Below are 56,258 nucleotides of genomic sequence, written 5' to 3'. Positions count from 1 at the left end.
TTCAGTATTACTCCGGAGCCGCTTGCATCGACCTGCGAGGCTCCCGCCACCGCACGTAGGCTCGGCTTCGTCGTGCAAAAGCACTGGGCGAGCCGTCTGCATTACGACTTCCGTCTCGAGCTCAACGGCGTTTTACTCTCGTGGGCCGTTCCAAAAGGTCCCTGCTACGACCCGAGCAAAAAACAGATGGCGGTGCATGTCGAGGATCATCCTGTGCCTTACGCAGGATTCGAAGGAACGATTCCGCCAAAGCAGTACGGCGCCGGCACGGTCATTGTGTGGGACCACGGGATCTGGGAGCCGGTCAACGATGCGGTCAAGGGCATGGAGACCGGGAAGCTAGTCTTTCGCCTGCACGGTCAAAAGCTTGCCGGTTTATGGGAGTTAGTGCGCATCTCCAAGCCGGGCGACAAGCAAGACCAGTGGATTTTGTTCAAGAAACGAGACGAATGGGCCCGCCCGCTTGAAGAATACGACGTCATCAAGGCGCTTCCCGATAGTGTCGTCGCAAATCCGCTTGGACTCGTCGAAGAGCGGGAGCCGAGAGCCGCGCGGCAGCCGCGAACTGAAGAGCAGAACATCGACCTGTCCGCCGCAGTGCGTGCACCGTTACCGGCGAAGCTCGAGCCGCAGCTCGCAACACTGGCAAGCTCGCTTCCAAGGGGCGGCGACTGGATCACTGAGACAAAGCTGGACGGTTATCGCCTGCTGGCTCGTGTTGACAAGGGACGAGTCAAGCTGTTCACGCGAAACGGACATGACTGGACTGCGAAGTTTCCGGCTCTCACCGTCGCCATCAAAGAACTCCCAGTCGTGGCCGCCTGGCTCGACGGCGAAATTGTCGTGTTGAAAGACGGCATTCCAAATTTCTCTGCACTTCAAAATGCGATTGATGGGCGAGACAACCGGGACATCGTCTTCTTCCTGTTCGACCTCCTGTACCTGGACGGCGAAGACCTCAGGAAAGTACCGTTGTGGGCGCGGCGGGCGCAACTGGCGGCTCTTCTCGAAAACGCGGGAGAGCAACTGCTGTTCAGTCAGAACTTCGACGCACCTCCCGCGCAAGTGTTCGAAGCTGCCGCGGGACTAGGACTGGAAGGCCTCGTGCTCAAGCGACGCGACGCGCCGTATGAGTCAGGACGGACGGCATCGTGGTTGAAGGCAAAGGCCCGACTGAGGCAGGAACTGGTCATCTGCGGCATGACCGGCCGCGGCGGTAAATCGGGTGAGGTCGGGAGTCTTCTGCTTGGCTATTACGTGGGCAATAAGCTTCATGACGCGGGGAGCGTCGGCACCGGGTGGGACTCAAAGACCGCACGAGACCTCTGGCATCGACTCATCCCACTGGAGGTCGACGCGGCGCCTTTCGACGCACAGGTCACAAGGGCGCGACGATGGTCCAGACGTGCAGCCGGCAGCGAACGGTGGCTTAAACCGATCATGGTCGCGGAAGTCGAGTTCGCCGAATGGACAGGAGACGGTGTGATACGACAATCGTCGTTCAAAGGTCTGCGCCTCGATAAGCCCGCACGCAGCGTCGTCAGGGAAGGAGGAAAGACACAACTGCCAGAGCCTTCTCCGCAGCTGAAAATCACGCACCCGGAAAGAGTCATTGATGCGTCGGCGACGATTACGAAGGCTGATCTCGTTCGCTACTACGCGAGCGTTGCCGAGTGGATGTTGCCACACCTGAAGGACCGGCCTGTGGCTCTGGTTCGCGCGCCTGAAGGTGTGGCCGGCGACCTTTTCTTTCAAAAGCATGCCGAGCGCACGACTATGCCAGGCCTGACTTCGCACGAACGCGAGCTCTGGCCAAACCATCCGCCGTTGCTGACGGTTGATACGGCGGATGCCTTGCTTTCGGCCGCACAGATGAACACGATCGAATTCCATACGTGGAACTCGATTGTCAGCCAGCTCGACAAGCCCGACCGGGTGGTGTTTGACCTCGATCCGGGCGAAGGTGTGAAATGGAACCACGTCCAGGAGGCTGCCCTCCTCATTCGCACGTTGCTGTCCGAGTTGAACCTGAAGTCATGGCTCAAGACGAGCGGCGGAAAGGGCCTGCATGTCGTCGTGCCGCTCGCTCCGGATTTGAATTACGTGACGGTCAAATCATTCTCGCAGACATTCGTCCGGCACCTTGCGAAGACCATTCCTCAGCGCTTCTCGGCGATATCCGGACCTGCGAACCGCTTGGGCAAGGTCTATGTAGACTACCTGCGAAACGGGAAGGGACAGACGACCGCGGGGGCCTTTTCGGCCCGCACGCGGCCGGGAATGGGCGTCTCAATGCCACTCGCGTGGGAACAGCTTACCGAGCTGAAGAGCGGCGCTCAGTGGACCGTTCAGACGGCGCGCGAATATCTGAGTTTCCAGACGCGGGACCCTTGGGTGGATTTCTGGTCGACTCGACAATCGTTGTCGTCGGCGATTGAGCGTCTCCCTTGAGACCCGAGCTCGACGAGCCCTCTCACGCGTTCAGACACTGGAGAATGCACGCCGTACCCCTACCCCTCCCGCCTCGAGAGGGTTGCACCGATTCGGAATACGTCATCAACGGAGCATCAGGAATGTCTCAGCACTTGGAAACCGCCTTGTCACAGAAAAAAGCCACCGCTACTGTCGAATCGAAGCCGGAGTCGATGACATGCGGGCAACCGAAGGAATGCTCATTAGCGTCGACTCGGAGCTGGGCGTGGGGAAGAACGCACGCACCTACGACTGGATGGATGCGAATATACCCCTTGACGGCCTGAACTCGTGGCATTGAGTCGCACTCATGCGCCCATCCATCCGCACCCGGGAGACCCATGCGATGACAAATATACGGATCGCCGCCGGCGACGCTCCAGACCCGGGTGGGCGCATGCTCAAGTTCGTCGACGGACGGAGCGTCGTGCTGTTCAACGTTGAAGGCGTCATTCACGCAATCGACAACTCGTGCCCGCACAACGGCGCGTCTCTCGCCAACGGGCGCGTCGATGGCCATGTTCTGCGATGCCCGGCGCACGGCTTGCGCTTCGACCTCGCGTCGGGTGCGTCGTCGGCGCGCCCGGGATGTGCTTGACCAAGCTCACCGTGGAGACCGACCTAGCCAGTCATTCCGAGGGATAAGGTTCGGAACGAAGAAATGAAAAGCTGGCGACGGCGCGAGAACCGTGCGATGTTGGATAATCGGGCACCGGAACCCATGTGCTGAATCGACTGGGACAGCGGATGTAGCGTCCTTGGCAGTTCCGTTACTTGGGTAAGACTAGGAAGCTTAATCTCAGAATCCCACACCTACCCCCACACCGACTCCGGATCCGAAGCTGCCGCCTCCCACGCCAACACCGATGCTCGGACCTGGCGTGTAATAACCGGGGCCATATGCGGGATCGCTATAACCGTACGGCGGGGCGGTAACGCATCCGGAGAATGCCACTGCAAGCGTCAAAATGCCAACGAGTCTGAGCATGATCATCTCCCGTGTTGAGCAGCCGAGCAAGCTCTGATCCCGTATCGGGCGATGTCCCGAAGACAGTTGAAGGTTGGGACGGCGGGTGCGGCATAGGTTAGGCAACCTTCCGATCATGGTCAATTGATTTCGAGCGTGACCGTTTCAAGGCCGCAGCGAGAATCCAGAGTTCATTCACGCCGAGGATTTTTCGGAAGTGCTTCTCAGCTTCCAGGAAGCCCGCGGCTGTCCAGCGCAACGCCATGTCGGCGTCGCGATAGCGCTTCACGCGCCCCGCGACACGGCGCACCGCGCCGTTGGGATTCTCGATGATGTTGGTCGTCGACAGCCCGCGCATGAGCGCCGGCGTCAGGCCCAGCTTGTTCACCGTGAAAGTTTCCTCCAGCCCCTCGAGCAGTGCGGCCGAGGCGTCCGGATAGTCGGCCTTGAGCCACGCCGCGTGCGTCTTGAGCTTGGCGATGCCATCGTCGGTCGACAACTTGTAGGCGGCCTTCATGATCGCGGCGGTTTGCGAAACGCTCTCCTTGGGCAGGCGCTCGAGGACGTTGCGCTGCTTGTGCACACGGCAGCGCTGCACGTGGGCGCGTTCGCCGAAGAACTCCTCGATGGCCGAGCGCAGCGCTTTGGAACCATCGATCACGAACAGGTATTCGCGATCCGCAGGCACGCCGCGCTCGATCAGTCCGCGCAACAGATCCTTGACGACCTGGGCGTTCTCACTCGACCCGCTCGCGAGACCCAGGAGGTGTTTCTCGCCGGGGCTGTCCACGCCGATAGCGGCGATGATGTGACGTGAGTCGACGATGATGCCGTCAAGGTAGATCGCCAGAAAGTCCTTGTCATCGAAGCGCCGCCCCATCAGCTCGGTGAGCGCCGTCTGGCTGGCCTTGATGAACTCGCGCGAGACGCTGCTCTTGGAGATGCCAACGGTGCCGGCCATCTCGGGCAGGACCTTGGCATATTTGCGCGTCGACACGCCCGTGACCATGATCTCGTGCACGCGCTCGGCGAGCCGCGGATTCTCGTTCAATTGCTCGTAGGCGGGGACCGGCACTTCGCCGCCGCCACGACGCCGAAGGCGCGGCCGCTTCACGTTCAACTTGCGTTCGTCCATCACAATCTGGCCTTGCTGCGAGCCGTGCCAGCGGATCTCGCCGCCTCTGCGGCCCGGATGCTTCTCGCCGGCGACTTCCGTCGCCGAGATCACCAGCAGTTGCTCGACAAGGCTACGGCCGGCTTCGTGCATCAACTCGTCGATGCTCGCGCGGGTGTTCTGAATCAGATCGAGCATGGGCAACAGGAGCTGACTGTTCTCGGCAAAACAGGCACGCAGTCCTTCCGGGTCCTGCTTGGGCACCACGTGCAACGGCGCGCTGGCGCTTTGGGGCTTCTTCTTGGTACGCTTCATTTGGCGGTTCTCCTTGGTTCCCTGTCCGGGAAGTTGGTCGTCGAAACCCGATTCTCTCGGATTTCCAACGGGGAACCGCCGCCTTCAACCTTCAACTACGCCCGGGACATTGCCCCGTATCGGCAGGCGCCGTCTAGCACGATCGGGGGCGCTCAACTTGCACTCAATGGGCAACCTAGCCGCCGCAAACTGTTGACGCGCGACTCAGCGCAATTCAGGAAGCAATGTCTCTTGGCCTTGCCGGTTCGAAAAGCCGACTCTGCCGATGAGGAATCGCTCGCGATCCTTCCCAACGATCCATTGCGGCGCGCAGCCCGCGCCCGCTCCATGTCGCGCCAGTGTCCGGGTCCCGATACTTCGGCTGGACATCCGATGGCTGCTCGCCTGGCTTGCGGCCTATCAGTTCGTATAGGCTAATATCGTATTCGCGCATTTTCTGGACGATCTCGATCAGAGCGAGCCTCGTCTCTTTTTCTCGTGCTTCACCGAGTGCTTTGTTTAATGCGGCTTGCTTCGTTAGAAGTTGCGAGATCTCTGCGGTGTTGTAGGCCATTGTTTTTACAAAAACGGTTGATGACGCGGTCTTTAACCCACCTGAGCCTTACTCTCTGCCTCGGTATGGCGCATGCTTTGTGCCAGCGACGGCTTGGCGAGGGGGAAAAGACGAATCCGATTTTCGAAGCAAAAACGCGCGACGGAGAGAAGCGCGCGCCCTGAACATGGCGTTCCATGCCCTCTGCGTCCAATCCGGCGCGCAGATAATCATGGAAGGCGAATCGGTAACGTTCATTTAACTCGCGAGGCGGCCGCGGTTATCCGAGGACTTGAACTCTTGGGGGTTCAACCCGGCGAGCCGCTCCCGGCACCGGAAATCGATCAAATCGATCTGCGCAAAAAAATATCCCAGGGATTCAGATCTGGGATGGTCGAAAGATGTTGGTTGGCGGTTAAGCCGCTTCTGCAAACCTTTCACCCGATCCCAACTGGCGATCGAGTGACATGGGGCACGAAAATATCAGTGGACGGTGTGGACACTGCTGATGGCCCCCTCGTCGTCCTCGTCGGAAGAAGCTTGATCAAGGATCGCGCACCGGAAGTCCAACTTGACGCGGAGAATGGCTGATTCGACACGTGCATCACCGCGGTGGCCGCTCAGGCGAGTATTGATCGCCTCTTCGAATGCGAGAATCGCCTGCTCGATGCTCTCCGGATCATCGCTATCAAACCCGACCTCAACCTCAATGCTCTCCAGCAGATTCAACGCTGTTGCAATGTCCTCGGAAGTGACAAATAGCGTCTCGGCGTATTCTCTCATCTATCCTCCAAGTGGGTCGTCCAGAATGTTCAGACCGGTGCGCGTTGCACGACTATCGTTGCACATCCAGAGCAAACCTGCCGGGAGGTCAAGGCAGGTGTTGGGTTGGAAACAACAGAAGGTTGCTGTAAGTAGTGAAGCGATTAGAATTGACAGTTCCACACTAACATCTGGACGCTGCGACCGGCGTGTTACTGTCGTTGAACGTTCAGCAAGACATGCTTTCCATCGGACGCTTCTGCCGGGGAAAACCAGTCCGAGCCGGCAAGGTGTCCCTGCGCCGGATTTCGGTCTCGACTTGCGCAAAAAACCCCCGGAGTTTTTTGGCCCCGGGATTGTCGAAAGGTGATAGTCGCGGTCAAGCCGCTTCCTCAAACAGGCTCAGTTGTACCTTGTCATGACCCAACAGCGCGTCATGCTCCGTGTCGCTGATCGCGTTCGAAACAAGATGCGCGTCCAGTTCAGCCGGCGTCAGGTTCAATCGCTGGGCGAGCCTCGCGAAATACTGACCGCGCTTGGCCATGTCCTGATAACGCTGTGCCATGCCGGTCGGCAACTTCACGATACCTTCGTTCAACGAAAACCGCGCTGATTCGATGGCCTCACGATGCTGCGTCTGCAACATGAAGGCGGTGCCGTACTCGCAGGTGACAAAAAGGCAAGCGGCTTCGGCGCCCACCTCGAACTGCGAGGCTTCCTCGAAATACACCGTCTGTTCCCCGCCAGTTGTCCTGGCGTACCGCCCAGGCCGATCAGGATGCCGGTATGGATTCCATTGCTCGGCATCAAACGAACGGAGCCCAACCGAAGGCGCCTCTCGGTCGTACTCCCCAACCGGATACCAGCCGTGCATCACGATCTCCGGCTTCGGCAACGGCTCCAGCTTCGGGATCGGATAGCGACGCCCCAGCACATTCACATCATGCCAAACTGCAAGCGCGGGAAAGGCATGCGGCGCATAGTGATGCATCGACAGGAAGAAGTCGATGGCCACCAACTGCTGCGGCGTCACGAACTCGAACTGCGGCTCGCACAGCAGCCGATTCTCTTCCGTGTCCGGAATCGATCCAGTCGCCAGTGCACCTGAGTGCGCTTCGGCGCGATCGCGTTCGGTCGCGTCGATACTGCAGAGCTTCTTAAGCAAATCGACGCGCGTCAGGTAGCTATAGGTGTCTGCCTGGACGCGCGTGTAGCCCGCGTCACTCAGCGAACGCCCGATCAACTCCCGGCGCGACATATCCCACTGGATCGCGAGCAGATAGTTGCGAAAGTCGTTGAGCGGCCGTAGATGCCCGTATTGCTCCTCCTCGATCATGGCCTCAAGCGACTTGTCACGGTCACCCGCGACGCAACAGAAGGCACACCCGAACCTGCTTCCGCACGCGGCCCGAGCACCCGATTCGCCCATCACAACACCGCACGTTCCTCCGTTTCCTGCCCGATAGATATCGGACAGGCGGTGGATCGTGGCCGGTGCCAATGACGACGGAAACGTCAGGCCGCGAGTATCGGCAAGCAGCGCGAGCATTGTCCACACGTCGTCCGAAGTCCATTCGCTCAGCGGAGAGAGTGTGAGTGCCCCGGTTCTGCTTCTGACAGCAACTTCCGCGCTGTCTCGCCGTTCAGCCATTGCGACCGCGCGGGATTTACTCTCGTCCTTGCGCAACCCGAGCACCGTTATGACTTCGCGAGCACCGTCATCTGCCGCTCGTCGTTCAAGCAGTGTTCGAAGGCGACCTCCCGGCCGTACCTTCCACTCGTCGGCGCACGCGCGAGTACGTCTGCCGTCACGCACTCCGTTCTCAGGCGTGCGTACCAACGTGCCACGTCCAATCGTCGACACCACGAACTGGCTCGCCATCGAAGGTGTCGTCACATGAACCTGTACGGGCAACGCCGACCCTTCGATATACAACTGCAGCTCGTCCAGCACTGCGTGCAGGAAGTTTGCGATCGACGGATTCTCGATGGTCGTGTCTACCGACTGAACATAGTGGCTGATCGTCGTGCCGCCGGAACGGCGAATCGCCTCAAGCATCAACACCAAAGCACACGTGCTGTCCTTGCCGCCCGAATACGCGCAGCTCAGGCTATGCCCAAGTTCGATGTATCGCTGCATGACGCTGATCGCAGCTTCCATCTTCGAAAGAATTTCGTTTTCCATCCTTTTCGCTCCAATAAAATAGGAGCGACCCTTTCGGGATGCGCTCCCGAAGGGTTCAAAGGGTTATGGTCTAAATCAAATGAAATGGTCAGCCGTCGCGCGTTGCGCCTCTTCGAGGCCGTCGTGCGCTGCTGCGAACAAGTCGCTTTGCCGCGTTGCACGATCCAGGCGCGGCAGCGTCTTCGCATACCGGCTCACGCTGGTACCGTCGAAACTGTCGGCACCTGCGGCCGCGCAGATGCGTATGCGCCGCGCCGAGTTCACCCGACCGACGTGCAAGTAGCAGTGACGCCGTCTTGCGAGCGATCCCTAAACGTGCGCCGTCTGCTCTTTCCACTCCGTCGAACCGCCAATGAAGATGCCGACAGCAGGCGACAGAAGCGAGGCGAGGTCTTCGACCTGCATACCGTTCTGGACTGCGATCAGCATCCGGCACGGCATGCCGCGAAGTCGTTCCAGCCACTTTAGCGAGTAGTCGAGGGAGGCCATGCCGCCCATGACGATGTCCGGAAGGACAAGCCAATCGGCCCGCTCGCCGAGCCGTTCGACAGCAACGGAAAACGCGTGCTCGTCGAAGGGCTGGTTTTGTTGGTAAGCGGTCCAAGCGCCGTTATCCAACGCATAGCGATGGAAGCCCTCCGTGCGCAACTCGCCCTTGGCCGAGACCAACAAGCGCCAGTCGGCGCCCTTCAGTGCGGCCAGGTTGCGGCGGGTGCCCGTGCGACTCGCGTAACCGACGAGCGGCTGCCGGTGCATGGCGATCCGTTCTTCGATTTCCGGGTCATCGTCAGCAGAGCCATCGACTCCGTAATAGTCGGCGTAAGCCATGAAGGCTTGCGCGTAGCCGGTCTTCTGGCCACTGGCGTATTCCTCCAGCCACGGCGGCGTCATTGGCGCACCCCGTTTGGGGGTTGCACTCTGCCGCCGATGATCAGGAAGACCTTCGTATCGACGTTCCGGACCCACGGGCGAACTTCACCCGCGTGCGTCGCGGTGCCGGCGATGTAGCCAATCGCCGCTTCGAGGTTGGGAAACTGCTCGGGCGATGCGCCCAACTTGGCTGCTTCAAACATGAAAACCCTCCACACAAAAGAATGCGGAGCGACCCCAGCGGGCCGCTTGCCCGCGATGGTTTAGAAAAGACGTTGGCGGCAAACAGTCTGCTGCTCACTCGATCAGCTTGACGCTCTGCCACCAGCGACCGCCCGAAGGCAGGTCTCTGACGAAAGAGAACGCGTCCGCTTCTTCGCGCGTGAGCTCGATCACACCGCCCTTCAAGATCGCCGTCTGGAGATAGACGACATTCGCGAGGGCGAGCGCGCCGTGCTGCTCAGCGATGCCGGTCAACGTTTCGACGGCATCGAGCAGTTCCGCATGAAACTGCTTGGCGTCAGCGGCGAGGCGCAACGACACAGCAGCATCGCTGATCGCGCCCAGCACCGCATTGCATTGAGTTTGCGGGTCGTCGGGTCCGTACTGCTCGGGTTTGATCCAGCTTCGGATCACCATGTCGTCCAGTACGTCGTCAACGAAATCAGGGCAGGAATAGGCCATGGAAGGCTCCAGTCAAGAAGTGAAAGAAAATAAGCCGGTGTCAGATGCGACGCAGAGGGCCGTTATCGAACGCGGACGCGCGACGCAGGTACGGCGCGCGCGGCGGCTGCGACTGAGCAGTAGCCGGTGCGGGTTGCTGCGCTGGAGGCTGGTGAGGCACTACGTTTGCGTGAGACGGACTGCCGGCTGCCGCGAGCAGCAGCATCAAAAGGTTTGCCATAGTGGATAGCGCCGAAAGGCGCGAGCAAGAGGGGGAAACGGGAGCGCCCTTGTGGGGCAACTCCCCACAAGGCTTGATAGAAAATCAGGCGGCGAGCGCCTGAACGTCGATGACTGCGTCGGCCTCAGCGACCAGGTCGGGCGTCTGCGAGATGAAGAACTCCCGCTGATAACCGCCTTGGCGCAGCACCTCACGCTTCATACGCATGAACTGCACTTTGCGCTCGGGATCGAGCGGCCCGTCCGACTCGTCGCTGAACAAGGTCTGATACGGCTGACCGGTGTTCTGCGCGAGATAGAGCGCGATGCCCCGCGTGAGACACTCGTTTATCCAGACCTTCTGACCGCCGGACATAACGGAGACCGACTTGCTGCTGTCGGACTCGGCGTCGTGAACGAGGATCTCGAAGCCTTCGCGCAATTCACCGCTTGCGAGCGTGCGCTGCGTGCGGATCTCAACGGTGAAGCGCATGCCGTAGCACGCGAGCAATAGCTCGTTGACGGTGTGCGTCAGCGCCGGCCCCGCGTCATCGATGGTCAACGCGATCACGCCGTCGTTGCCCAAGCCCTTAGCCAGCAGCTTCCATTGCGCGATCTCGTCGGAGAGGCGTTCGGCACGCGACTGCGTGGCCGAGAACTTCTCCAACTCCAACGACAAGGCTTCCGCTTCGGCCTGCAGCACACTCTGCGCGCGGATCGATTGCTCGATCCGACCATCCAATGCAGCAACGGTCTCGCGGTTCCCTGCGATGTCGCGATCCAGCTTCGCAATCGCGGCCGTAACGTCAACCGAAGCGAGTCGCCCGACCTCCTCGGTAATACGAGCAAGCTCCGCTTCCATTCGCGTCTTTTCAGACTGGTACTTCGCGGTCCGTGCCGTACTCTCTTCAGCGATCGATCGCGACTCCGCTTGCGCGGCTTCAAGTCCAAGTACGGCGGCATCGAGCAGTGGCTTCGTCGCAGCAAGCTCAGCCGCCGCCTGCAGTACGCGGCGAAGCTGCGCAGCGGCATCGGCGATGGCCAGCATTTCGACGCGCTTTGCCGCCAACTCGGCCGGCACGCGAGCCAAGGCTTCGGCCTGCGCTTTCTTCTCGCGATACTCCGCGCGAAGACTCGCCACCGAAATACGCTGCGCTTCCGCTTGCTCTTTCGCCGGAAAGGCTTGTGCGAGCAGCGGACACTGCGCATGCATCGAATGACCGACACACGGCACCTGCTCAGCCACGGCCGCCTGCTTACTCAGCGTCTCGAAGTGCGCGGCTTTCGTCGTGCCCTGGCTCATCAAGCTGGTAAGCGTTGCATCGAGCGTCGTCAACGTCGCGCGTTTGACCTCCAAATCAGCAATGTCGCGCTGCAGAGGAGCAAACCTCGCTTCCTCACGCGCAATCGCCAACTCGGCCTCCTCGCGCTTAGCCGCCGCGCCGATGATCGCCTCACGGCGAGCCAGCGTTGCTTGGTGCGTTGACACCGTTCGACTCAGCACGGAAACGCGCTGCTGGCAGCGAACCGCTGCTGCTTGCTCGTGGTCGGCCGCGCTTTTCAGGGCACGCCCCAGCTCGTCTCGGCGTACGCCCAGCTCTCGCAGGCGGGCCTCGGTCGTCGCAGATTCAGTCTGCTTCGCCGAAAGCGTCGCCCGCTCCTGAGCCAGCTTGCTCGCTCGCTCAAGCGCGGCATCGCGTTGCTCCCGAGCGGCACGCAGGGTGTTGCCCTGCGCGACGATCGACTGCTCAGCGTCGGCTTTACGTTGCCGCTTTCCGGCTAGCGCACCAATCTCAGACTGGACGCTTTCGAGCGACTTGCCGAGCACCTTCGCGACACCAGCGGCTTTCGCCGACAATGCCTTCAGGTGGTCGATGCCAAGGAGTTCAGCCAGCAGCGTCTTGATCTCGCCCGCACCGTAGGACGCGAGCGGCCGTCGGTTTTGAGCCGAGAACACGCTCGTGAAGAACGTTTCCAACGAACCGTTGATCGCCTCGACACAGCGGCTATACGACTCCGCCTTGCCGTCCGACACCGTTCCGTCAGGCAGCGACACCGGGCGCCACGTACCGTCGACGCCGCGATAGGCAAGGTAGTACTCCGCCTTGCCTGTCTTGCCGGGCTTGCGAAACGTAAAGGACGAGCGATAGCGGATGCCGTCGTGCTCCCATTCGAGTTCTTTCAGCGCACTGGTGCCACAGATGTGATCCCAATACGAGAAGGCGTCGATCGACAGCTTCGACGCACGCGACGGCATGATCGGATACGGGTGTAAGTTGTCCATGATCGTGGTCTTGCCCGCACCGTTTGGGCCGGTCAAGGCGATCAGGCCATCCGGCAGCGCTTCCAGATCAAGCGTCACGCTCCCGCGCTTTATGCCATCGCGCACGCCAACGAAGCCTTCAAGTGTCAATTTCAGAGGCCGCATGGCAGGTCCTCCGACACGCTCATCGAAGCAGACATCGCAGCCATCTGTGCGTAAAAAGCGTCGTCATCGTCGTTGGGAAACGGGGCATTGATGTCGGAAGACGCAATGGCACGAGGCGGCGCTTGGAGCGTCCCATCGAGCGCGGCTGCGACCTGGTCACAGACTCTGCTGAACTCGCGACGCGCGTTCGTCAGAAGCTCTTGCCATCCGCTATGCCCGGTGAGGCTGCGGATCTCGGCGGGAGACCACTGGCTTGCATACCCTTCCTGATACGACCACAGAAGGTGCTGCATCTCAACCGTCGGCGTGACAGCAACCTCGCACGCGCCGGGCGTCGTAGCGAGCAGAAACAGCGTCTGACCGAACTGCGCTAGTACCGCGCCGCGGTATTGGCCGAACGGCTGATGCTGGATCGCAGCGGTGAAGCCCGCCAGATCGACCAACGACTTCTGAAGATCACGCGATGAGCAGTCGCCTAAAGAGAAAGTGCGGACCCAGTTCGGGCCAGCGGGATAAAGACCAAACATAATGCACTCCGTTAGGGTGGGCGGAATGCGGCCCCGGAAGGGATCGCTCCCCGCCAGGGTGAAAGAAAAGATGAACTGCTAGAGAAAGGTCGTCCCACTACGAGTCGATGCGTCAAAGACGCGGTGAAACCCCTGTTTCGATAGCGACGATCAAAGTCGGCTATCGGAACACGGCTTGCGTGTCCAGGCGAAGAAGCCATACTGGCCTCCTCTGCATGAGCGGCTACGTCATTTGCTAATTAAGCCGCGAACAAGTCATCGTTGAGCCACGAAAGCTGACTTGCCGAAGCCGACTCGACGATTTCCACCGTCGCATCGGGCATGGGCAGTGCATCGTCGCAAACGTTGCCATCCAGAGATACGTGGGCCGTCACCGGCGCAGGCTCGGATATGTTCGACAATGCGTCAGCGTCGCTCAGTCGCGCCAGCACGCCAGCCGTGATTGCGTCCGCGTCCCCCGTTTCCAACAACTGCAGCCGGTCAAGCAAGGGCGCCGCATTAACATCAGCATGCTCGCACCAACGCTCGAGCTTTCGGTCAATTGACGTTTCGAGGCTGATGCCTTGGGCGCGTGACCGAACGACGGGAAGAATGCGAGCCTCGACCTTCAGCTCGGCCGCGTTGCCGAACAGCGCCGCGATCGCGTCGCGGTCCACTGACTGTTTGTGCTCTTCGTCGACCTGCCAACGAATTCGCACGAACTTGTCGGTCGCATCGAGCGCGATTGCCGTTAGGCGTTGCATGTCGGGCGGTCCGTCAAAGTCGACGCAGATCGTCTGCCGAGACGGCGTCACGACCAGATCAGCTTGCGCGCTTCCCACCTCGACATTCCACATGAGAAAGCCCTTGTCGCCTTCCTCACCGTAGTGGAATCGCCCGATCGAACCGGGATACGCGACAACGCGCCCCGCTCGCTCCCACTGCTGTGCTTTATGGATGTGCCCAAGCATGAAAGCATCGCATTCGGCCTCGAACAGACTGCCAAGCGAAAACTCATGATCGAACCCCGCCATCGTCACGCCGTGCTCGGTCGTACAACCGTTGACCGTGCCGTGTGAAACCCCGACAGTCCGGATGCATGCGGCACGAAGCTGCTGGTTGACGCGCCCTGCTGCGGCGAGATAGTCGCCCAGCACGGCTTCAAGACCCGTCCCGGCTTCCTTGGCACCAACAGCTACCGCCAGCGCCCCCTTATTGACCGTGGGCAGACACGTGAACACGACATCAGCGCCGATTGCCAGAACCTCGCGCAGCTCGTCGTCCGAGAACACCGGGCCGTCCGAGGCGTAGAACCGCCCCTCGTGAAGGCTTACCTGCTGCACGCGTTCCGCAACATAGATCTGATGCGTAGTTGCCATCAGTTCGAAGTTGCGTAGCGTGCCCGGAGGCTCATGTGAGAACGTGCCTTGCAGCATCAGGACGGGCATGCTGCCGCTCAGACCGTTGATGCGGCGTGCGAGGCGGTTCAACGACGGCGCGTGTGCGTCGAGACGATGGTCCGTCGCATCACCCGAGATGACTGCCACGTCGGCATGGGCCAGCACCGCATGGTCGATGCCGAAACCGAAGCATCGGTCCGACTCTTCGATGTTGCCCGGCGCGTAGTGCAGGTCAGAACAATGTGCGACTTTCAAATCGCCTCCTATAAGTGAAAAAGGCCACCTGAAGGTAGCCAGTATTTGCCGATGCGCCGCTAGGGCGCGCTAAGAGAGGGATTACGTTGACAGCGTGTCGCGGACTTTCATCAGTGCCTTGCCCAGGAGGTTCTGGCCGCGCCACTTCGATTTGTCCGTGATGTCGGGATGATGCTCGCCGAGACCCACGCCCCATATCGTGTCGTAGGGACTTGCTTCGACCAGCTCGGTTGGAGCAGTCGCGAGCAACAGCGTCCGCAGGCCCGGGTGCTGCGCGAACTTCTCGCGGCATCCGACATAGACGATCGACTCGCGCTTCGCCTTCCACGTTTCGAGGTCGAAGCCTTTGACCTTGCGGCCGAGGGCTTTTTGTTCCTTGGGCAGATGCGTGGCGAGCACAGCCTGAGCGATGTCCTCGCCACCGAACAGCTTGGCTTTCGAAAACATCATGAATTGCTCTACCGAACGGAAATCGACGCCGTGATACGAAAAGCGGCACGGATGCCAGTTACTGAAAGCGTCGTCCGCGCCGAAGAACAGTGTGAAGTTGCCGACTCTACGCATCGGAATCTCCTTCGCGTGAACAAGTGGATGGGCCGCCTAGGCGGACGGATTCGATGCGCAGGTACAGCGCGGTCGAAAACATTTGAGCAAGCCGTTCTTGCTGAAATGCTCTCATGCGCGAGCGAGAAAGGCTGTGTGACACGGAGAAAGGATGCCAGCCCCCGAAGGGGGACTGGCCAAGGTTAGACGTAAGCAGCTTGTGCAATCGCGTCCTGAATTTCGACGTCAAGCGAGGCCGGATCATCGAGCGCGTTCTTGAGACGCGCATTCATCGCATCGACATCAGCGATGCGTTCGATCCAGCCGCGACCGTAGGTCTGGTGCGCGTATTTGCGAAAGCCGTTCTGTCGCTCCGGCTGACTAAGGCCCAGACGATGCAGCAGGTCGGACATACGGTGACGCTTGTCTTCCAGCGTCTCATCGGGGTCGGGCGAGTCGTCGTCATGACCAGATGCGCCGTCGATGCCCGATGGTTCTCCATCGCCTGCCCGTTCGGCCACAGATTGCTCCAGCTCGGGCTGAAGGACTGGATCGCCAATCGACTGTACCGTCCCGTCTGACTCCAACAGCGCCACCGCACGACTGGCAGCATCGAGCGCCGGTTGAGCCTCGTCCGCGCCGTCCAACAGCGCGCCTAGGTCGATATCGGCATCGAGCACCGTCAACATCTGCTTCTGACGCACGGCCTGGCCGTTGTCGTCAATCCGCGTGATGTCAAACTCTTTCTTCGAGAGCCAGAAGCGCGTGCCGGTGAGCCTGCCACGCGCCAACGCCACGGTCTGCATCGCAGAATACGCTTTCTGCAGCACGTAGATGGAGTTGGTCGGCAGCTCGATCAACCCAAGTCCCTTCACGTCCGGGACTGCAAACAAGAAGTTTGCGGTCAGGTTGCACTTGCGGTCCTGATACTGCGGACAGACGTGAGGATCACAGACGCCATCGGGAATGTCGTCGTCTTGCCGGTGAACGACCAGTCGCCCACCGAAGGATCGTCGCGCCCGCTGTGCGCGTGCATTACGCTCGACCGGCGCGTAAGTCTTGCAATAGCGTTTGCCGTCGCGGTCGTACTCCGAGAAGTACTGTCGCCCGGTTGTCGTGTACGCGGCCATCTGATTCGGCACATTGCGCAGCCAGTCGTCGAACGCGAACATGATCGGGAAGCGGTATAGCCGCAACCCGTGACCGCGATCTTCGCCATACAGCCGCAGGATCTCGTCAGCCGTGTCTGGATTCGAGAAATCCGAGCGTCTGCAGACGAAATAGTCGACGTTTCGCGGAACGAGCGCGTTGCGCAGCTTCAGCGACGTTTCGAGTAACTTCCCGATCGCTTCGAACGACTCACCCGCGGCCACCATGTCGTTATAGAGCTTGACCGCTTTTTCGTTGGCTTGGTGTGCCCGCGTGAGCACCTTGATACCAGGTCGGATCTTGCCGATCGTGGGCGGGCGAACAGCTCGTTCTTCAACGAGACTACGCGGCGCGTGATCGAACATCTGAACTACTGCATTCATGATGGTTTCCTTGCGAGAAAGAAGATGGCGTTGGTCCGCAGCGTTTCAGCCTGAGATTGCATTTCTCGGGCTGCAGCACTGCCGCGACGTTCGCTGACATGGGAAATGAAGACAGAGCGCTCGGCGTCGCTGAACATTGCGACTCGGGCGACTTCGCACCGCTCACGCCAAACGGGGGACGCGGTGTCCGCCTGCTCGCGCTCGGTATTGATTTGATGCGTGATGGCCTCGGCGATACGCTGATTGAGGCGGTCGGGCAACAGCATGAACAGCACCTCCGTTGAGAAAGGTTCGGCTCGCGCAAAGGCGACGGACGAAAAAAAAGCCCGCTCCGGTGAGGGAGCGAGCTTCGTGAAATCGAGATAGAGACCTACGCGCCACGTCCCTTCCGGGGACGTGGCGTGCAGGGAGCGGCCGGCACAGCCGGTGTCGCTCGGTCAGAGAACGTAAAGTCGTTCTCGCGCAGCATGATCACGCCGCGCAACAGCCCTTTTCGGAATAACTTCCGCCGCAGGAATCACGGATCAGCCAACTTCGATCGTTCTACCCAGATCAGGCTCTGGAGAGAGAACACCCGAAAACCCAGGTTCGAACGATGTACCGGCGCAAATGAATGCAGCACAGGGTACGAGTATCACGGCTGAAATTGGGGAGTATGTAGCGGGCACACTCAGCACAAGGAAGATTTCCACACCGGTAGCTATCCGGTCGGCGCATGCCAACGCACGAGGCGGGCACGACTTGCAGAGAAAAGATGGACTCCGGGCTTGGAGTCGAGGTCGATGCGTCGGTGACGCGGGGAATAGAGTTGAGTATCCGGGTTAATGACGTACGCGTGCGCTCGAAAGCTCACGAATTTGACCTAGCTTTCGCCGTCTTGACTCTTGCCTAAACAATGAAAATCTTATGTGAGAGAGAACACAGACTTACCGAAAACGATCATGGCTGGTACCGACATGGAAGCACCTGAAGACGGATTAAGACCAAGCTCACTTCCGGTCGCGCCGACTGGCGAGAGCGGTCTTCGGCGGCTCGACCGCCTGACCAACGACAGTCGGCTCGCGCGAATCCATGCGGATACGCTGGCCAAGACAGAACTGCCGTACCACTCAGGATTCGCACGTGAGTTCTTGCGGGGCGACTTCAACTTTGCAGCAGCGAAGATGACCGTCGCTCGCGGCGGCAAACTCATCGCTATCGAATCTGAATTTCGAGTGGCTGAAGGCTGGTTTCGCAAAGCGATGGCGTGGGCCAATGAATTGCCGAAGAGGCAGACTGCGACGTATCCCGAGATAGTGACGCTCGAAATCAAGCACGCCATGTCGGGACGATTGGTACGCCTGCTGACCATCTACGACCAGCTCTTCTTACTGACGATGGGCGCACTGATCGCTCGATCGTTGGGCCCGGAAGCTCGCCAGAGCACGCTCGATGCGGCTCAGACGCGGATTCGCAAGATCGCCTATCTCTGCATTTTCGACAACGATCGCTTTGCCCCCGAAGGTGTGTTGCTTCCCGACCCTGGTCAAGCCCACTGAACCGTCTTGAGCGCGCGCATGCACTCCTGTCTTGACTAGCGGCAGCGCTGGTTACGCTCGACCTAATGCAACGACGAGAGGACCTCACATGGACCTACGCGATATTCAGCGACTGCACGCACAGTTCGCACCTGACTCAATGACCATCGATCTGCCGCGGCAGATTGCTGCGCTTCCGGCGCCGGCGGACCTGGCGGCTCAGGACAAGGCGCCTTCTATGAAGGTGCGCCTGCCGAAGGCAGCGCCCACCGCCTGCCAAACGCTCGTTGCGGTGGCAATCGCCGCTGTGGTCGGTATGGCAGGGATTGGAGCCGCTTCCCTCTACAAGTCGTTCGGCGCACCGTCGGTCCACAGCGCCGCTCGCTCGGATTCGGGTGCAGGCAAGCTCGCGGGAACCGAGCAGCCAAGCGCACCATCGACGCGTCCGATCGACGCGGAACCGCCTCATCCGGTTGCCGTGGCACCGATGCTCACCGCGAAGGACCTCGCTCCTTCGGGGGTCGGCTTGACGGCTGACCAGTTCAGAAATTCGCTCGGAAGCAACGCTCCCGCCGTTGGCGCAACCCCAGCCAAGTCGGCACCGGTTTCGACGGAGGAGCAGCGAGCGGCGGCGTCGCCGATTCATCAATCCCGCCGTGACGCGGACGCGGAAGCGGACGCGGCACAGCAGCGTGCAGCCAACTCCCCCGCGATGAAGGCCGCCGCACCGGCAGCGCAAAGCGCTGCGCAGCAACCGACGACGTCGGCCACGACGGCAACGCCCGCCGTGACGACGCAAGCCACAGACGGCGCGACGACAGAGACCTCCACGCCGTCGCACTCACACAGCTACCGCCACCACGCAAAGCGTGCGCGCGACGAGCAGACCACGGAGTCCGACGGCGCAGCCGCATCGATTAAGAAAGCAGCACCCGCGACCCGAGGCGGGTCGAACGAAGTGCAAATGTTCTAGGAATTGACACCATGAAAACCGAACTCAACATCACGCTTATCGCGCGCGGCTGCGCCATCACCGGCGACATGGTCGTGGATCACGGCATTTCGTCTTTCGGCCTGCTCGACGGCGGCATCATCTCCACGCAGGGTCTGCTGCACATCGGCGAAGGCGGACTCGTCAAAGGCATGGCACAGGGCGAGCACGTTCGCATCGACGGGCGCGTCGACGGCGACGTTCATGCGCGCGGTTCGCTCGAGATCAACGGCCAGGTGTCTGGCGACATCTTCTATTGCGGCACCATCCGGCTCGGCCCGCGCGCAGCGCTTAATGGAACCCTGAAACGCGTGGCGCGCATGTTCACAATCGAAAGTGAACCCGGAAGCGGAGAGGTTGCGCTGAGCAGCGCTCCTCTAAGCGCACCAACGGACGTGGCCCCCGAAAAGTCCAACGTCACCGAAATCAACCGCGCTGCTGGCTGAAGAAGCAGCTTTTCTCTTATTCAGGAAATTAAATCAGGTGGCTACTCCAATTGACCTTTCGCCCCTTGTCACCGTGGTGGAATCTGGCTGCATCATGATCGTCAGTTGCCTGACAATTGGTGTGGTCGTCTACATCGCGGTGTTCCTTGCAATCAGGAAAAAGGTTGATCGACGACTAGTGCAGTGCGTCATTGAATTGGCACCCGGTCTATGTTTAGATATGGCTCATGGGAAAGATGAATCTGACCGATACCGAACGCGAGCAACTGCTGTCGGCGGCACGCAGTCGAACGGTGCGTGCGGCAGACGTACGACGCGCGAAGTTGATCCTGATGCTCGAGGACGGCGAATCGCGCGACAGCATCATGCGTACACTGGGTTGCGACTCGCGCTTCATCGCGCGCTGGTCGGGGCGCTTTCTTAGCGAGCGACTGTCCGGCATGTACGCCCGGCACCCCGGGCGCGCTCCCAAGCAACCGCCCGCCAAACTTGAGGCGCGGGTACTCAACTGCACTCTCAAGCACAAACCCGCCGACGGCTCGACACACTGGAGTAGCTACAAGCTCGCGGCAGAACTCGGTGACGTTTCGGTCTCCGCGGTGCAGCGCATCTGGCGCAAGCACGGCATCAAGCCGCAACAACTCGAGCGGCACATGGTCTCCAATGACCCGGACTTTGAGGCCAAAGCGGCCGATGTGATCGGGCTTTATCTGAACCCGCCGGCGCACGCAGCGGTGTTCTGCGTGGACGAGAAGACCGCGATTCAGGCACTCGACCGCAAGGACCGGATGCTGCCGCTGTCGCCTGGGCGCGCCGAGAGTCACGGCTTCGAGTACAAGCGCAACGGCACGCTCAGCCTGTTCGCGGCGTTCAATACAGCGACCGGCGAAGTGCTGGGCAAGACGGTGGCGCGCCACACCAGCGAACAGTTCGTGGCCTTCCTGACCGATGTCGTCGCCAGCCAGCCCAAACGCAGGAAAATCCACGTGATCTGCGACAACGTCAGCAGCCACAAGACGCAGCGGGTCACCGACTTTCTCAACGCGCATCGCAACGTTCGTCTGCACTTCACGCCGACGTACTCGTCGTGGCTAAACCAAGTCGAAAACTGGTTCTCGCGCATCCAGCGTGATGTCATCGCCCGCGGCATCTTCACTTCAGTAAAAGATCTGGATCGCAAGCTCATGCACTACATCCGCGAGCACAACAAAAACCCGAAGCCGATCAAGTGGAAGTATGACGATCCTTCGCGCCGGATCCACCCGCTGTCAAATCAATGACGCAGTCGACTAGCGGACCTCATCGGACGAGCGGCAATGGGCTTGGTCGCGATCAGCGCTATGTATTTCGCGTTCACCGCTCACTAGGTGCCTTATCAGCTTGAGCCATTAAATGCGTCTGACTGACTGCCGATAACGGGGTAGGTTATCCCTGCGGAACGACCGTGAAATCCATTGATCCTATCTTCGACCTCCTTACTATGACATGGGACGCGGCCGCGCAAGAGGCCGCATTCGAAGGCCACTGCTTTTGCATGCTCGACACGGGACGCCTCGTGAATAGCCACGCGATGCCCGCCAGTACGCCACACTGGAACCAACCTGCTTACCGTTCGGTTGAAATGTATAAACGGGCATTGGAGCCGAAACGTTGAAGGAATGAGGGCAGACTGCTCAATCGGTTTTCAAGCCGACATGGCCTACAGCCCGCGTATAGCGGGCTTTTTCTTTGAGGCAGCGCACCCTCACGGCAGTCAGCACGGAATCGGTGAGCTCGCGAGGCCAGTCACGACACACTCGCGCTTGTACGGGATAGCGAAGGTGCGGCCAAGGTACTTTGCAAGTCCGCTCGGCAGCTTGCCCTCATGATCAGCGTCTTCAACGTCGCCAGCGATCTGCTTCAGGATATCTGCCGCGCGTATGCCCAACCGCATCCGTAGTTGCTGCGACCACACCATTACCGCGTCGAAATCTCCGCTGACGACGAACATGAGCAGGACGGGAGGCGGGGCATGCCGCCTATTAGGAAGCGCGTGAAACCGAGCCCAAGGCATGCGTATGTCCAACTCGGTCGAGGTCTCGGCGAGGTTCAGCAGCTCGGCAGCGAAATCTTCGCACTGAGGACTTCCAGCCAACCGGCCCATCAGTCGAAATTGAATCGTGACCTGGTCGACCGCGTCGTTCGGAAGACGAATAGTGACGTCTTCGCCGCAGTCGTTGAAGTCAGCCAGCGTGTCCGCGATGCCACGCGCATCGATGGCGTCGTAGTCAATGTGCGGGGGTGGCGTCTCCCCGCGCTCAACAGCAGAGAAGTCCGGCGCTAACCAGAGACCGAGAACGTGGTGGAATGTCGACATGAACGGTTCCTCCAACAAGGCGGGAGTGCCAGTCCTTGGTATAGGCGATATCGCGCTACTCCGCCACCACCGAATCGTGACCGACAGCCACAAATCGATCAGAGACGCGGTGCTGACGCTCACAGCGCCGGGAGATGGTTATCACGCTGCCGCAGGAACCTGCTGAAGCTGGGCCTCAACCACGAAGCGAGATTCGAAGTTTTTGGAGGTGCCGGAGATCATGAGCGACTCTCTTGCTCGCGTCATTGCGACGTAGAACAAGCGCCGCTCCTCCGGCTCCGTCGACTTCGGATCCGGGACTATCGTCTCCTCACTTCGCGCAATCCAGACGTGGTCCCATTCCAACCCTTTCGAACTGTGCATCGTCGTGAGGATAAGCGCGCCCAGCGTGGGCTCATTGTTGTCCTGGCGCAGGAACAGCAGCCGCTCCGCGAAACTGCCGGACAAGCGGGACAGAACATCGTTCGTCGCCTGGATTGCGCGAACTGCGGAATCTTTCGTCGCGAATTTCAGCATCCACTCGGCGACACCAGACAGTGTCAGCGAATAGAACTTGCGTTCGCAAAGGCTTTGCCATTCGGCGAGCCGCTTCATGAACTCCCGATAGCTCGTCGCGACGTTCTCGGGCAATCCCAGCTCGACCAACTCGGCGCGGCCCTTCTGCGTCAGTTCCGCGCCCATGTCGGCATGCAATGCGCGCAACTGCTGCGCGGTCAGGCCCAGGTGTGAGAGAACGGCGTCAAGACCGGTGCCTTTGATGCGCTCGACTATTTCCAGCAGGTTGCACATGAGCGCGCCCTCGGGGCGGCTCAGCACCGATGCGCCCGATGCGCGGTAATACTTTATATCGTGAGAGCGGCAGACGGATTCGAGCGGGTCAAGGATGCGGTTGGTGCGCGCAAGGATGGCGCACGATTGTCCATTGGCGAGCAGTGGCCCCAGCACCTCGACTGCAGCGGTCGCTTCTTCGTACTCGTCCGGGTGCCGCGATGTCAGGACGCTCCCGCCCGGCCCCTTTTCGGCGCGCAGCACCTTCGCAATCCGGTCGACGTTATTGCGGATCACTCGGTCTGCCGCGCCGAGAATTTCCGCGCGACAGCGATAGTTGCTGCCGAGTACAACCGGCTTCGCGTCGAACGCTTCGATGAACGATTCCATGCCGCGATAACCGAGCGCCTCACGGAACGCGTAGATGCTCTGGTCATCGTCGCCTACGACGGTCACGATCGAACCCGCCTTCGCATGAAGCTCGATCCACCGATATTGCAGCGGGTCGGTATCTTGAAACTCGTCAACGAGCAGATAGGTGAACGCGTATGGGGCGATGGTGCCGTTTTCCATCCCCTCGACAGCGAGGCGCAGCATGTCCTGAAAATCGATCTTGCCGTTGCGGGCAAGCGCGTCCTGGTAGGCGTGATACAGCTCACCGTCGTCCGTGTTCGGATCGCATCGGCCGAAGTTCGTTTTGATCTTCTCGATCGTTGGAATGGCGTCTTCCGCCTTCCCGTCGCGGCCAAGTTCCTGCATGACTCGGATGAGTAGCCCGAGCCGGTCGCCATCGGACGCGATATCGAGCGCACGTGCACCGGGGCGCTTCAGTTGCTTAAAGGCAAGCGAATGGAAGGTGCCCGCGATCAGGCGCTTTTTCACCGACTCGCCGGCAGCGACCAAAATGCGTTCGCGCAATTCGAGCGCGGCGTCCTTCGAAAACGTGACTGCGCCGACCGTCGCGGCGCTGTCTTGCAGCAACAACGCTGCTTTCGTGGCGATCGTTTTCGTCTTGCCCGCGCCCGGGCAGGCGATCGCCACGCAATGCTGGCGCAACTGGGCGACCTCCCGTTGCTGGGGATTGAGTTCGTCCAGCATCGCGCCTCCTTAGTTGCCGCGGACCGTCGTCATCAACTTCAGGTGCGTCATGTACCCGCGAATGCCGAGCGGGTTGAAGCGCTTGAGGAAGTTGACCGCCTCGTCGTCCACGTCGGACTGGTCGCGGATGCCGTTCCAGACCATGAAGTCGAAGTGATCCATCGCACGGTCGAACTTCATGATGGCGCTCAGCACGCGCATCGAGAAGCGCGAGTAGGCCTCGACCTCGATGTCCATAGCGGGCATCGGAATGGTCGGCTCGAACACGAACTCCTTGTTGGCGCGAAGCTCCGCTTCCTTCTGCTGGCGGAAGCCTTCAGCCACGCGCAGTTGCTCATCCACGTAGCTCTCGATGCCTGCGAGCAGCTTTTCCAGCGCGCTGTTGACGACTTCCTTGTCGTTTTCGCCGAAGGTCGAGCGGCCAAAACGCTGCATGTTGATGCTCATGCGGTTGATGTACGGCCACCACTGTTCAAACAGCGGCTTCAGGCGCGTATGGTTCAAACGCACGCGCGCCGTCACCACTGCCGCGCCGGAAAGCTGGCGATCGAGCAGTTGCCGACCGATCTCGCGGCGGCGCTTGATGATCGAAATGCGCTCGGCGGCAGGCAGGTCGCGGAACAGCTTTCGCGTCTTCGCCACTTCCGCGCGCTTCATCTGCGCGTCGTCGGACGAGATCACGCCTTCCTTTTGAAGGCGGTCCGCGTCCGCTTCCATTTGGGTCAGCTCGCGTTCAAGCTCGCCGTCATCCGCACCATCGGTCGTGAGCGCAGGCTCGCCGGTAGCGTGTTCAAGCGCGCTGTGCGCGACCTTTTCTTCATTGCCGGGTTCGACCACAGTGCTCATTCGCTCTCCTCTTTGGACCCATTGGCCCATTTCATCGTTGGGAATCAGGCAAGCAGATCGCGCTGCCAATGGGTCCATTGTTGCCGTCAGAGGCACCGGTCAACGTCGGAAACAGCGACTAATTCGCGCGCCTTTCCGACGACGAAGGCTAGTAGGAAGCACGTTCGCGCGCAGTGCCCGTCGGGCACGCGCGTTTAAGAATGGAGGTCGGTGAGAGCAAAGACAGGCGGGCTGGGGGCGAGGCGGCGCTTCCGGGAGCGAGCGCCCGGGAGGGAGTGCTTCTGGCATGGGGAACGTATCACGATGAAGCCCGTTTTCCACAAAGACGCTGTTATTTGCGAGCTTTCCGGGCTTCACCTTACCAATTGCTTTCTATCGCGCAGATTGGAACGACTCCGCTGCTTTCCACAGTAGTGCGCCTAGCAGCGCTGCGGCCGCGACCCAGTAGCCTGCCAGCACGGGCAACGGCGCAACGAGCGCGGCCAATAGCGTGCCGAAAACTAGCAAGAGGCTGTGGCTCGCGAGGTGGAAAGACAGGGGGCTGACGAAGCCCGCCGCCGAGGCTTTGATCTTTCGCCGAGCGGTTCCGTCGATGAACATTCCGATGGCAAAAAGGATTGTGCCTACGATCCACAGCTTCATCACCATCGCGCGAAAGACGATTCGATAGACGAGCAGCCAGAAATTTTCGGTCCACGTATGCGCGAAGCTGGAAAAACCTCCGTCGTTCATTCCGCCGACGCTCCCCGAAGCATTCAGTGTCCGGTGAAGCAGGCCAGTATCAACGAACGCATGGCGAAATATTCCGTTCGCCCGGCTCACTGCGGCATCAACCTTCTGCTGCCCAACGGTAGCCACCAACGACTGAGTCTCGACGTCCGGCACCTCGAATAACTTCCGGTCGGGCACCGCAGGCATCACGGCGATTGCCAACACCGGGACCAATAGAAACCAGATCTTTAGGTGCGAACCGAAGGGCAATGTCCCGGGCGTAGTTGAAGGTTGAAGGCGGCGGTTCCCCGTTGGAAATCCGAGAGAATCGGGTTTCGACGACCAACTTCCCGGACAGGGAACCAAGGAGAACCGCCAAATGAAGCGTACCAAGAAGAAGCCCCAAAGCGCCAGCGCGCCGTTGCACGTGGTGCCCAAGCAGGACCCGGAAGGACTGCGTGCCTGTTTTGCCGAGAACAGTCAGCTCCTGTTGCCCATGCTCGATCTGATTCAGAACACCCGCGCGAGCATCGACGAGTTGATGCACGAAGCCGGCCGTAGCCTTGTCGAGCAACTGCTGGTGATCTCGGCGACGGAAGTCGCCGGCGAGAAGCATCCGGGCCGCAGAGGCGGCGAGATCCGCTGGCACGGCTCGCAGCAAGGCCAGATTGTGATGGACGAACGCAAGTTGAACGTGAAGCGGCCGCGCCTTCGGCGTCGTGGCGGCGGCGAAGTGCCGGTCCCCGCCTACGAGCAATTGAACGAGAATCCGCGGCTCGCCGAGCGCGTGCACGAGATCATGGTCACGGGCGTGTCGACGCGCAAATATGCCAAGGTCCTGCCCGAGATGGCCGGCACCGTTGGCATCTCCAAGAGCAGCGTCTCGCGCGAGTTCATCAGGCCAGCCAGACGGCGCTCACCGAGCTGATGGGGCGGCGCTTCGATGACAAGGACTTTCTGGCGATCTACCTTGACGGCATCATCGTCGACTCACGTCACATCATCGCCGCTATCGGCGTGGACAGCCCCGGCGAGAAACACCTCCTGGGTCTCGCGAGCGGGTCGAGTGAGAACGCCCAGGTCGTCAGGATCTGTTGCGCGGACTGATCGAGCGCGGCGTGCCTGCGGATCGCGAATACCTGTTCGTGATCGATGGTTCCAAAGCGCTGCGCTCGGCCATCGAGGAGTTCTTCGGCGAACGCGCCCACGTGCAGCGCTGCCGTGTGCACAAGCAGCGCAACGTCCTCGAGCGCCTGCCCAAGGAGAGCGTTTCGCAAACCGCCGCGATCATGAAGGCCGCCTACAAGTTGTCGACCGACGATGGCATCGCCAAGCTCAAGACGCACGCGGCGTGGCTCAAGGCCGACTATCCGGACGCCTCGGCCGCACTGCTCGAGGGGCTGGAGGAAACTTTCACGGTGAACAAGCTGGGCCTGACGCCGGCGCTCATGCGCGGGCTGTCGACGACCAACATCATCGAGAATCCCAACGGCGCGGTGCGCCGTGTCGCGGGGCGCGTGAAGCGCTATCGCGACGCCGACATGGCGTTGCGCTGGACAGCCGCGGGCTTCCTGGAAGCTGAGAAGCACTTCCGAAAAATCCTCGGCGTGAATGAACTCTGGATTCTCGCTGCGGCCTTGAAACGGTCACGCTCGAAATCAATTGACCATGATCGGAAGGTTGCCTAACCTATGCCGCACCCGCCGTCCCAACCTTCAACTGTCTTCGGGACATCGCCAACCGAAGCGGCTAGCCATGTAGCACCTTCACCGCCGCCAACACGGGTATCAGAGCTACCGCAAGCAGCCCGCACCAAAAGAGCGCGGGGCGATACTCGGCGATCGTCGCCAGGGCGTAGCAACGCGCGCCGGCGCCATGAGTGAACTCTTCGGGGACGGCGGCGTTCGCATCGCCGTCGAATGCCATCGCGGTCTCGAGTGCTCGCTTGGCCGTGCGGAAATCAGTCTGCGACAACTTCGCTATTATCGTAACGGTGAGCGACATCGTATTCCTCAAAGTAGCGGCGGAACGTCTCGCCGTGTAGCACGCGGGATGCGAGCTGGAATGCTGCGGTACGCTGCGTGATATGGTCCGGGCAGCGCTCGTCGACCATCTCAAGCTCGTAGTCGGGATGGCGCTGCTCAAACGCGGTAATCGCCTCAACCATCGGACACCACACCTCAACCTTCTCGCCACGGCGCGCAACATAACGACGCGCGTAGAGTGCCTGGGCCGGCTCAAAAAGACCTTGCATGAATGCCACGTACGGTTCGCCGTTGCGCTTGGCCCGCCTATAACTGTCGAGTGCCGATTCAATCATCTCGGCAGCCAACGGCCGCTTGTCTCCCATGAATCGTTCGCCGATGAAGTCGGCCACGCGGGAGCACGCGAGCTCGAGATCCGGCGACACGTTGAACACCGGCATGAGCCTGTGCGACAGCTTGTGATCGCGGATGATGTGTTTGTAAGCAGCGGACATAGTTTTAGGTTTAGCCTTCGATGATGGGAATTCGGCCCTGATACGCGGCACCTCCCGAGATGCGCATGAAGTACTGCAAGTTCGGCAAGCTATGAAGAAGGCGCACCGGGATCAATGGCACCTTTTCGAGCTGAAGCGAACGCGATTGCGAGCCGCTGAATTCCAGTGCGTGCGCCTCAGTCGTAGTATTCAAGCTGTTTGAGACGTTCACTACGCGGATCGCAGTTTCACCGACCTTGTCAGAGAACCATTTAGCAGTATCTGAGTCCTCCAGTCTGAGGACTATCTGGTTGTTCAGGTTACCCAAAACCTGCAGCATTTTTGCTGCGTTTCCGAGTTTAGCTTCCAGGTCGGCACGCGCCTGGAAAGCGACAAACGCCTTGAACCCGGCCCCGCGTCCCTTGTTCAGGATTTGGATCACCTGCTCGTTGATGGCCTCGGCGATCTCGTCAATGATGAGCACGACGTCGGGCTTCTCCGCGTAGAAGTTATAGATCGCCCCGCACACCGCCGCGACGTCAGACAGCGCCATTGAGGCGATCGCTTTCTGGACGATGTTGTTCGACAGGGAATCCAGGCCCATGTAGAGGACCGCCTTCTGCTTGATTATCTTGTCGATGTCCCATATTTCGCGCTCGTCCTCGAAGTCGTCAGCCTTCGGTGCGAGCATCAACCCGGTTTCGCCGGTCGCCAGCATCTGCAGCAGCGGCAGCGCCGAGGCGATGATCTTCATGTAGTGCTCGCGGTCGTGCGTGTGCGTCGCGATCAATCCGTCGATCGTCTCGTGCCCGCGATCGTGAGCGGCAAACCGGTCGAGATAGAGCTTGACCATCCCGTCGACCATTGACGCGTCGTTGCGACGCTGAGCGTCTTTGACCGTCGCCGTGACTGTCAACTCTTCCCAGTCCGTCAGCCCATTCTCGATGAAGAAGCGACGCAGGCCGCGCTCCAGCAGGTTGGAAATCCCCGACTGCGCGTACTTGAGAATCGATCGCAGGTTGGGCTTGTCGCCGACGTACAGCTCGCCCTTCACGGCGCGGTCGATGAAGAGAAACGCGAAATCCCGGAACTGGCCTTCCTCCATCAACTGCGCAATCCGCGACGGAATTTCAGACGGCTGCGACCAGTTTTCGAGCGGGTTCAGGCGAATCGACTCGTGCGGTTTGGCCTGATTGAAGTAGAGGAATTTGCGGCCGGTGCGGGCGCACTCCTTCTCGACGCGCTTTTTCCACTCGTCGTCGTTTTTCGGGTCGACGATGATCAAAACGTCTTTGGGGCTATGGATTACCTGCGTGGAGATGACTTCATACGTCCGGGTCTTGCCCGCGCCTGTTGTACCGGCCACGAGCGTGTGACCGCCCATTGCCTTATAGTGAAACGGCACCTTCACCTTCTGTGGCTCCATGCCGTGGATCCACGATGATCCCTGCGGCATGCGATCCCGGATGCTGTCGCTCGGTCCGAACAGCCGCTCAATGCGCGCCTCGACGGTCCGACCGATTTCGGTTTTGGGCAGCCACTTGGGCAACGACGGAATATCCGTCACCGGCATGCGAAGAATCTCATGGGCGATCTGCGTGTGCTTCTGCGTCCATTCGTAGCCCGTGCCCAAGTACATCGAGTCCGCTTTTTGCCGCATCGTCTTCTGCAAGGCGAGGAGCTTGTCGATATGGATCTTGCTGAGCCACTTCGTGGAAATCGCCATTCGAAAGCTCAGCGCCTTCCAGATTTGCAGTGCGCGTATCGAAAGCAGCAGCACACCGGCCAGAGCGAATGCCCAGCCGTACGGCATCCCCGAGACTAGGATTCCAACGATGACCACCGGCCAGACGACGAATGGCCTGAACTCGTAGATGGGTCGAAAGTGGTTGACGTAGCTCATGCCGCTGGCCGCTCCATGATGAGACGCCCTGCTCGCTCAACGATACAGATATCGTTGCCATGAGCGCGCATGAGCAGCTGCCGCTTCTTAAGTTGCTCGACGAGCGTATCGCTCGTCATGCCGTACGCGCCGACGAGGCGCTTTTGCACGGCAAGGCCTTTTTCTTCCCAGGTGACCTTCGCCTTTCCCGATGCGACGTCGCCCGCGAGTGCCTTGAAGAACTCTTTCATCATCGCGGCCCCCGGCCCCAGCACCTCCGTCAGTTCCTCGTCTGACGGCCCGGTTCGGCTGCCGGTGCCACGGCCGGTATGAGCTGCCGCAGGATCGATCGCTGCCGGGCGCTGTGGCGCAGGGGCCGGGCCGGTGGAGGACTCAGTCGTTGCGGTCGCACCGTCCGGTGCTTGGCTGCGCTCCAACGCATCACGCAGCGACTGAGGCAATTTAGGCGGCGCTCCTGAGACCTTCTGGTCAGCCGAGTTCGTTGCGGCCGCGCTAGGCGTTGCGGCCACGCTGGGCGTTGTCGAAGCCGGGGCAGTTGAGCCCGCCATGTCGCCGGTTGCCGGCGCTGGCTGCAGATGTGGCTCGTTCGAGGTCGTCTCACCGCCTGCCGCGGCCGTCGATTGAACAAACTGCGGCTCGAGCGCGAGGGCGACATGCACGGCGGACGGAACATCATATTTGACCGGCGCAAACACCGCCTTCTGCGCTTTGCGCTCAAAGTCCACGGCAACGTCCATCGCCTGCCGTACCACTTTATGGACGAGCTGCTCGTAACCGCGCGGACTGCGCTCAGGATTGATCGCGTTGAAAAGGTCGTCCAGCACCCCGGTGTCAAACCCGGAGAGCAAATCCGGCGCGATGACAGTCTGGGCGAACATCGCGGTGCGCATCCGCTCGTTCTTGAGCGGCGCTGCTCGCCGTTCCACCGTGTATTGGCCGCCGCCGAGCCACGCGCCGAACGCGCCGTGTGCCGCCGGATTCCACTTCGACCGGTCGGACAGGCGAATCATCTCAAAATGACGGAATGGCTCGTCAAGCAGAGAGCACGCAGCCGCCAGGAAGACCGCATAGTTGTATTGCGGCTCGAGTCGCCGCCGCTTATCGGACGTGAGATCGGCGGCGAACTTCTGCGCACCGGCCAGCCGCATCGCATAAAACGTTGACTCGATCGTCGCGCGGAAAGCACCGCCCGGCTCACAGTGCAGCTCCGGCGTGAGCGGCATGGAGGAGAACCAGCTCGCGCAGCGGCGCAAGACGGACACCCACTTCCGTGCGAATTCCGCTTCAGTGCTTTCGTTCGCGCACTGGCGAACGAGCTGAATGCGCTTATGGTGCGTCGCGAACAGGTCTTCGATCGCAATAGCTTCGTGAGCGATTGTCATGGAATGAATTTGCTCGCCAGCTTCAAAGCGCCACTACCGGTCGCCGTCGCACCGCCACCGAAGATCGTTGCTAGCTTCGGAATCTCGAAGGATAGCAGCAGCACGAACACCGCCAGGTCGAAGACGTAAGCCCCATTGACGGTGGTAGATCCGCCTACCTGTGTCGCCTTGCTTACCGCATCTGTGATGGACGTCCCGACAAGCTTTATCAGGACGGCCACCACAACGGTGTACATTCCCGCGCTGATCATCCAATCCAGCCACTTCTTGAAGTAGCTGCGCGTGTACGACGAGAAGCCGAGCGCAATTGCAATCGGGCCAAGAACGATACCGACGGCGGCCTGAATCTGGCCTATCGCCGTGTAGTAAACGAAGATGATCGAGGCGAGAACCATAAGCATCCCCGCGAAAGCAAGAACGATGACATCGGTCAACAGCGCAGGAATGTCCCACAGCTTGACCGTCTTCAGCTTCGCCGTTAGTGCGTCAATGATGGTCCCCGCTAGAGAGGCCATCTGGGAACCCACCGACCCGTTGTCGGAAGTGTTGATATGTGCCGCCAACTGCTCAAACCACGTCCAAAAGCCAGCCGCCGACGACGTGTAGCCAAGGTACAGCGCGACGAAGATGCCGAGGACGGCGACTTCCTCAAACAGATCGACCCACGCCGAAATCGGATGGTGCGTCCCGGCAAACCTCACTCCGACGAGAACCAGCGAGATAACGCCCAAGCCCCACGCGAACTTGTTGGCCTCACTCATCACGTTGGAACTTGCATCCACTGCCGTCGATACGACATTGCCAAGCAAGACGTGGATCTGCTGTGCGGCACTGCTTGCCCCCTTGCTGAAGTCGCCCGCCTTGCTTGCCAGCAGTGCAGCCGAGCTAGTCGACGACGCCGGCAAGTCGGGGGCCGCTTGTGCCATCGCGCGGTTTGAAGTAAAGCCGATGCAGCAGATCACCGCCAGAAAAACGAGGAGCGACCTCTTGAGCGACATTGCTGATCGCCCCATCATTGCCCCAGCACCTTCGAAGATCCAATTTGAGCGTCGAATGCGGCACGCTCTCTGTCCTGCTGCGCCTTGATTGCCGCCTGACTGGCGTTGTTCGCCTTCTGATCCGCGACGGTCGCCGAGTCTTTGACAGCGTCGCTGCGTTGCTTGGCCGCCATCATCGTCAGAAGGTCGCTATTCTGACTAGAGATGATGTCGAGCATGTGCGTGGTCAACTGAGCGGTGGCCTGCATCGTCGGCGACATATTCAGTTGGTCCTGGATCTCCTGCCGACGCTTGGCGAGCGTGCTCACATGCGAGATGACGTCGTTGCCCTGCTGGAAGAGCTGCTTCGCCGTCTTGTCGTTGTTCTGCAGGAGGGTGTTCTGGTCCGTGAACCACTGATCGGCGGTTTTCCCCGATTGCGTGATGAGCGCTTGGACCTTGTTCGCGTACTCCGCGTTGCTCTGCAAGCCACCGTACAGATCCTTCAATGCGTCGGTGTACTTGCCCAGGCTCGAGATATCGCTCGTGATGCTGTTGAATTGCGCAAGCATCGCGGCGGGGTTGAGGTTGGTCGCCTGCTTGAGCTGATTGAGCATCATCTGGTACTGATAGACCAGGTTCGAGTCCTGATAAACCTCACCCTTCACGGCGGCCGCCGCCGTCATCGTGTTTTGAATGAAGTTGGACGCGTCGAACACCGGCATGTTCGCGTTGACGTGTTGCACGAATCCCAGCGTCAAAACGCCCGTGGCTGCGACGGTGCGGAGCAGTTTTTTCATCATGACGATACCTTTATCTAATGCGTTCAAGCGTTGACGAGCACGTCGCGCACGAAGTCCTCCCGCCAGTGCGGGCTTCCTGACTTGACGTGCTTGTCGAGGAGCGCTTGCGCGCGACCGTCCGAGCGCAGGTAGGCAAGTGCCTCCTTCGGGAACTGAGCCTGCAGCATCCGGCTCTGCTTGGCCGTCACCCACAGGTAGTCGCGGTTGGGCACCGCGTCCGAAATCATCTTGATTTGGTGTTGCGTCAGACCAAACACGTCGCGGTACAAGCCTTGGTTGTTGATTGCGTCGCTGTCTGGTAAGTAGATGATGTTCGGGATGTTCTCTTTCAGAATGTCGAAGTTCGGGACCCGCGCCAACTGGCCGAGCGACTGCGTGGCCATCAGCAGCGCCGCATTCAGCTTCCGGATCGTCACCGCCCAGATTTCGAGGCGCGCATAGAACTTCGGGTAGGTGAAGAAGAAGCCTGCCTCTTCGATCTCGATCACGGTGTAGCGCTTGCCGTCCAGAATCTGCGCGATCCGGTAGAACGCGTAGTCCATGAACAAGGCGGCGACCACCGGGAAGTTCTGGAACAGGTCGCCCATCTCGATTGACAGGTCGTCGGAGATGGCGAAGCCGTCTTCGGCGTGGTCGAAAAACTTGCCGTTCTTGTTCCCTTCGGTCCACACCTGCAACCGCTCGCGCAGATCCGCGGGCAGCAGCGTGATCAAGCTTGAGAGACGCCACTTCTCAGCCGGGAAGCCGAGCGCCAGCGTCTTGATGCGGTCATAGATGTCAGTCTGCTGCTGCGGCGTGCAGGTGTAGTCTTCGCCCTCGACAGCAAGCTGCACCCAGTCCGCGACGTAAGACCAGTGCTTCTGCTCACCGATCAGCGAGAGTGGATTGACCGAGGTCGCGGCCTCGAATCGCCCCGTAGCATCGATGAACCGGCCGCCGCCGAGCAGCGTCGGGATACGGGTCGATCGGTCTTTGTCGAAGCGGATGCGGCGCGCGCCGTGGCGGCCCGTCTGCGTCATCAGGTAGTTCAGAAACACCGACTTACCCGCGCCGATTGGACCAACGACGAGTGTGTGCGCCTTACCGCCCGGATGGTGCAAGTCGAAATACTGCAGCGTACGATGGCGGGTCGGCAGGCACGTGAGCGGGCCGGTTTTCGTACCGGACTGCTGCGTCAGCCATTCATTGACCTTCGAACCCTCGCCCACACTGCAAAGCGGGGCGATGTCGGACACGGCGGGCGTCTCAACGAACTGCAGACGCCTTTGCTGGTCCCAGCGGCCCGGCAGCGTCGCGCTCCACGAAGCGAAGAGGTTCGTCTTTTCGAGAATCACCCCAAAGCCCGCGTTCCCGATGACGCCGACCACCTGACGCGTCGCGTCCTCGCACTCTTCGGGCGTGTTGCCGTAGACGACCACGGAGATATTGGCGAAACCATACTGCTGACCCTCGGCGTCGAGCTTCGCGAGCGCGTCGCCCGCTTCCTTCGCCAAGATTTCACGGCCTTCGTCGTTCTTCTGTTCTTCCTTCGTTGCCCACTGCTTGAGGATCGCGACCGGATTGAAGGCCGCGACCTTGTAGAAGCCGCGAATCTTTTTGATGTACGCGCTAGCCCGCGACGTGTCGAGGAAACGGAACATCACGCAGACGTCCAGTTCCGCGTCTACCTGCGAGAGGACGTCGAGCGCCGCTTCCTGAAAGCCCATCCATTCCTTGATGCCGATGATCCGCGCGTACACCTTGCCGTGCGCCGATTCAAACATCAGTTCGGTGGCGCCGATCGTAACTTCCGTCTCGGTCAGGTGGGTATCAAGCATCGTGACCGGGTAGCGCACGCGGCGCTTGGGCGACGACGGATTCGCGCGCTGGTGGAGGAACGACAGCGTGTTTTGCAACTGCAGCCGCTTCATTTTTAGGCGCGTGACGCCGCCGACGAAGCCGTCGATCACGGACTCAAAGCGCTTGATCTCGTTCTGGATCTTCGTCAAGTCGAACGCGAAGGCACTGCGCGCGAGAATCGTGTCTTTCGCGGCTTCGAACATCGCGACGGCCAGATTCTTGCCGCCGACCGTCATGTGATAGCTGATCTTGTCAAAGATCCGCGAGATGCCGGTCTCAGGCGTGAAAGCCAGCGCCAGCGAATGCGAGTTCTTGAAGTACTTGCCGCTGCCGATGATCGCCTGATTGATCGCGTCGACGCGCGCGTCGGCTTCGGACGCGAAGTTGCCCTCGATGCCGCCGCGCACGCGCCTATGCGACATGCGCCACCACGCGGTTACCCGGTGGTCAAAGTTCCGGCATGCATGGTCCAGGTTGTCTCGCGCGGCTGTAATGTCGCCGGGATTCGGCGAATCCGCGTCGATGCCTTCGAACTCGAACACAGTCAGGAGCGACCCGTCCTTGTTGAGCACCAGTTCGGGCGTGACCATCGTGGCCCAGGGCGCGATTTCCTGTACCGCACGCTTGGTGAACATCATCTTCAGCATGGTTCTTTGCCCATCAGCATGGAAGGTCTTGATCAAACCCATACGGGCGCTTGAAGCGCGCGCTAAAGCGGCTGCTCGGCCCCGGCTCATAGACGTCGGGGTAGCGGTTGTACACCAGCATCACGATTCGCCACCACGGGTCAGTCGAGCTTTTCCAGCGCAAGAACACATGCACCAACACGCCGACAAGGAGAAATCCCGGTGTCCAGCTCGTGTAGGTGAGCAGCGCCGTCATCGTCCCGTTGAAAATAGCGAGCCCCCGGTCTGCCCCGCCCATCTGGCGCGGCAGCGAAAGGCCCCGACTAACCTTGTGTTGGCGCATATCAGCAGGCGTTGGCCATGTGGAAGTGGCTCTGCATGATCGGAACGGCCACCGACGCGATACCGAGGCCGACGAGCACCACCGAGAAGGTCTTCGCGATGTTGCTTTCGGAGTTCGCCACTGCGACGCCGCCCAGCGTGATGAGCACGATGCCGATGCCGTAGAGGTACGGGCCGCTGATCAGGTTGCTGATCGTGCAGATGATGTCGGTCAGACCCGTCAGGTTCGAAAAATCGCCCGCTGCCATTGCGGCCACCGACACGACGCTTAGAAGTGCGCCAACCAGCATGGACTTGCCAGGACGCAGACGTTTTGCCGCCGTCGCGGCTCTGTTGAGTACCTTCTTGCCCTTCATTTGATGCTCCCGTTAAAAAACGCGTTGTAGGTCGTAATCGTTGTTTTTGAATCCCCGGATTTCGAGGATTTCGGAGACGTGCCGCATCTCGCCGGTGCGCTTGAAATGCACGACGTAGTTGAAGCAGTCAGCGATGTTTCTGCGCATGTCTTCCAGCTCCCACCGCGATCCGGTCGGGGTACCGAGCATGGCGAGCGATTCAAGGCGGCTCAGCGCCGTGCGCGCGTTGTTCGCGTGGATGGACGCGAGGCCGCCGTCGTGGCCGGTGTTGAGCGCCTGCAGCAGGTCATAGGCTTCGCCGCCACGGACTTCACCAACGATGATGCGGTCGGGGCGAAAGCGCAGGCACAGCGCGACGAGCAGCTGCGTCGTCACGTTCGTGTCGGCATTCGAGAGCAGCCGCACGCGATTGGGCACGTGCAGCTTCAGTTCCATCGTGTCCTCGATGGAAATCACCCGCTGGTCTGACGGGATCTGTTCGATCAGCGCGTTGAGGAACGTGGTCTTACCTGCTGACGTGCCGCCGGCGACGAGGACGTTCTTGCGTGATTGGACGAGCGCGACGAGCGCGCGCATGAGCGCCTCGTCCTCGATGCCTTCCTCAAAGTGAATGGCTTCCGCGAAGTCCGGCCGAGCATTCGCTGCAGAGAACGCCCCCATGCTCACGTAGTCCGAGAGCGTCAGCTTCGACTCGCGGTGCTTCCGAATGCTCAGCGCATGGCCGTCGATCGAGGTCGGGCTCATCACCGCCGCGATACGCAGGTTTTGATGGCCCGCGTTGATGATGCCCTTGTCGCTTCCCGCCTTCGCCGACTTTTCGACGGACGACGCGAGGGAATGAATTGCACCTTCGAGCTGCTCCGGGCGCAGGTCGATGTTCTCCCGCGTCATCACTCCCCGACGCTCCACCCAGACGTTGCGGTAATCGTTGATCATGATTTCCGCGAGATCGGGCGCATCAAGCAGCTCGCGCAGCGGTGAGAGCGCATGGAAAAGCATGCGCACGGCTTCAGCTTCGAGCGGACGCAGCTTCAGGAGTGGGTTATCGACAGACTCGGACATGCGATGCTCTGTGGGTGATCTAACATGTCGGGTATTGTTGGTGGTGCCACGCGCACGCGGGTATGAAAAGACGCCTCAAATTGATCGGCTTTCAGGGCATTGCCAGACTGACGCCCCCGGGATTTAGCGCCGGCCTGCAAGAAGGGCCAAGTGAATTATCATGATGAAACGCATTTGCCAGAAAGACGCTAAAAATGATGTAGCTTTCCGGCTACTGCCCGCGGCGAGTGACTGTTAAGCATTTCCCATCGTCCGCGGCGGGCGTTGCTCGTAGCGTTACGCGCCTGACATTTCACGTGTCGCCGTCGCACGCCGTGAGCCGCTTTGTTCGTTATTCCCGCCCTGAGTCATCGGCGATGCGCATCGGAAAACCAATCAAACCGCTTCCCCACCCAGATTGCGACTATTGCGGCAATCCAGCCGTCCTTGCCCGTGCAGGAGACGACGCCTACCCTTACCGGGACGACCACGGCCCGCTGTGGCTTTGCCAAAACTGCCAAGCGTGGATCGGCGTGTTCCCGCGCAGCACGCGCAATGTACCGCTCGGGCGTCTAGCCGACGCTCGCCTTCGAGAACTGAAGGCGAAGCTCCACGCAACGCTCGAACCACTGGTGTCGGCGAAGGTCCGCCGCGACGGCTGCAACGTGTTCGAAGCGCGCGCAAAAGCGATGAAATGGCTGGCCGGCGAGATCGGCGCAGATGCCGAGAAGTGTTCGATCCATACGCTCGACGCGGACCAGTGCGAGCGCGCGATCGCGGTCGTCGACCAGTTCCAGCGCGCGCGGACCGCCGCCCCTTCAGAACCGGCGTGGGAAGATCGTTAGCCCGGGCAGTCAACCACACGTTTGCTATGTCTCGCACTCTTCCCTTCCAGCGCTCCCCTCAACGCTCGGCGCGTTGACCACGGCGAGCGACCGTCTTGACCGGTTCAAGGGCGGCGAGGCCTACCAGCCGCTGCAAACGCGCCGCGCCTGAACCCCGCGCGCAGACGAAAACAAAGCCCGGCAGATGCCGGGCTTGTTCTTCAAGGGATGCCCGACTTAGCCGGGCTCTAGCAAACCACCTCCATCGTCTCGCCGAACGGCGCTTTGCGGGCGCGCGTCAGGGGCGTAGTCGATGCCCACAGCACCGGGTAGTGCGGCGCGACGGTCGGAAATCGCCCCACCATATCTGTCAGATAGACCAGAAAGGCGGGGTTCATGCTGTCTTCCGCGACCCGATTGAACGGGTCGACGAACGCCGTCCCGCCCCCGCCGCGCACAGGTTTGATCTCCGGCGAGTCGCCTCGCTCGAAAATCTGCACCTGCGTGACGCGCGTGTCGCAGTCCATCACGACCAGCCGTGCGGGCTTCAACGAACGGAAAACCGCGAGGATCTCCGCGTCGAACTGCGCCTGCGTCTCGTCGAACACCGAACCGCTGGAGTCACGCACGAAGACCGCGTCGCCGATCGCCGGTGTATGCAACGACGGCAAATAGAAGCCGAGATGCAGATACCGCCGATTCGGCGTCGCAAAGCTGTAGTCCGACGGCGACGACTGCTGCGCAAAGCGATGCAGCACCGATCGCCAGTCCACGACGGGCCGCACCGCTTCGCCCGCCACCGCCTGCAGATCACCCGGGAGCTTGCCGCGCATCGCGGCCGCTTTCGCGGCTTGCGTGACGGCAACCTTCCACTCCGCCTCCTTTACCGGATTGTCCGGACCTTTGTAGGACCGCACTTCGCCGAATGAGCTGAGTTTCGCTTGCTGATCGGCGGGCGCCTGCCCCGGCGCGGTGCCGTTGTGGCCACCTGGCTTCGGAGCCTGCTTGCCGTTCGGCTGCTGCGGATCTTGCGGATTCGGCTGCTGCTGCTGCGGCTGCTGTGGCTGCTGTGGCTGCTGCTGGTTCTGCGGCTGCTGTTGATGCTGCTGCGGAGGCTGTTGCTGCTTTTCCTTCGCTTCCTGCGTCAGCAAACCGTAGATTTCCTCGGCCGACTTGCCTGTGTAGCGCGGGTCGACCAGTGCCCCTTTCGGCAGAACCATGCCTGACGACAAAACGATCGGGTTGATCGCGTAGTCGCAGGCATCATTCCAACGATCGGGATCGCGAGCGCCCTGCCGCCAGCAATGGCCGTTGGCCACATGCAGCACTTCGTGGGCGACGACACCGCGCACTTCGAGGTCGCTGAGCGATTCCATGTACGTCGGGTTGTAGCCCAGCGTCTCGCCGTCGACCCAAAACGTCTTGGCCGACGGATCCTCGCGAACATTCAAACGGAGCGCGAGCGCCCCGAAGAATGGTTGCGAGAGGACGAGCTCGGTGCGCTGCCGGGCAATGCGCGGATGGACCGCGCTACTGCCCAACACAACATCGGTGCGGTCCATGACGCCCCCTTATGCGACGAGGCGCAGTTGGCTTGCACCCGCCAATTCAACTTCCATCGGCTCCGGCTGCATGCCCATGAACGCGGCCATCAGCCCTTCAATCTCCTGTGCCTTGCTGGCCACCTGAGAACGAAGCACGCGCGAGTCTTTCAGTTCCGCGCCCGTGTGCACGGCCAGATGCGTCTTGGCCTGCTCGAGGATGTGCGTGAGCTGCGGGTCATTCGCGAAGTTGAGCTTCGGCAGCAAGGCGCACAGTTCACGCACGTTATTGGCCACGTCCAGTCGGACGTTGCCGGTCGCGTACAGGCGGTTAGCCATCTGCGAGACGGCTTCGTACAGACGCCGCACCAGGTCCTCGTTCGCGGTCGCGATCGAGGCCAAAACGTGCTGGTCCAACTCGCTCTTGAGCGTGGTGAGTACGTTCGCCGGCAACTCGACGCCGAACTGGCTAGCGTCGGGAAACGGCAGAACGGCCATCTTCACGCCGAACTTCGTGGTCAGCTCAGCGAGGGTCGGATAGTCCGCCTCGTTGAAAAGCCCATTCAGTTCTTCGCGAGCCGCCTCTTTCAGGTTCAGGTAGTCCGTCAGGAACACGGAGACCGCCAAGTCGAACTCGTCTTTCAGCGAGCGCATCTTTTCGGCGAAATCCATGTAGACCATCGTCGGCAGCAGCCGCACGCCCAACTGGTCGTACTTCAGCGTGTGGTCGTAGAAGTACGAGCGGATGCGGCCGGCGAGCGTCACTACTTCTGCGAAGCTCGGCGCGTGCTCGGGCAACAGGCGTTTGTTAAATCTGCCGATGCCCTTCGCGTGGTGCTTGCTCTCGACTTCCTGCGTCACCTTGCCGTCGAAACGGCGGGCAACCCAGGTGGAAATCGTGACGGAGCAGAGCATGACTTTCGATTGAATGGAAGTGATGTCCATGAGAAAACCTCGTAGAAATGGATTGGACGAAGCAAAGAAAAAAGGCCCTGTGCGTCCGAAGACACGACAGGGCCAACATGGGTGATGCTGAGAAAAGTGGAGTGCTTGGTTACTCGCCGCGGATGATCTTGCCGATCTCTCCGCCTTGCGCGCCAATGAAGGCATACGAGTTCTGGATCTGCGGGGTGCACTGCACTGCATCGCGCACCAGCAGCGCCGCGAACTCGCGATGGCCCTCACCGATAAGACGCTCGGTATAGCGGACAACACGATCGAAGTTGTTTTCGTTCGCGCGTGCCGCAAGCGCTGCCGCAATCGCGTACAACGCCGAGGGCGTCGTCGGGATCATGGCCGTATCCGGCGCGAGAAGAATCGCGTCCGGCTGCGGCAGTTCGCGGAAGATCTGGAGGAACGCGACTAGTTCCGTCGCGGCACCCTCGCCCACCGATCCGGCGTATGAGATGTGCTCTAGGTGCTTGGGGACGACACCCATGGTTTTCGCGACGAACCCCCAGCTACGAGGGCTCGGCGCATTCTCGATGTCGCGCGACGTCTTCTGCACGGACAGCAAGTCCGGACGGAAGCGCAGGAACGCAATGAGTGCGGGCGGGATGTTTTCGCGCACGGCCCACTGCGTCCAGTCGTCGATGGTCGGTTCTAGCTCGACCACCGTGGCGAAACGCGAGATCACCGGATCGAGGATCCCGGAGACACCGGCGTTGTCGGTGCGGCGGTTGGTGGCCGCGAGGAACGTGACCTGCGGTGGCAGGACGTGCTCGCCGACGCGCCGCGCGAGCAGCAACTGCATCTTCGCAGCTTGCACGGCGGGCGATGCCTGCCCCAGATCGTCCAGAAACCAGATGAGCGGGCGTCTGGCGGTCATGGCGCGTTCCAGATCCCCGAAGGGCAGGAACTTTGCGGTCATGCCGTCGGGCGAGGGAAATGGCAAGCCTTTCGAGTCGGTCGGGTCCTCGACAACGGGGTGGCTGATGAGCAGTTCGTGATCAGTCGCATGCGCGGTCTGTTCGACGATGTCGCTCTTGCCGATGCCGGGGCGGCCAGTGATGAGCACCGGCAGACGCTTCGGCACGTACAGCGAGAGGAGTTCGGTGAGTTGAGCAGGCGTGACTTTCATGATGGCTTCCAAAGAGAAGCCCCATAAAGACTACGCCCGTAGGGACGTGGTCCCTTAGGGGCAAGATATGAAAAAGCCGGCTCGTAGCCGGCTGGGTCGATGCGTCAGTGACGCGGGTGATAGATGCAGTGTAGGGGTCGGGCGGTGGCGCAACCGGTGCAAAGGTCACTAATTCAGGGGGCCTTAAGCCATCTCGACGGACAGCGTGGCAAAAAAAACCCGGCACGATGGCCGGGTTGGTTCGAAAGTGAGTTAGCTTGCGCGCTGTTCAAGCGCCACGCGCGCATAGGCGAGCGTACCGTCATTTGCGCGAAGCGATACCTGCAACTGCCGCACAGGATCTGCGAGCGCGTAGCGCACGCTAGTCCCCTGCCGCAGGCTGACGATCTGCGAGAAGCCGTCGGCGATCGTGCGATCTACCCACTCCGCACCGGTCAGCACCGCACCGTCTTCCGCACGAACGCGCGACATCTCAGCCGCTTCGCGAGCGCGAGCGACCTCGCGGGCGACGCGCCTCGCCTCACGTTGGGAAACCGACAACGCCTCCCACTCTGCTTGCTGCGCGGCGTCCATACCTGCCAGTTGAAAAATGCCCCGGCGCCGAGCCGCAGCTCGAACGCCGATGAGCTTGATGCCGAACACCTTGTGGACCGCTTGCTTGGTCGCGAGGTTTGCGTCGTCTGGCCGATCCAGGATGCTGAGAAGATAGGACATGTCGGCCGTCTGCACTGCTTTCGCGAACTCGTTGGCGAAGGTGTGTGTATGTCTGCCGTGATCGAGAATGGCCAGTTGCGTGTCGAGTTGGAAGCGGCGCGCGCTGATACTGCACGACTTCCGTGCCTTCTCGAGTTCTGCTACCCGTCTATCGCGCGCGCCATTGGCGAGCGTCCGCCGGAGTACTTCCGCGAACTGACAGATCGGCGAGCCGACGTCGACGGGCTTCAGGTACGCCTCAGGCAAGGGATGCGCTTCCAGAATGCCCTTCGCGTACAGCAAGTCGTCAACTTCGACCGCCGTTGGCGAGTGCGGCACGAGACCCATCAGCATCGCGAGCAGCGCGGCATTATCGCCGGTGATCGCCTCCTTCGAATGGCGCATCACCGTTGCCAGCGGCACGAGCTTCGCGAGCGGCAGCGCCCCACGCAACTCAGGCACCGCGAGAAGCGGCTTGGCCCATTGCAAGTCGGAGTCGAACTTCGACAACGAAGCATAGTCATCGATCACCGCCTGCGGAACAGGCTTGCCCGCAGCGAGCGCGTAGGCGACATGAACCTCGTGCCGACCATTGCTCTGCCGGTTGTCCAACATCGGGCCCGCGTAGCGGAAGCCGAACCGGCGTTGCGACTCGTCTTGCAGCAGCTCGAACAGGTCCAGCCCGCGACGGCCAGTCTTGGCCGCCTCTTCGTTGGCTTGCGCCATCTGATCCGAGTAGAACAAATACAGCGGCTCTCGCGTCAGATCAAAAGCCAGATAGAGCAGTTGCCAGTGCTCGCGCCGGATTTGCCACGGCTCGAGCGCGGTGAATGACGGTCTGAAGTAGGCCGCGTCGATTTCGTCGATCAGCGACAGGAAGAGGCTCGTCGCCGCCCCGGCCCGACGAACGGTCAGCTTGCCGTTATAACGAGTGACGGCCACTGGGTGGTTGAAGAACGTGAGCGCGATCTCTGCCGCGTCGACCGTTGCGACGCTCGTCTCGTCTCGCAGGAAACGGAGCACCTCAAGCATCGTACGGAAGGAGTGGGCGAAGCCCGAGAAGGAAAGCTGATACATCGTGGATTGCCTCGAAAAAAAATGACGGGCAATCGTTCCCTGTCGGGTCGATGCCCGGCAAGGGTTAGGTGCGCCGGATGGGCGCCGGATAGAGTTGAGAAGCTATTACGCCGCGTCGAGTAAACGGGCAATCAGACGAGCGAGCGACCACGCGTGGTCAGTCGAAAACACCTTCGCGCGAAGCAACGGCATGATCGCGTAGGTCCGGTCGAGCGAGTCGCTAAGTTGCGGCCGGCTGACGAAGTCCACATAGATGATCCAGCCTTCCGAGTTGCCGATGCACACCGACACGGAAATCCGGGCATTTGACGAGTGGTAAGGCCACGGTCGGTTGTGGCGTGCTCCGTACATCGCCTCGTTGGCATCGTCCTGCATGTTCGCGGGACAGAGCCATTCCGGTTCGAGTTCCTTGCCACGCAGAAAGCTGCACAGAGCCTGAAAAACCTGATCGACCGTCTTGCCGTCGGTGTCCAGCCGGGCGATTGACTTGATATCGACCGTACCAGCGGCGGTAACACTGCCCGGCAGCACATCCGTGTTTGCTAATGTCATAACCAGCTCCTCAAAATGAAAAGCGCGCCCGAAGGCGCGCCAGAAAAGGAAAACGGTAAAAAAAACCGCACCTCGAAAGATGCGGTTTTGTATTTGGACTCAGCTTGCGCTGTGTCGAATCATTTGCCCCACTCGCGCTCGCGATCGCGCTTCTGTCCATTGTGGTTGGTCCACATGAAGAAGCCCGCGATGGAGAGGCCAAGTACTACCGTGAAGATGGTCGCGCCCACGTCATTCTCCTTTCATATGTAAGAAGCCGGCATACCACAATACTACTCCAAGCCCGACAAGAGCGGCGGTCCCGACAACGGTTGGCCCATCCCAAACAGCGGACGAATGTGCATAGCCAACTGCGCCGCCGATGGATGCCGCCGACAACGTGTGCAGGTAACGGCCATTCTGCTGCCGTTGATCCTTCGACGGATTGGCAATTGCGTAAAGTCTATCGCCCAGTCCGGGGCCCACATCACGCGGAACCGGCACGACGTAAGTTCCGTCCGGATGGGCAGTCAACGGCAAGACATGGCCCTTATATTCCAAGGTGAACGACCGGAGAACACTCAGACTCCTCCATCTTGCCGAGTAGCCCAAGTACGCGCGGCGCGAGATGAAGCTGACCTGTTGTTGGATCGAGCGTAACCCGGTCCACGATAGTGGTGCCGGAGCTGTACTCGATTTTCACCTTCGCCAGCTTCATCGACGACCTCCGCACTTCAGATCGATGCCGCCAGCCAAACGCAGGCCGTCCAACATCGCTCGATAGCCCGCGGGCGTCTCGAGTTGCGTCAGGGCGACGTGGTTCTCGCCACCGCCCGTCAGGTCGGAGCGGCCGCGCCGGGTTCTGAAGCACAGGGCGACACCTGAACCGCCCTGGCGCTCGAGCACGTCGACAAACAACGTCTCGGTCCGCAGCGACACCCGTACCGCAGAACTGCCACGGCGCGTATCGGCGACGATCTCGTGCGCATGCGCCGGAAGACGCAAGTCCTGGGCGACGCGTCGCAAAACGCGCGCCGCATGACGTTGCAGAGCCGCTTTCGCGCCGGCATTGGCACTACTGCGGTCCGCATAGAACACTCGGGGAAATTTCATGATTGCCTCATTGCAGACGAGGCAGGTCCCTTGCGGGGAGCCTGCCCCGCAAGGGTCGGCGCGGTTTCACCGCGCATTTAGAAGATGCGTACTGCGATGCCCGATTAGACGAATCGCGCCTTGTAAGCGTCGAGCGCAGGCTTCAAGCGTTTGAAGCTCGCGTCGCCGTAACCGTCGCTGATCCGCCCAACCTCGGCGAACATATGCGGCCGCGCGCCCGATGGGCTGAATTCCGGGTGAGACACGATCGCCGTGAACTCGTCAACGTCGCCAGCTTGCGCAGCGACTTCCACTGGACGCATCCCGTAGAAGTTCTTGCCGTTGACATCGTTGGTCGAAGCGTCCCAGCCGCTGGTCTGGCCGTGGGTGATCAACTTATAGTGGTTCATTGCTGGTTCATCCAGTCGGTCGAGGCGTTGCCGCCAGTTAGTGGGTGATCCGGTAGCCGGACCCATTCGAGACAAGAAACACCTGCTGACCTGCAGCGAACTGCTGATCGTCGACCTGTGTAACGACCACGGTCTGACCGTTGGCGCGACGAAGGAAGACTTCGACACCGCTGTGGCGAGACATAGCGGCGCTTACGCGCTGAGCCACCAACCCTGAAACCGAGCCGGAAAGCGCGCCGGCAATATAGCGGCCGCTACCGTTGCCGATGACTTGCGAGCCCAGAAAAGCGCCCGCTGCCGCACTTACGATCGATGCAATGCCTGACGAGCCAGAATTGCTCTCGATAGTGATCGCACGCACGCGCAGGATGGTTGCCTGCTCGTACTGGCCGATGCGTTGAACGTCGTTGCGCTGATAGGTATTCGGCGAACCGAAGTCAGCCGTGGCGCACGCGGAGAGCATGCATACGAGGATGAAACTGGAGATGAGCTTGAACATGGTTGCCTCAACGAGATCGGGCAACCGAACCCGTCAGGGTGGTTGCCCTGATGGGAAGAAATCGGAACGAGAAGAAAACGGCGTCCAGTGCAGTGCACTGGACGCGTCGTTTACGAAGACCTACGAGGCGGTATGGCTGAGGTGATGCAGTCTGACACGACCGCTTAGCACCAGATGCCGTTCGGCTTGATGGTTGAGCGAATAGTCCCAATCCACCATTGCCGTGCCGTCGCTCCACACCGAATGAATGCGTCCGGTGTAAAGCTGCGGCGGGCTGGCCTCGACGTCTTGACCGACCACACGCTGATTCGCCATGAAACCGTTCTTGCTGGAAACTTTGACGACAGGTGCGAGATTGCGAGACATAGACAACTCCAAAAAAATAACGGGAGCTGTCTCCCGGAGGGATAGGCTCCCAACGGGACGAAAAAAGGCGACCAACGAGGGTCGCCAGAAGATTGCCGTCATAGACGGCTGGAGAGAAGATGGTCCTCCAGCACGCTGGAGGGGTAGGTCGATGCGCAAAAGCGCGGGGAATGAAGCCAGTCTACGGAGTCGGCCGCGCAATGAGCGCCGGAAAGCTCAACGATTCGCTATGCCTTTCAAGACGGAGACGAACTGCTCTTGGACGGTCACAGTGACGGCACGCCGAAGCCCGCCTGCGGTCGGTCAGCAACGCAGCGAGGAGGGATTTGCGAAGGAGCCGACGCGAAGGCGGCGCTGCCCGACAGGATAGCTGTGGTATGTCAGGGCGAAAGAAAGGCCACCCAGGGACGTCCCATGGGTGGCCTCAGTTTTTATCTTTTTGTATTGTTTGGTCTCTCAGCACCCTTAGCCGACGTCGCCCCTCACCTGCTATCGCCGGAACTGGCAACCGCTGTCGCCAGCGCGAAGGCTGCGGCCATTCAGCGCCAAGCGATTGACGCGGAAATCCTCGCCCATCTGCTGTTCTCGTCGGAATGGCCGACCGTGCGTCCGACGCTCGTCGAAGCCGAGATGCCCTCGAGCGTGCGCTCCCGCGTGGCAGCGCTGGTCGGTATCGACGTACTGTGCACGAACGCGCAGTCGGTGCTCGCGCGGTACGATGAACTGCTGGCAAGAAATTCCAGTGCAACATCTGACCTACCCGTTCAGCCGCATCAGACTTCGTTCATGTTCTAGGACAAGCGGCGCCGCATGCCCTGTCCAGATCGCGAAGGCGCTTCAAGTACACTTCGCGACAACGCATTTGACAGCGAAAGGACGCTGCCCATGGATATGGACGAATCTTCGGAAGTTATTTCCGTCCGTCATGAAAACGGCGGCTGGGTCTGGTCCATTTCCTCGGCGGACCTGTTCCAGCACCGCATGACACTCCTTCGCCAGTCGACGCACGCTTTTCTCACGTACGAGGAAGCACGCCGCGACGCGGAACTCGCTTTGGGACAGTTGCGCGAAGGTGACTGACTGAGAAGCCGTTGGGAACGGGCATTGCGAGACATTCAGGAAACAGTCTGAGGTTCGCGCCCGTGCCCGTCGCTCCGTCGATACCACCGCTTTGGACCACCCGCGCATTTTCGCCGGTGTCTCCGCCCGTTTGCGTTCTGATCGTAGACGACGATTACGCCCTCGCGCTCGCCCTGCAGGCGTTGCTGGAAACCGAGGGCTTCGAGGCACGGACCGCCGACTGTACTGCCTGTCTCACGCTCATCGGGGTCTGGATCCCACACGTCGTCATCGCGGACATCCAGATGCCGTTGCTGCATGGCTTCGAGGTCGCCCGCGCCATGAGGCAAGTCGCTCATATGCGACTGGTCCCGATCATCGCCCACACCTCGCTCCCGGAAGAGGACGTCGTCAACGAGGGCCTTGCCGCTGGCATGGATGCCTATTGCAGCAAGAGCGATGGGCCGAGCATGCTGTTAGCCATCCTTCGTCGCGTCGCGCCAGTTTCGCTCCGCCCATAAAAAAAGCCACGTCCCGGAACGGGAGCGTGGCGCTGGTCGAAAGATTATGCGAGACAAAGCGAAAGTTGCGAGCTCGCGTCGAAGAAGACTGGATTTGGCGCCGCGCCTTCGCGCGTGACCGGAACTTCCCACTGTGCTTGTGCGTCGCTTAGACCGCCCAGCCCGTACAGCAACTGGTCCGTGTCTTCTCGTTGAAGCAAGTCACCAAACGCGAAGCTGAACATGTCTGGGGCACCCTCCCCATCGCCGACGATCCGGAGCGTCCGGGCGATCTCATCTGCTTTTCGAACCCGCCATGCGTCCTCGCCCTCAGGAGAGCGCGTCACGGTGATTCGAGTTGCTGCGGGCACTGCCGCGCCTGCCCGCATTGTGTCACGAAACGCTGGAATTGCCTTCTTCGCGAATCCAGGCGCTTCCATCTCGATCGGATAGGCGACGTCCGTGATGAACGAGCCGATGGCGTTGTATTGCCAGCCGGCGTGCCGCCACGGTGCGGAGCCAATGGCAATGAGACGATTCTCGCGGTCAATCGAATGACACCGGACCTGCGGCATACGTTCCATCGCCACCTTTGATGCGGATGGCACCGTGACGTCGATTTGGACCGTTCCGCAGTCATACTCCTTCAAGACGCGCCAAGCGCTAAGCGGCCCGCTGTTCCCGTAGATCACGAGCAGCAGGTCGATGTCCGCGTGTAGCGAAACGCTTAACGTGCCGGCGACCAGTTCATCGAAACGAGACTCGAAACCCGCGCGGATCAACGACAGCCGAACATCCTCCAGTTGCGACTCCGGTACCGCCGAGTAGCACGACGAGCCGACCGACAGATCGATCGCCCGGTCGTAAAGCAACGACGGCCTAGCAAACTCGCGTTTCCAACTGTCGATGAAGTTCTCAGGCTTAATCGACCCGTTGCGGCTTCTCAGCATCCCGCCTTCGCAACTGCTCGCGTGCGAGAAGAGGCGGCGCATGACCTGCGCATAGTTGCCCAACGCCACGGCCGACCAGCTGTCGGTGTGAGGATGGACGTTCGACTCGTAGCCGCGTTCGAACAACGCGTAGATCCACTCGCCGTCCGCCTTCTGCAGTGCGCCTGCGCGCTTGCCCGTCAGAATTGAAGAACCCATGTTTTGCTCCATTGGTACGCGGAGCAGCCCTTGCGGGCTGTCCCGCAAGGGTAGAGAAAGCGGCCCCGCCATGGAGCCGCTCGAAATGCCCGCGTCAGGCGAAGCGGTGGCGAAGGCGAACCGCCTGTGCACGGGTCAGCCAGTACACGGCACAGAGCAGCCCAGCAACGTCGCCTGCCATCTGGGCAAGCTGTGCCGCCTCATGCGTGGCTCGATACTGCTGGTAATCCCAGCCCATCGTGGTCAACGCAAAGTAAGCAGCCCCGCCAATGAAACAGGCGAACATCCGACAGCGGGCTGTCGACCGCGTCCAGGAAACCGGTAACACCAGCAAAGAAAGCACGCCAAACGCAGCAAGCGCGTGCTCCAGCGTCGATGGCGACGCGCTCCACACTCCCGCCTCGAGCGCCCTTAGACCCTGATGCGGGAACTCATATCCGAGCCAGCGATGGACCATTGCCGCAGCGATAGCCGCCAGTCCGGACAACATGCAGCGAACGATGCCTGCGACATCGCTGCCATACCGTGCCGAGGGGCCGCCACAAAACCAGTTACTGATTCTTTTCATCTTGTTTTCCGTTGATGAAGTTGAGAAAGAAAGCATCACCCATGCGTATAGCGCGTGGGCGACACCATGAAAGACGCCGCTCCTCAACGGGGCGGCTTCGGGAGAAACATCTAAGCGGCGAGCGCGGCCTTTCGGCTTTTCTTCGCCTTCTTGACTGGCTGCTTCGGCACTTCATATCCGAAGCGCGCCCACGCGACCGGGTCCAGCGGAATCGGATTCGTGCGCCCCGTTGCGAGGTTCACGAACACGCCAGAGAACGGCACTGCGCCGGTACGAAACATGGTCCAGAGCATGTTGAACGCTTGGACTGCGATCGCCTGGTTGATGACCAGGGACTGCTTGCGCAGCGCCTCGGCCATGGAACACGACGGCGTTTCATCTTTCGCATCGAGCTTGGCGTCGAGCAAACCCGGAAACAACTCACCGACATGCGGTAACCGCTCCGGATGTTTCTGCGCGTAGCTCTTGCCACAGACCTGACCAATGACGACTTGGCCGCGATCGGTGTCGTTGCCGCAGTCGAGGTAATACGCCCCGGTGTGCTGCGCCGCGCTGACGATCGCGCACCGAGCGGCCCGTGTATCGACGCAGCCGATCACCAGATCGACGTTGTAAAGCGGCTCACCTGGACCGAACCGGCGAGCTTCCGCCCGCCAGTTCGTGCCCATCAACGCATTGAGCCGATTGACGATGAGCGAGGCTTTGTACTCACCCACGTCGTTGGGATAAAAGCCCTGACGGCCGACGTTGGTCGGACTGACCGTGTCGTCGTCGAACACCGTGCAGTCGATGCCGCCGGGGTGCCCGAGCTCCAGCATGGCGTGGTGCAGCCGCGCGAGGCTCGGAAGCACCGCACTGCCGGTGCCGCCAGCGCCCACTACGACCACATTCCAGCTTCGCTCGAGCATCCGCGAAGGAAGCAGATGACGGATAGCGCTTGTCATGCCGCCTCCTTTAGCTTGGCCGCTGCATACCAGCTGCTCGGCACGCGCTCGACGTCTTCGAAGATGCCCTTCGCACACAGCCGCATTGCCATGCTGGGAACCGATGATGCGCAGTTCCCAACGACGAACGCGAACTTCGTCTCATGCCGGTCATCTTCGTCATCTGTCGACGAGAAGAAGGCGGGATGAGCACCATGCGAATGGCAGTCGATCACGCGCAGTTCGCCCGCGAAAAGCTCCGGCCGCTCGTACTTCAGCGTTCCGGTGCCCTGCGAAAGCACCCTTACGGGTGCGAGACGAAACTGCTTGGTTTCGACGTTCCAGACGATCCACGCACCCGTTTCCAGTGGATGCGCGGCTCGTGCCATAGCGACGAAGTCGCCGATCAGTTCCGGCGGCACCGTGCCACAGCGCAGCACCGTCGATTCGACCACTCGCCCATAGGGAATCGCAGTCGGAACCGTATAGTGCGCAACACGGCGAACGACAGACAGCCACAGCAGATCGATTTCGATGAAAACACCGTTCTCGCCGATCAGCAATCGCTCGCCCGCCGACTGCATGGGCGGCGCCGGCTCGCGCCGGGGCACCATGACAGTCGGAAACGAGCGCTGAAGCGCGGCATCACCCGCATTCAAACCACCAGCATTCATTTCAAATCTCCTTTTTTGCTGGCGATCAGCTCAGCGAGAGTAATGTCCATGGGCACGAGCGCCTCTTTCGGGAACTGCTCGCCGTAGTTGCCGTCGAGCATTTCCTTCCAAAACGCGAACTCCCCGTTCGGATGCGAAACACGTGTGTTGCCGTGATCGGGGTGGGTGAAGGCAGATTCAAAAAATCCGCTCTCCCATCCGGCGATCGATTCGACGTCGATACGCTTGGGCACATGAGCCGAGCCGATGCAGATCCGCCCCCAGTCCCAGGTGTTAAAGTAAGGCGGTTCGTGCAGCTTCGATGCAGGCGTTGGCCGGCTGTCTTCCTGCAGCGCGAACACGGAAAACCCGTTCGAAGCTGCACGGAACACCAACCCTGGATGCGGGACGACCGCACTGCGCCGCCCGATCTCCTGGCAATCGAAGAAGACTCTTCGCATCGCCGGTCTGCACCACCACATCACCGCCTCTTGCGACACCGCGAGCACCGTCTCAGGCAGAAATTCGGCCTTCGGCGCCGCGTTCTGAGCCAGGTCGCGCAAGCAATCGATGAGCGCCATGCGGTCGATCGGCCTGCCTGCACCGATCGTCGCCCGGCTGCTTTTGCCCTGCGTCACCGGATGAACCGTGCCGTAGACGGCGTTGCGGTCCTGACGGCCGTACAGCAAGATGGCACTGACTGCCGCGAGTTCATCGACGCGGTCCGAGCCGATATCAAGCCCTTTCATATGAAGCTCCTAGTTATGCCGCGAGACACGCGATGACGCGGTCCAGTTGGCCAAGAATGGATAAGCCCTGCGACCAGTTCGCGTACTGCTTGCGCATGGCTTCAGGCGTAGAGGCAAGCGGCGTAAAGCCGTAATAGGTCGTGCCGTCTCCGGCGCTCGCGAGGTGCTCATAGTGCGAATCGAGCACTTCACCCACGCGGCTGTCGTTCTGCACGGTGAGCGTTGCGGCTGCATAAGCGCATTGAGGCCGATACTCGCAACCGACGAGGTCGCGATTGCCCACCCGCTGCAGCATCAGCGAGAGCTTTTCCAGCTCCGCACAGATGCGACGCGTGCGGCCGGAGGTGAAGCGCTGAAGCCGCCTGAGCGCGGCGACGCCAAGCGCCCGTTGAGGCAAATAGCGGCGGCTCTTCGCGTGCCACCGGCAGACGTCCATGTCGTCAGGACAAAGCTGCGAACGCACGACGGATGGGAGGTAATGCTCGATCTCCGCTTCGTCCTCGCCGAAGCGGTCCGTCAGCATCTCGCGCGCTTCCTCATCGGTTGCTTGTGAGTCGCCGTCCCAGAACCACGACGCGAATTCGCCCAGGAACTCATCAGGCGTTCTCACCCACATCGTGCGTCCGGCTGCACGATTGATGAGAACCATCGCCGTCGACACCAACCGCGGATGAACACTCCGAAGTTCGGCCGCACGCCTGCCAATCTCGAAGATGTTTTCCTCCGTTATCTCGATGCCGAGATAGACAGGCGAGGTCGGATTGAAGTCGCTGCGGTCCTCCTGATACTGGACGACGTCTTGCACCGCCTGGACGTCGCACAGTACGAAGTCAAAACCGAGGCAGTCCAAACGCGGCGTATGACGCTTGGCCCACGCAAAAAAGCCGTGGGCAAGCGCGTCACCCGCGCCTTTGAACTCCGGTACATCGCGCGGCCTCAGCACGCCAGAATTGAACTGGGCAGCGATGAGACTGGCGACATCCTTTTCGGCGTTCCAACGCATCACTGCGCGCGTTTTGACGTCCGAGCCAATGGCCGGCAGGCTTAGAAAATCATGGGCAGCTCGACTTCGGGCAGCGGGAGTGCATCGCGATTGCCAAGACTCTCCCGAGACAGCGACTTCTGCACCAGACGGGCGAGGATCGAAGAACATTGCTCGATGTCCTTGTCATGAAAAAAAACCGCCCTTCCGGGCGGTTGCTGATGGGAAAGCGTCAGGTCCGGGTCGGACAAGGCTCTGAGGAGGTCGCGCTTACGCATGGTCGCTGCAGGGCATGACTGCACCCTTGGCACCGGCCGCGCGCACGAACGTGAAGCGCATCACATCGCCTTCCGTCGTCGGCCCGTCGATCGCCGCGGTCGTCAGCTCCGGATACTGCGCGGAATAGAGATCGCGGACATCGTCGGGCGAGAAGGTCGGCCCCGGATCGGGGAACGTCACGCCGTTGTAGACGAACTCGCGCGTGAGCTTCGCAACTTGGATAGCCATGTCTGCTCCTTAGTCGAAAAGCGATGCGAGGTTGGTCCCGGTGTTAGCCGGTTCCGCCGATGCCTCTGCTGCGGAAGATGCCGAAGACACAGTCGGGGCGGTGCTCTGCCCTTCAGCGTCGGCACTTCCGTCGTCATCATCGTTGTCCGCGTCGGTGCTCGATCTGCCGGGCGCCGGCAATGCTGGCTTGCTGCCGCCCTTAGCCAGCGTCTTGGTCGCTTTGGAGACTTGCGTCGTCTTGGCTGCTTCAAGGATGGCGGTGGTCGCAGCAACCTGCTCGGCGAGCGACGCGTGCGCGCCGGTATAGGCCGCGAGCGCGTCGACGAAGCCCGCGTCGAGTTCGGCCGCCATCGCGGTGAGCGCAAGCGGCTGAAGCATGGCGGCGTCTTTCGCCGTGCCTTGCGGCATGACACAGACGACCATCTCGTCGCCCTTCATCTGCAGGGACAGCGTTAGCTTCGTGCAGTGACGCAGAAGCGGTTCAATAGCTGCAAACATGGAAAACTCCTGAGAAAGAAAAAAGACCGCCATCCAAAGGATGGGCGGTCTATAAAGGATGGAAACTACGGTCGATGTACGGGCGAGCCGCGCGTTAGAACTTGAGCACCTTCGGAATCCTGCCCGCGTAGTCGAAGCCTTCGACGGCCAGAAGCGCGTCGATGACTTCGGACTTGGACTTGCCGAAGACCTTCTTGAAGTTATCGCCGAGCGCGGCACGAATGCCAAGCTCGTCAGCGACCACCATCATTTCCGACTTCGTGATCAGTTCCAGAAACTCCTTGCAGAGCTTCCAGTGCTTCGCGAGATCGAGGTGATGGTGCTTGCACAGACGCATGAGGTGCTGGACGTCGAGGCCCTGGATCGCGGCAACCGTCACACCGGTGACGGCATGCGCGAGCTTCGCGTCGTCTGCGGCAGCCGTCGAGGCTGCAGCTTTAGACACGTCACCGGACGCGACCTGCTCCTCGGTGAGCTTTTCCCAGATGCCGGAAAGCGTCTTTTGATCAACGCAGCGCATCTGATCGGACAAAGCGATCGCAACGAGGTATCGCTGAGCGAGCGCGGGATCCGCACCCACCTCACGGCGCAGTGCCTTACGCCACAGCGCCACGCGATACGTTTTGATCCGGTCCGACTCAGACACCACCGTCGCCGGCGGATTGCTCGTCGTTGGCGCTGCGGACGAACCGGCGGTGCGCTTCGCTGATGCGGGCGACGCATTCGCGCCCGCCTTGGCTGCTTCGGGCTTCGGCTGCGTCGCGCCTTTGACCGCTTGCAGTTGCGCCGCCACCTTCTTCATGTTGCAGACGGTGTCAAAACATTGGCCGCGATAGACCTTGCCGATTGAGTCAGGCAGACCGCTCACCGCCGCGCCGTAGTTCTAGCACGCGTGACACGCCTTCGCCTGCTCTTCGCCGACTCCCTTCGGACCGTCGACAGCGAGTTGCACGCGCGTGTGGTTGTCGCCAGCACGCACGATGCGCACGACCGGATATTCGTCACGCAGGCCGGTGGCCGTCGCTTCGAGCATCTTTTCGGTCTTTTCGTTGTAACAGGTCCGGTTGGTGCAGTTGCCCGTACCGATGGACTCGCCGAACATCTCGCCCTGCGTGGACGAGTTGTGTGGGCATCCGGCGCAGTCGGCTTTGTCGAAGGTCGCGGCCGCCAACGAACAGGCGACCTGTTCGATGGTTTTCTTGACCTCGGCGACCGCCTTGCCTTCTTTGATGATCACCGGCAGCAGCTTGTCCTGCGTCTCCTTGGGGAGCGCAGCAAGCAATTCGGCGTGACCGAGCAGGATCTGTCGCGTGCTCAATGCGTCGAGCACGGCGGTGCTGCAGTTCATCAGCGCGAGACGCTTATCCAGCGTCGCACGCGACCAGCCGAAGATCCGCGCGACTTCGTCGCGATCGCCCTTGCACAGCCCGACTTGCTCGGCTGCCGCAATGGCTTCTTCGGCGGGCGACATGTCGGCTCGCTGGATGTTCTCGATGATGGCCAGTTGCTTGGCTTCGACCTCATCGATGTCTCGAACGACGACCGGGATTTCATAGTCTTCGCCGTGCGCCGCGAGCGCCGCCTTGTATCTGCGGCCGCCAGCGACGAGGCTGAAGCCGCCGTCAGCAAGCGTGCGCACGATCACGGGCTGGATGACGCCCTTTTCGCGCACAGACGCGGTCAGCTCTTCCATCTCCGCTGCATCGAAGTACTTGCGGGGATTGACGCTGACTTGAATGTGCTTAAGGGCAAGAGTAGGTTGTTGGTGCATTGCAGGGCTCCTGAGAGGGAACCTGCCCCTTTGGGAGTGGTTCCCAAAGGGTTGGACAACGTGGGCCGACGGAGGTCAGCGCGGGGTCGATGCGTCTATGACGCGGGTAATGGAGCACAATAGCGCTTTACTTTGCGGCCACACCACCCAAAAGCTCGCGAATTCATGCGTCTTTCAGAGCCAGGCGGGTCGCGGCTCACTCTCGTCTGCATCCAGCGGTTTGCCTCGTGTCCACGCAAGGCGATGAACCGAGCCAGATCCGCCGCTAGCCGCTCCGAATCGGCCGCAGACAGCGCAAGGCTGATCGACCGAATCTCGTCGACCCCAACTGCCACCTTGACGACCAAAGTCACGTCCCTGTAACCCGGCGCGTCGAGCTTGGTGTCGTACTGGCACGAATGCACGACATCGTCATCGATCAGCGTCGTGTGCCCCGGCCCATCAGCAAGCCCCCACCGTTTAATCATCGCCTGCCAGCTGGCATCCCCATTGGGAAAGTAGCGGTGAACTTCGGTCGCTTGGCGACTGTCCATCCGTAGCACCTGCAGGCAGTGCTCCAGCAAA

Annotated in this window: 56 protein-coding genes and 2 pseudogenes (2 of these 58 only partly in view); 11 read left to right on the top strand and 47 right to left on the bottom strand. The window is 60.8% G+C overall.

What is annotated here, in order from left to right:
* Together ligD and LY284_RS36000 are read left to right on the top strand one after the other, a co-directional pair.
* On the top strand, nt 1-2,451 hold the 3' portion of the coding sequence (gene ligD, locus LY284_RS36005; protein WP_233392012.1) for a DNA ligase D. The gene continues 60 nt to the left of window position 1, outside the view; only the last 2,451 of its 2,511 coding nucleotides appear in the window; its start codon lies beyond the left edge, outside the window; its stop codon occupies nt 2,449-2,451.
* Nucleotides 2,452-2,782: 331 nt separating this feature from the next.
* Nucleotides 2,783-3,070 carry a Rieske 2Fe-2S domain-containing protein gene (locus LY284_RS36000; RefSeq protein WP_233392010.1) on the top strand — a complete coding sequence of 96 codons (288 nt, stop codon included), beginning with the start codon at nt 2,783-2,785 and terminating at the stop codon, nt 3,068-3,070.
* Between the two features lie 487 nt (nt 3,071-3,557).
* Here LY284_RS36000 and LY284_RS35990 read toward each other — a convergent pair whose 3' ends face one another.
* The 13 genes from LY284_RS35990 to LY284_RS35930 form a co-directional block, all read right to left on the bottom strand.
* Entirely contained in the window at nt 3,558-4,868 is a 1,311-nt protein-coding gene (locus LY284_RS35990; protein ID WP_008345072.1) for an IS256 family transposase, read from the bottom strand.
* A gap of 214 nt (nt 4,869-5,082) precedes the next feature.
* A complete protein-coding gene (locus LY284_RS35985; protein WP_375294339.1) occupies nt 5,083-5,421 on the bottom strand; it encodes an H-NS histone family protein in 339 nt (112 codons plus the stop codon).
* A gap of 462 nt (nt 5,422-5,883) precedes the next feature.
* Complete coding sequence (locus LY284_RS35980) at nt 5,884-6,183, bottom strand: hypothetical protein (RefSeq protein WP_233392006.1); 300 nt, start codon at nt 6,181-6,183, stop codon at nt 5,884-5,886.
* Between the two features lie 358 nt (nt 6,184-6,541).
* On the bottom strand, nt 6,542-8,347 hold the full coding sequence (locus tag LY284_RS35975) for a phosphoadenosine phosphosulfate reductase family protein (protein ID WP_233392004.1): 1,806 nt from the start codon (nt 8,345-8,347) through the stop codon (nt 6,542-6,544).
* A 309-nt stretch (nt 8,348-8,656) separates the two neighbouring features.
* On the bottom strand, nt 8,657-9,238 hold the full coding sequence (locus tag LY284_RS35970; protein WP_233392002.1) for a hypothetical protein: 582 nt from the start codon (nt 9,236-9,238) through the stop codon (nt 8,657-8,659).
* The gene (locus LY284_RS35965; RefSeq protein ID WP_233392000.1) at nt 9,235-9,420 is read right to left on the bottom strand and encodes a hypothetical protein; all 186 of its coding nucleotides are present in this window, start codon (nt 9,418-9,420) and stop codon (nt 9,235-9,237) included. The genes LY284_RS35970 and LY284_RS35965 overlap by 4 nt, the downstream gene beginning before the upstream one ends.
* A gap of 94 nt (nt 9,421-9,514) precedes the next feature.
* Nucleotides 9,515-9,901, bottom strand: coding sequence for a hypothetical protein (locus LY284_RS35960; protein WP_233391998.1), 387 nt, complete (start codon nt 9,899-9,901; stop codon nt 9,515-9,517).
* Nucleotides 9,902-10,205: 304 nt separating this feature from the next.
* Nucleotides 10,206-12,527, bottom strand: coding sequence for an SMC family ATPase (locus LY284_RS35955; protein WP_233391996.1), 2,322 nt, complete (start codon nt 12,525-12,527; stop codon nt 10,206-10,208).
* The gene (locus LY284_RS35950; RefSeq protein WP_233391993.1) at nt 12,515-13,054 is read right to left on the bottom strand and encodes a hypothetical protein; all 540 of its coding nucleotides are present in this window, start codon (nt 13,052-13,054) and stop codon (nt 12,515-12,517) included. The genes LY284_RS35955 and LY284_RS35950 overlap by 13 nt, the downstream gene beginning before the upstream one ends.
* A 239-nt stretch (nt 13,055-13,293) precedes the next feature.
* Nucleotides 13,294-14,688: a metallophosphatase family protein gene (locus tag LY284_RS35945; RefSeq protein WP_233391991.1), complete on the bottom strand. Its 1,395-nt coding sequence runs from the start codon at nt 14,686-14,688 to the stop codon at nt 13,294-13,296.
* Between the two features lie 81 nt (nt 14,689-14,769).
* Complete coding sequence (locus LY284_RS35940; RefSeq protein WP_233391989.1) at nt 14,770-15,252, bottom strand: NADAR family protein; 483 nt, start codon at nt 15,250-15,252, stop codon at nt 14,770-14,772.
* Between the two features lie 182 nt (nt 15,253-15,434).
* Nucleotides 15,435-16,763, bottom strand: a complete 1,329-nt coding sequence (locus LY284_RS35935) for a hypothetical protein (protein WP_233391987.1) — start codon at nt 16,761-16,763, stop codon at nt 15,435-15,437.
* Nucleotides 16,760-17,026 (bottom strand): hypothetical protein, encoded by a 267-nt coding sequence (locus tag LY284_RS35930; RefSeq protein WP_233392099.1) that lies wholly within the window; start codon nt 17,024-17,026, stop codon nt 16,760-16,762. Before LY284_RS35930 ends, LY284_RS35935 begins: the two co-directional genes overlap by 4 nt.
* A gap of 678 nt (nt 17,027-17,704) precedes the next feature.
* On the opposite strand from LY284_RS35930, the gene LY284_RS35925 reads away from it, so the two are divergent.
* The 4 genes from LY284_RS35925 to LY284_RS35910 all read left to right on the top strand — a co-directional run bounded on the left by LY284_RS35925 (nt 17,705) and on the right by LY284_RS35910 (nt 20,997).
* On the top strand, nt 17,705-18,301 hold the full coding sequence (locus LY284_RS35925; RefSeq protein ID WP_233391984.1) for a DUF1845 domain-containing protein: 597 nt from the start codon (nt 17,705-17,707) through the stop codon (nt 18,299-18,301).
* Between the two features lie 139 nt (nt 18,302-18,440).
* Nucleotides 18,441-19,253, top strand: coding sequence for a hypothetical protein (locus tag LY284_RS35920; RefSeq protein WP_233391982.1), 813 nt, complete (start codon nt 18,441-18,443; stop codon nt 19,251-19,253).
* 11 nt (nt 19,254-19,264) lie between these two features.
* The gene (locus LY284_RS35915; protein WP_233391980.1) at nt 19,265-19,717 is read left to right on the top strand and encodes a polymer-forming cytoskeletal protein; all 453 of its coding nucleotides are present in this window, start codon (nt 19,265-19,267) and stop codon (nt 19,715-19,717) included.
* A gap of 227 nt (nt 19,718-19,944) precedes the next feature.
* Nucleotides 19,945-20,997, top strand: coding sequence for an IS630 family transposase (locus LY284_RS35910; RefSeq protein ID WP_233391978.1), 1,053 nt, complete (start codon nt 19,945-19,947; stop codon nt 20,995-20,997).
* Between the two features lie 473 nt (nt 20,998-21,470).
* On the opposite strand, the gene LY284_RS35905 is transcribed toward LY284_RS35910, so the two are convergent.
* The 4 genes from LY284_RS35905 to LY284_RS35890 form a co-directional block, all read right to left on the bottom strand.
* Nucleotides 21,471-22,073 (bottom strand): hypothetical protein, encoded by a 603-nt coding sequence (locus LY284_RS35905; RefSeq protein WP_233391976.1) that lies wholly within the window; start codon nt 22,071-22,073, stop codon nt 21,471-21,473.
* A gap of 141 nt (nt 22,074-22,214) precedes the next feature.
* Nucleotides 22,215-23,939, bottom strand: a complete 1,725-nt coding sequence (locus LY284_RS35900) for an ATP-dependent helicase (protein WP_233391974.1) — start codon at nt 23,937-23,939, stop codon at nt 22,215-22,217.
* A gap of 9 nt (nt 23,940-23,948) precedes the next feature.
* Nucleotides 23,949-24,785 carry an ATPase gene (locus LY284_RS35895; protein ID WP_233391972.1) on the bottom strand — a complete coding sequence of 279 codons (837 nt, stop codon included), beginning with the start codon at nt 24,783-24,785 and terminating at the stop codon, nt 23,949-23,951.
* A gap of 372 nt (nt 24,786-25,157) precedes the next feature.
* Entirely contained in the window at nt 25,158-25,703 is a 546-nt protein-coding gene (locus LY284_RS35890; RefSeq protein ID WP_233392097.1) for a DUF4400 domain-containing protein, read from the bottom strand.
* 172 nt (nt 25,704-25,875) lie between these two features.
* On the opposite strand from LY284_RS35890, the pseudogene LY284_RS35885 reads away from it, so the two are divergent.
* Nucleotides 25,876-27,184 (top strand): annotated as a pseudogene (locus tag LY284_RS35885) (IS256 family transposase).
* Between the two features lie 61 nt (nt 27,185-27,245).
* Here LY284_RS35885 and LY284_RS35880 read toward each other — a convergent pair.
* Genes LY284_RS35880 through LY284_RS35835 form a run of 10 tightly spaced genes read right to left on the bottom strand, consistent with a single transcriptional unit; the run spans nt 27,246 to nt 37,244 of the window.
* Complete coding sequence (locus tag LY284_RS35880) at nt 27,246-27,422, bottom strand: hypothetical protein (RefSeq protein ID WP_231928094.1); 177 nt, start codon at nt 27,420-27,422, stop codon at nt 27,246-27,248.
* 34 nt (nt 27,423-27,456) lie between these two features.
* Nucleotides 27,457-27,975 carry a hypothetical protein gene (locus LY284_RS35875; RefSeq protein ID WP_233391970.1) on the bottom strand — a complete coding sequence of 173 codons (519 nt, stop codon included), beginning with the start codon at nt 27,973-27,975 and terminating at the stop codon, nt 27,457-27,459.
* A 10-nt stretch (nt 27,976-27,985) separates the two neighbouring features.
* Nucleotides 27,986-29,857 carry a conjugative transfer system coupling protein TraD gene (gene traD / locus LY284_RS35870; protein WP_233391968.1) on the bottom strand — a complete coding sequence of 624 codons (1,872 nt, stop codon included), beginning with the start codon at nt 29,855-29,857 and terminating at the stop codon, nt 27,986-27,988.
* Nucleotides 29,854-31,239, bottom strand: a complete 1,386-nt coding sequence (locus LY284_RS35865) for a TraI domain-containing protein (protein WP_233391966.1) — start codon at nt 31,237-31,239, stop codon at nt 29,854-29,856. The genes traD and LY284_RS35865 overlap by 4 nt, the downstream gene beginning before the upstream one ends.
* On the bottom strand, nt 31,236-32,237 hold the full coding sequence (locus LY284_RS35860; protein WP_233391964.1) for a type IV secretion system protein: 1,002 nt from the start codon (nt 32,235-32,237) through the stop codon (nt 31,236-31,238). Before LY284_RS35860 ends, LY284_RS35865 begins: the two co-directional genes overlap by 4 nt.
* Nucleotides 32,238-32,251: 14 nt before the next feature.
* Nucleotides 32,252-33,019, bottom strand: a complete 768-nt coding sequence (locus tag LY284_RS35855; RefSeq protein ID WP_233391961.1) for a type VI secretion protein — start codon at nt 33,017-33,019, stop codon at nt 32,252-32,254.
* A 23-nt stretch (nt 33,020-33,042) separates the two neighbouring features.
* A complete protein-coding gene (locus LY284_RS35850) occupies nt 33,043-35,505 on the bottom strand; it encodes a VirB4 family type IV secretion system protein (protein WP_233391958.1) in 2,463 nt (820 codons plus the stop codon).
* A 13-nt stretch (nt 35,506-35,518) separates the two neighbouring features.
* The gene (locus tag LY284_RS35845) at nt 35,519-35,827 is read right to left on the bottom strand and encodes a VirB3 family type IV secretion system protein (RefSeq protein WP_233391957.1); all 309 of its coding nucleotides are present in this window, start codon (nt 35,825-35,827) and stop codon (nt 35,519-35,521) included.
* 1 nt (nt 35,828) lies between these two features.
* Nucleotides 35,829-36,182: a conjugal transfer protein TrbC gene (locus LY284_RS35840; protein ID WP_159838908.1), complete on the bottom strand. Its 354-nt coding sequence runs from the start codon at nt 36,180-36,182 to the stop codon at nt 35,829-35,831.
* A 12-nt stretch (nt 36,183-36,194) separates the two neighbouring features.
* Nucleotides 36,195-37,244, bottom strand: a complete 1,050-nt coding sequence (locus LY284_RS35835; protein WP_233391955.1) for a CpaF family protein — start codon at nt 37,242-37,244, stop codon at nt 36,195-36,197.
* A 356-nt stretch (nt 37,245-37,600) separates the two neighbouring features.
* Between LY284_RS35835 and LY284_RS35830 the strand changes: the two genes are divergently transcribed.
* The gene (locus tag LY284_RS35830; protein ID WP_233391953.1) at nt 37,601-38,068 is read left to right on the top strand and encodes a zinc-finger-containing protein; all 468 of its coding nucleotides are present in this window, start codon (nt 37,601-37,603) and stop codon (nt 38,066-38,068) included.
* Between the two features lie 227 nt (nt 38,069-38,295).
* On the opposite strand, the gene LY284_RS35825 is transcribed toward LY284_RS35830, so the two are convergent.
* The 10 genes from LY284_RS35825 to LY284_RS35780 all read right to left on the bottom strand — a co-directional run bounded on the left by LY284_RS35825 (nt 38,296) and on the right by LY284_RS35780 (nt 46,336).
* Nucleotides 38,296-39,609, bottom strand: a complete 1,314-nt coding sequence (locus tag LY284_RS35825) for a VWA-like domain-containing protein (RefSeq protein WP_233391951.1) — start codon at nt 39,607-39,609, stop codon at nt 38,296-38,298.
* 9 nt (nt 39,610-39,618) lie between these two features.
* Nucleotides 39,619-40,533 carry a hypothetical protein gene (locus LY284_RS35820; protein ID WP_233391949.1) on the bottom strand — a complete coding sequence of 305 codons (915 nt, stop codon included), beginning with the start codon at nt 40,531-40,533 and terminating at the stop codon, nt 39,619-39,621.
* 109 nt (nt 40,534-40,642) lie between these two features.
* Nucleotides 40,643-41,668, bottom strand: a complete 1,026-nt coding sequence (locus LY284_RS35815) for an ATP-binding protein (protein ID WP_233392095.1) — start codon at nt 41,666-41,668, stop codon at nt 40,643-40,645.
* Nucleotides 41,669-41,920: 252 nt separating this feature from the next.
* Nucleotides 41,921-43,438, bottom strand: a complete 1,518-nt coding sequence (locus LY284_RS35810) for a hypothetical protein (RefSeq protein ID WP_233391947.1) — start codon at nt 43,436-43,438, stop codon at nt 41,921-41,923.
* A gap of 105 nt (nt 43,439-43,543) precedes the next feature.
* Nucleotides 43,544-43,990: a hypothetical protein gene (locus LY284_RS35805; protein WP_233391945.1), complete on the bottom strand. Its 447-nt coding sequence runs from the start codon at nt 43,988-43,990 to the stop codon at nt 43,544-43,546.
* 529 nt (nt 43,991-44,519) lie between these two features.
* Nucleotides 44,520-44,687, bottom strand: coding sequence for a hypothetical protein (locus tag LY284_RS35800; protein WP_233391942.1), 168 nt, complete (start codon nt 44,685-44,687; stop codon nt 44,520-44,522).
* Entirely contained in the window at nt 44,684-45,082 is a 399-nt protein-coding gene (locus tag LY284_RS35795) for a hypothetical protein (protein WP_233391940.1), read from the bottom strand. The genes LY284_RS35800 and LY284_RS35795 overlap by 4 nt, the downstream gene beginning before the upstream one ends.
* 104 nt (nt 45,083-45,186) lie before the next feature.
* Complete coding sequence (locus LY284_RS35790; protein WP_233391938.1) at nt 45,187-45,471, bottom strand: hypothetical protein; 285 nt, start codon at nt 45,469-45,471, stop codon at nt 45,187-45,189.
* A gap of 37 nt (nt 45,472-45,508) precedes the next feature.
* Complete coding sequence (locus tag LY284_RS35785) at nt 45,509-45,970, bottom strand: glycine zipper 2TM domain-containing protein (RefSeq protein ID WP_233391935.1); 462 nt, start codon at nt 45,968-45,970, stop codon at nt 45,509-45,511.
* A gap of 120 nt (nt 45,971-46,090) precedes the next feature.
* Nucleotides 46,091-46,336, bottom strand: a complete 246-nt coding sequence (locus LY284_RS35780; RefSeq protein ID WP_233391933.1) for a hypothetical protein — start codon at nt 46,334-46,336, stop codon at nt 46,091-46,093.
* 414 nt (nt 46,337-46,750) lie between these two features.
* Here LY284_RS35780 and LY284_RS35775 point away from each other — a divergent pair, with 414 nt between their 5' ends.
* From LY284_RS35775 to LY284_RS35765, 3 genes are all read left to right on the top strand, one after another.
* Nucleotides 46,751-47,131 carry a hypothetical protein gene (locus tag LY284_RS35775; RefSeq protein ID WP_233391931.1) on the top strand — a complete coding sequence of 127 codons (381 nt, stop codon included), beginning with the start codon at nt 46,751-46,753 and terminating at the stop codon, nt 47,129-47,131.
* A gap of 90 nt (nt 47,132-47,221) precedes the next feature.
* A complete protein-coding gene (locus LY284_RS35770; protein ID WP_233391929.1) occupies nt 47,222-47,416 on the top strand; it encodes a hypothetical protein in 195 nt (64 codons plus the stop codon).
* A 62-nt stretch (nt 47,417-47,478) separates the two neighbouring features.
* Nucleotides 47,479-47,916 (top strand): response regulator, encoded by a 438-nt coding sequence (locus tag LY284_RS35765; RefSeq protein ID WP_233391926.1) that lies wholly within the window; start codon nt 47,479-47,481, stop codon nt 47,914-47,916.
* 44 nt (nt 47,917-47,960) lie between these two features.
* On the opposite strand, the gene LY284_RS35760 is transcribed toward LY284_RS35765, so the two are convergent.
* The 10 genes and pseudogenes from LY284_RS35760 to LY284_RS35715 form a co-directional block, all read right to left on the bottom strand.
* Entirely contained in the window at nt 47,961-49,043 is a 1,083-nt protein-coding gene (locus tag LY284_RS35760; RefSeq protein ID WP_233391924.1) for a hypothetical protein, read from the bottom strand.
* 94 nt (nt 49,044-49,137) lie between these two features.
* Nucleotides 49,138-49,611 carry a hypothetical protein gene (locus LY284_RS35755; protein WP_233391922.1) on the bottom strand — a complete coding sequence of 158 codons (474 nt, stop codon included), beginning with the start codon at nt 49,609-49,611 and terminating at the stop codon, nt 49,138-49,140.
* A gap of 110 nt (nt 49,612-49,721) precedes the next feature.
* Nucleotides 49,722-50,555, bottom strand: coding sequence for a PRTRC system ThiF family protein (locus LY284_RS35750; protein WP_233391920.1), 834 nt, complete (start codon nt 50,553-50,555; stop codon nt 49,722-49,724).
* Nucleotides 50,552-51,208, bottom strand: coding sequence for a PRTRC system protein A (locus LY284_RS35745; protein ID WP_233391918.1), 657 nt, complete (start codon nt 51,206-51,208; stop codon nt 50,552-50,554). The genes LY284_RS35750 and LY284_RS35745 overlap by 4 nt, the downstream gene beginning before the upstream one ends.
* Nucleotides 51,205-51,936, bottom strand: coding sequence for a PRTRC system protein B (locus LY284_RS35740; RefSeq protein ID WP_233391916.1), 732 nt, complete (start codon nt 51,934-51,936; stop codon nt 51,205-51,207). Before LY284_RS35740 ends, LY284_RS35745 begins: the two co-directional genes overlap by 4 nt.
* 13 nt (nt 51,937-51,949) lie before the next feature.
* Nucleotides 51,950-53,089: a PRTRC system protein F gene (locus tag LY284_RS35735; protein WP_233391914.1), complete on the bottom strand. Its 1,140-nt coding sequence runs from the start codon at nt 53,087-53,089 to the stop codon at nt 51,950-51,952.
* Nucleotides 53,090-53,188: 99 nt separating this feature from the next.
* On the bottom strand, nt 53,189-53,425 hold the full coding sequence (locus LY284_RS35730) for a PRTRC system protein C (RefSeq protein ID WP_233391912.1): 237 nt from the start codon (nt 53,423-53,425) through the stop codon (nt 53,189-53,191).
* A 9-nt stretch (nt 53,426-53,434) separates the two neighbouring features.
* Nucleotides 53,435-53,956: a PRTRC system protein E gene (locus tag LY284_RS35725; RefSeq protein WP_309243243.1), complete on the bottom strand. Its 522-nt coding sequence runs from the start codon at nt 53,954-53,956 to the stop codon at nt 53,435-53,437.
* A gap of 61 nt (nt 53,957-54,017) precedes the next feature.
* Nucleotides 54,018-55,694: pseudogene (locus tag LY284_RS35720) on the bottom strand (PRTRC system ParB family protein).
* 95 nt (nt 55,695-55,789) lie between these two features.
* Nucleotides 55,790-56,258, bottom strand: the 3' portion of a protein-coding gene (locus LY284_RS35715; protein WP_233391909.1) for a hypothetical protein. It continues 308 nt past the right edge of the window; the window shows 469 of its 777 coding nt (coding positions 309-777); its start codon lies off the right edge, out of view; its stop codon occupies nt 55,790-55,792.

This window comes from Caballeronia sp. PC1 (genome assembly GCF_021353155.1).
Lineage (GTDB): Bacteria > Pseudomonadota > Gammaproteobacteria > Burkholderiales > Burkholderiaceae > Caballeronia > Caballeronia cordobensis.
Note: the sequence above shows the minus strand (reverse complement) of the source record. Positions and strands in the feature narration are given on the sequence as shown.

Excerpts from the sequence above, each read along its gene's own strand:
- LY284_RS35905 (WP_233391976.1), bottom strand. The coding sequence starts at position 22,073 with ATGTCGACATTCCACCACGTTCTCGGTCTCTGGTTAGCGCCGGACTTC.
- LY284_RS35915 (WP_233391980.1), top strand. The coding sequence starts at position 19,265 with ATGAAAACCGAACTCAACATCACGCTTATCGCGCGCGGCTGCGCCATC.
- LY284_RS35800 (WP_233391942.1), bottom strand. The coding sequence starts at position 44,687 with ATGAAGCTGGCGAAGGTGAAAATCGAGTACAGCTCCGGCACCACTATC.
- LY284_RS35860 (WP_233391964.1), bottom strand. The coding sequence starts at position 32,237 with ATGTCGCTCAAGAGGTCGCTCCTCGTTTTTCTGGCGGTGATCTGCTGC.
- LY284_RS35835 (WP_233391955.1), bottom strand. The coding sequence starts at position 37,244 with ATGTCCGAGTCTGTCGATAACCCACTCCTGAAGCTGCGTCCGCTCGAA.
- LY284_RS35955 (WP_233391996.1), bottom strand. The coding sequence starts at position 12,527 with ATGCGGCCTCTGAAATTGACACTTGAAGGCTTCGTTGGCGTGCGCGAT.
- LY284_RS35900 (WP_233391974.1), bottom strand. The coding sequence starts at position 23,939 with ATGCTGGACGAACTCAATCCCCAGCAACGGGAGGTCGCCCAGTTGCGC.
- LY284_RS35985 (WP_375294339.1), bottom strand. The coding sequence starts at position 5,421 with ATGGCCTACAACACCGCAGAGATCTCGCAACTTCTAACGAAGCAAGCC.
- LY284_RS35770 (WP_233391929.1), top strand. The coding sequence starts at position 47,222 with ATGGATATGGACGAATCTTCGGAAGTTATTTCCGTCCGTCATGAAAAC.
- LY284_RS35920 (WP_233391982.1), top strand. The coding sequence starts at position 18,441 with ATGACCATCGATCTGCCGCGGCAGATTGCTGCGCTTCCGGCGCCGGCG.
- LY284_RS36000 (WP_233392010.1), top strand. The coding sequence starts at position 2,783 with ATGCGCCCATCCATCCGCACCCGGGAGACCCATGCGATGACAAATATA.
- LY284_RS35880 (WP_231928094.1), bottom strand. The coding sequence starts at position 27,422 with ATGGCATTCGACGGCGATGCGAACGCCGCCGTCCCCGAAGAGTTCACT.
- LY284_RS35760 (WP_233391924.1), bottom strand. The coding sequence starts at position 49,043 with ATGGGTTCTTCAATTCTGACGGGCAAGCGCGCAGGCGCACTGCAGAAG.
- LY284_RS35740 (WP_233391916.1), bottom strand. The coding sequence starts at position 51,936 with ATGAAAGGGCTTGATATCGGCTCGGACCGCGTCGATGAACTCGCGGCA.
- LY284_RS35830 (WP_233391953.1), top strand. The coding sequence starts at position 37,601 with ATGCGCATCGGAAAACCAATCAAACCGCTTCCCCACCCAGATTGCGAC.
- LY284_RS35750 (WP_233391920.1), bottom strand. The coding sequence starts at position 50,555 with ATGACAAGCGCTATCCGTCATCTGCTTCCTTCGCGGATGCTCGAGCGA.
- LY284_RS35865 (WP_233391966.1), bottom strand. The coding sequence starts at position 31,239 with ATGACAATCGCTCACGAAGCTATTGCGATCGAAGACCTGTTCGCGACG.
- LY284_RS35775 (WP_233391931.1), top strand. The coding sequence starts at position 46,751 with ATGGGTGGCCTCAGTTTTTATCTTTTTGTATTGTTTGGTCTCTCAGCA.
- LY284_RS35815 (WP_233392095.1), bottom strand. The coding sequence starts at position 41,668 with ATGAAAGTCACGCCTGCTCAACTCACCGAACTCCTCTCGCTGTACGTG.
- LY284_RS35925 (WP_233391984.1), top strand. The coding sequence starts at position 17,705 with ATGGCTGGTACCGACATGGAAGCACCTGAAGACGGATTAAGACCAAGC.
- LY284_RS35820 (WP_233391949.1), bottom strand. The coding sequence starts at position 40,533 with ATGGACATCACTTCCATTCAATCGAAAGTCATGCTCTGCTCCGTCACG.
- LY284_RS35730 (WP_233391912.1), bottom strand. The coding sequence starts at position 53,425 with ATGGCTATCCAAGTTGCGAAGCTCACGCGCGAGTTCGTCTACAACGGC.
- LY284_RS35975 (WP_233392004.1), bottom strand. The coding sequence starts at position 8,347 with ATGGAAAACGAAATTCTTTCGAAGATGGAAGCTGCGATCAGCGTCATG.
- LY284_RS35790 (WP_233391938.1), bottom strand. The coding sequence starts at position 45,471 with ATGAACCACTATAAGTTGATCACCCACGGCCAGACCAGCGGCTGGGAC.
- LY284_RS35960 (WP_233391998.1), bottom strand. The coding sequence starts at position 9,901 with ATGGCCTATTCCTGCCCTGATTTCGTTGACGACGTACTGGACGACATG.
- LY284_RS35940 (WP_233391989.1), bottom strand. The coding sequence starts at position 15,252 with ATGCGTAGAGTCGGCAACTTCACACTGTTCTTCGGCGCGGACGACGCT.
- LY284_RS35875 (WP_233391970.1), bottom strand. The coding sequence starts at position 27,975 with ATGTCCGCTGCTTACAAACACATCATCCGCGATCACAAGCTGTCGCAC.
- LY284_RS35895 (WP_233391972.1), bottom strand. The coding sequence starts at position 24,785 with ATGAGCACTGTGGTCGAACCCGGCAATGAAGAAAAGGTCGCGCACAGC.
- LY284_RS35850 (WP_233391958.1), bottom strand. The coding sequence starts at position 35,505 with ATGCTGAAGATGATGTTCACCAAGCGTGCGGTACAGGAAATCGCGCCC.
- LY284_RS35785 (WP_233391935.1), bottom strand. The coding sequence starts at position 45,970 with ATGTTCAAGCTCATCTCCAGTTTCATCCTCGTATGCATGCTCTCCGCG.
- LY284_RS35845 (WP_233391957.1), bottom strand. The coding sequence starts at position 35,827 with ATGCGCCAACACAAGGTTAGTCGGGGCCTTTCGCTGCCGCGCCAGATG.
- LY284_RS35725 (WP_309243243.1), bottom strand. The coding sequence starts at position 53,956 with ATGGCGGTCTTTTTTCTTTCTCAGGAGTTTTCCATGTTTGCAGCTATT.
- LY284_RS35970 (WP_233392002.1), bottom strand. The coding sequence starts at position 9,238 with ATGACGCCGCCGTGGCTGGAGGAATACGCCAGTGGCCAGAAGACCGGC.
- LY284_RS35910 (WP_233391978.1), top strand. The coding sequence starts at position 19,945 with ATGGGAAAGATGAATCTGACCGATACCGAACGCGAGCAACTGCTGTCG.
- LY284_RS35735 (WP_233391914.1), bottom strand. The coding sequence starts at position 53,089 with ATGTTCTTCGATCCTCGCCCGTCTGGTGCAGAAGTCGCTGTCTCGGGA.
- LY284_RS35745 (WP_233391918.1), bottom strand. The coding sequence starts at position 51,208 with ATGAATGCTGGTGGTTTGAATGCGGGTGATGCCGCGCTTCAGCGCTCG.
- LY284_RS35980 (WP_233392006.1), bottom strand. The coding sequence starts at position 6,183 with ATGAGAGAATACGCCGAGACGCTATTTGTCACTTCCGAGGACATTGCA.
- LY284_RS35780 (WP_233391933.1), bottom strand. The coding sequence starts at position 46,336 with ATGTCTCGCAATCTCGCACCTGTCGTCAAAGTTTCCAGCAAGAACGGT.
- LY284_RS35990 (WP_008345072.1), bottom strand. The coding sequence starts at position 4,868 with ATGAAGCGTACCAAGAAGAAGCCCCAAAGCGCCAGCGCGCCGTTGCAC.
- traD (WP_233391968.1), bottom strand. The coding sequence starts at position 29,857 with ATGAGCTACGTCAACCACTTTCGACCCATCTACGAGTTCAGGCCATTC.
- LY284_RS35935 (WP_233391987.1), bottom strand. The coding sequence starts at position 16,763 with ATGAATGCAGTAGTTCAGATGTTCGATCACGCGCCGCGTAGTCTCGTT.
- LY284_RS35810 (WP_233391947.1), bottom strand. The coding sequence starts at position 43,438 with ATGTATCAGCTTTCCTTCTCGGGCTTCGCCCACTCCTTCCGTACGATG.
- LY284_RS35805 (WP_233391945.1), bottom strand. The coding sequence starts at position 43,990 with ATGACATTAGCAAACACGGATGTGCTGCCGGGCAGTGTTACCGCCGCT.
- LY284_RS35950 (WP_233391993.1), bottom strand. The coding sequence starts at position 13,054 with ATGTTTGGTCTTTATCCCGCTGGCCCGAACTGGGTCCGCACTTTCTCT.
- LY284_RS35965 (WP_233392000.1), bottom strand. The coding sequence starts at position 9,420 with ATGTTTGAAGCAGCCAAGTTGGGCGCATCGCCCGAGCAGTTTCCCAAC.
- LY284_RS35755 (WP_233391922.1), bottom strand. The coding sequence starts at position 49,611 with ATGAAAAGAATCAGTAACTGGTTTTGTGGCGGCCCCTCGGCACGGTAT.
- LY284_RS35855 (WP_233391961.1), bottom strand. The coding sequence starts at position 33,019 with ATGATGAAAAAACTGCTCCGCACCGTCGCAGCCACGGGCGTTTTGACG.
- LY284_RS35795 (WP_233391940.1), bottom strand. The coding sequence starts at position 45,082 with ATGAAATTTCCCCGAGTGTTCTATGCGGACCGCAGTAGTGCCAATGCC.
- LY284_RS35825 (WP_233391951.1), bottom strand. The coding sequence starts at position 39,609 with ATGGACCGCACCGATGTTGTGTTGGGCAGTAGCGCGGTCCATCCGCGC.
- LY284_RS35890 (WP_233392097.1), bottom strand. The coding sequence starts at position 25,703 with ATGCCTGCGGTGCCCGACCGGAAGTTATTCGAGGTGCCGGACGTCGAG.
- LY284_RS35840 (WP_159838908.1), bottom strand. The coding sequence starts at position 36,182 with ATGAAGGGCAAGAAGGTACTCAACAGAGCCGCGACGGCGGCAAAACGT.